Genomic DNA, 54,445 nt, shown 5'->3' on the forward strand with positions numbered 1-54,445 from the left:
CTGGCCGATGCCGATCCAGATGCAGGCATACAGGTAGCCGAACAGGGCGCTTGCAACGTTGTGCAGCATATGGGCCCCGCGGTACTGCAGGTTGCGCGCATACGCTTTTGAAGCAAGTGAGAAATAAAGCATTACACACCTCCGATAAGTTTTGTGGCGACGAGGACCGTCAACTTCAGTCAAGGCGGGTGAGTGAGAAGGATTTCCATCATACCAAAAATAGGATGGCGCGACAAGGAAAAGTTTTCGGTCGGAGCCGGATACATCCTTGTCTGCTGCCATGCGCATGCAGCGTCATGACATTCCACTATAACGCTTTCTTGCCGCTTTTACCACGTCATTTCCCACAATTATTTTTGTAATCTGAGGCGGTCCGGCGCATATTGACTTGCCCTTCCTTCCGAGTAGAATGGGAGCAAAGACGAAGTGAAAACGACAAAATGATTCGGTTTGAAGGCACCGGAGGAGAGTACCCGATGATATCATTCAAGACGCGGCCGCAGCACCGCCGCAAGACTTCCATGCAGCGCAGAAACCTGAGGGTAGCCAGCCTGGAAGGCATCCCGGCCGTGATGTTTATGACCCTGCTCGGCGGGCAGTTTTTGACCGGTTATCTGCTGTACCTGGGCGCAAGCTCGGGTGAGATTGGATTCGTGCTGGCGATCACGACTTTTGTCAATATCGTCCAAATTTTTGCCGCGTATCTGATCCAGAGGCTGCGCAGCCGGAAGTGGACGCTGGTGCTGTTCGTAGCCGTGCACCGGGTCATATGGGGGAGCACCGGTCTCGTGCCGTTTATTGTCCCGAAGCCATACTGGGTGCCCGCGTTTATCGTATTGTACACGGTTGCCTTCATGTTCAATACGCTGGGGGGCATTCTATGGAACTCGCTTATCAGCGATATGGTCCACCCCAAAGTCAGAGGACGGTACTTCGGCATCCGGAACACGATTCTGAATGCGCTCGGAACGCTGGTGATGTACGGGGGTGGAATCATCCTCGATCATGAGCCGGGCGGAAAGGGATTTCTGCTGCTCTATATCATCGTCTGGGTCTGCATTGCGGCCAATATCGCCGTGTTCTTCTTCTATCCGGACATTCCGTTTGAGCGGTCCTCGGAGAAGCGTTTTATCCCGATGCTGAAAAAACCGCTGCGCGACGCTTCTTTTCTGAAGGCGACGCTCTTCCTGGCCGGATTCCTGTTTCTGCAAAACCTGGTTGTGCCGCTGTATTCGTACGTCATGCTGGAAATGCTGCACATCAACTACCAGAAGCTGTCGCTGCTGAACGTGCTGCAAACGGTGTCCATGATGGCCAGCTTCTATGTGTGGGGTAATCTGAACGTTCGGCACAGCAACCGCAGGCTGCTGTTCTGGACGCTGCCGATCATCGCATTATCCTGCCTGTGCTGGGGGCTGCTGTCGGTACTGCCGATGCTGCCTGTGCTGATTGCGGCACACATGATTTTTGGCATCGGTGTCGGCGGATTCAACCAGCTGGCGTTCAATTTCATGATCGGCGACACGCCGAAGGCGGAGCGCCCGATGTATATGGCGATGTACGCGGCGATTACGGGCGTCGCAGCGTTCTTTGGCCCGCTGATCGGGGGCAATCTTTACGAGCTCATCGGCCACTGGCCGGAATGGACCCGGATCTATGGCGTTCAGATCGTCGTCGGCCTGAGCATGCTGCTGCTGACGGTCAGTCTTGGCCGGAAGATTCTGCGGAATTCGTGAGGGCTAGAGGAAAAAAAGGCGAAGGTTAAAACTGGCCCGGGGCGGTCTGAGTTTATATATTCTGCTTGTCGATAATCTAATAGAATACGAAATGGCTGAGGTACCTCCCCTAAGCAGACGGCAAATTAAACTTTCGGCTGCTTGAGGGTTTTTTTTTGTTGTTTTAAGCTAGGCGGACGCACGAAGCAGCGGAGAGATCGAAACCATTCCGAAAAAGCGAAGCGGTCGCCTTTGTCCCCGAATATCCACCATTGAAATAGATTCAAGGATATTCGGGGGCAACAGCGATTGGAGGAAGGATTCGAGCGTGGAGCGTCCTCACAATCGCCAAACGAAGGCACCCAGGCAACGATAAAGCAAGGCCTCAAGCCCCAAACCAAAGTCCGTCTTATCGCGTGAACCTTCCATTCGGGGGTATAATGAATAAGTAGAGGTGAATTTAGGAGCAGGGAGGAATCATTTATGTTTATCAACCAAATGTATATAAATGGCGCCTGGAAGGATGCCGCGGAGCACATCGACGTCCTGAACCCGGCCACCGGTGACGTGATCGGCACCGTACCGAACGGCGGCGCGAAGGAGGCTGGCGAAGCCGCGGATGCCGCTTATGAAGCGTTCCCGGCATGGTCCGCGCTGACGGCGGACGAGCGGGGGGCGCTGCTGATGAAATGGCACGGACTGATCGCCGAGCATACGGACGAGCTCGCCCGGATTATGACGACGGAGCAGGGCAAGCCGCTGAAGGAAGCCGCCGGCGAAATCGGCTACGCGAACAGCTTTATTTCCTGGTACGCGGAGGAGGGCAAGCGCGTCTATGGGCAGAGCATACCGGCCTCGTCCGCTTCGCAGCGGATCTGGGTGCAGAAGCAGCCGGTCGGCGTCGTGGCGGCGATCACGCCATGGAACTTCCCGGCGTCGATGATTACCCGCAAGGTTGCGCCGGCGCTGGCCGCCGGCTGCACCGTCGTTATCAAGCCGTCCGAGGAGACGCCGTACACGGCCTTGAAGCTCGCTGAACTCGCACACCAGGCCGGACTTCCGGCCGGCGTGATCAACGTGGTGACTGGCGAGGCGGCAGCGATCGCCGGCCGCTGGCAGCAGGACGAGCGGGTGCGCAAAATTTCCTTCACCGGCTCGACCGCCGTAGGCAAGGAGCTGATGAAGGGAGCAGCCGAAACCGTCAAGAAGATTTCCTTGGAGCTGGGCGGACACGCCCCGTTTATCGTGACCGCCGCGGCGGATCTGGACAAAGCGGTGGACGGGCTGATCAAGTCCAAGTTCCGCAACGGCGGCCAGACCTGCGTCTGCACCAACCGGGTGTATGTGGATGAACGGATCGCCGGCGAGTTCACCCGCAAAGCGGCGGAACGAACAGCCGCGCTTCAGGTAGGCAACGGCATGGAGGAAGGCGTGGATATCGGTCCGCTCATCAATGCCAAAGCGGTGGACAAAGTGCTGCGGCAAATTGAGGACGCCAAAGCTAAGGGCGGGATCATCGTGACGGGCGGCGAGGCGCTTCAGCATTCCGGCGGACACTTCGTGCAGCCAACCGTGATTGAACAGGCGACGGACGACATGGAATGCATGGTACACGAAACGTTTGGACCGCTTGCTCCGATTACGACCTTCCGTACGCTGGAGGAAGCCGTGCAGCGGGCCAACCGCAGTCCTTACGGGCTGGCTGCTTACGTCTTCACGGAGCGGATCCAGGAGGCGCTGTACGCCGCCGAAGCCCTCGAATACGGAATCGTCGGTGTAAACGATCCGCTGCCTTCCACGGCGCAGGCTCCGTTCGGCGGATTCAAGCAGAGCGGACTCGGACGGGAAGGCGGTCATTTCGGCATCGAGGAATACCTCGAGGTCAAGTATGTATCGCTCCGGCTCTAACCGGAGGAGCGGCCGAAAACGCGCGGTGACTGGGCGCTGCCCCAACATCCGGGAAATGCACCAGGCAGAGCTCCGACCAAGATCTCATGCAAGCCGCCAATCAAAAATAAAGAAGAAGCCCGAGGTGATTACCCTCGGGCTTCTTCAATAACAAAGCTGTTATTTCGTTGTATTTGCCGCTGTATCGGCTGCGCCTGCGCCTGCAGCCGTATCGGTTGCCGCGTTAGCCGAATCGTCCAGCGAGTTGGTAATTTTGGCTTTAGACTTGAGGTCGGCAATCCAGGTCGACGCTTTGGAAGAAATGCCTTGCGTGATAAGCGTTTCCTTGATGTCAGCCTTCTTCTCGTCAAGCGTTGCCGTGTGAGCCGCTTTGCGATCGGTAACCTTGATGATATGGTAGCCGTTGCTGGACTGCACGATGCCGCTCATTTCGCCTTTTTGCAGCTTGAACGCCGCTTCTTCAAACGGTGCTTCCATCACACCTTTGGCAAAGAAGCCTAGGTCGCCGCCGTTGTCCTTGGAGCCTGGGTCGATCGATTTCTCTTTTGCCAGCGTGGCGAAATCGGCGCCTCCCTTGAGCTGCGTCAGGATGCCTTCGGCTTCTTCCTTCGTCTTCACCAGAATGTGGGAAGCTTTGACTTCTTCCGGCGTGTTGAAGGATGCTTTATTTTCATCAAAATATTTCTTGATATCGTCGTCGGTCACTTTTACATCCGGTTCGAGCAGCTTGCGGATTTGCACCTGCATGTTCATTTGCTTCTTCAGGTCTTCCACCGACATGCCCGACTGCTGCAGAGCCATCTGGAATTCCTCTTCGCTGCTGAAGCCCTTCTTGATATCGTCCATTTCTTTGGTGACATCGGCATCGGTTACTTTAATGCCTTTTTTGCTCGCTTCCTGGTTGACCAGCTCTTCCGTGATGAGGCTGTCCAGCGTCTGTTTGCCGCCGGCTTCCACCAGTGCGTCATAAAGCTTGTCCTTTTTAATGTCCGTGCCGTTGACCGTCGCTACCGTCGGGTTGCTACCCGAATTAAAAGGAGGCTTGATCAGCACAATGACGAGAATGACGGCAAGCACGAGCGATACGGCCATCCATACCTTGCCAGTTCCGCCGGACCATGCTTTCGGAGCAGGACCGGACGCCGCAGCAGACGCTTTGGGAGCAGGCGTCTTCTCTTTATTCGGCTTGGCCGGCGTCTCGCCGTCGCGCTTCATTTCGCTGAGGACCGGTGCGCCGCTCTCGGAAGGGGCTGCCGGTTTGCTGGTCCGTTCAGATGATTCCCCCGTTGTTTCGGTATTGTTCAGCTCTTCGTTGTTTAACGATTCTCTTTCTTTGTCTGTCATTAAATCTTGTCCTCCTTTAATGTATGCAAAACGCTTATGGGTTCACTTTACCAGATTTGCCGTAAATAATCCTTAAGAAGACATAAATTGTGACAGATTTTTTTTAATCCTGTTTTAAGATTCGGCTGTTTGCGGCGGTTTTAATCAGGAAGCAGACGATGTGTCCAAATAAAAGACCGCTCCGGACGGGAATACCCCGGGAGCGGCCATAGCTATATGCCTTATTTTTGCCGTTCGATCGATACAGCGTGCGCAATACAAGGAATGCTCTCCTTCTGCTGATAGGAGAGGGGGGAGAGCAGGGCACCCGTCGCCACGACGAGGATGCGGTTCAGCTCGCCGCGCTGCATCCGGTTCAGCAGGTGGCCGTACGTCACGACCGCCGAGCAGCCGCAGCCGCTGGCTCCGGCCTGAACATTCTGTTTACCGTAATCGTAAATCATCATGCCGCAGTCCGAATAGGTCGTCTGATGAATCGGAATGTTATGCTTCTTCAGCAGGTCGTTGGCGATTTGATACCCGACTTTGGACAGGTCGCCGGTAACGATCAGGTCGTAGTAACCCGGCTCGATCTGCAGGTCGCGGAAATGCGCTTCCATTGTGTCTACCGCTGCCGGCGCCATTGCCGCGCCCATATTGAACGGGTCGCTGATGCCCATGTCGACCACCCGGCCGATCGTGGCGGAAGTGACGTATGGCCCGTCCCCGTCCTGCGACAGGACGACCGCGCCGGCCCCGGTCACCGTAAACTGAGCCGTGGGGGGCTTTTGGGAGCCGTACTCGGTCGGATACCGGAACTGCTTCTCCACGCTGGCATTATGGCTGCACGTCCCAGAGAGCACGTATTTTGCCCCGCCCGAATTGACGATATAAGAGGCCAGCGCGAGGCTCTCCATCGACGTGGAGCATGCGCCGAACAGGCCGAGATATGGGATGGCCAGCGTTCTCGCGGAAAAGCTGCTGCTGATAATCTGGTTCATCAGGTCGCCGGCGAGAAAAAACTGAATTTGCCCCTCGGTCAGTCCGGCGTGCTGTACCGCCATTTTTGCCGTTTCTTCCATTAAGGCCTTTTCGGCTTTTTCCCAGCTGTCCTGCCCCAAATACATGTCGCCGTGGATGATATCGAAGTCGTCGGCGAGCGGACCCTGACCCTCAAACGGCCCGACGATCGCCGCTTTCGACTTGATGGAAGGCTTGTTCTCGAACACCCAGCTTTGATGGCCTTTCAGCATATGAATCCTTACCCCCCTACAATATTAGGATCAAAAATGATGTAGGCGATGCCGACGCAAAAGGCTGCGAGCGAACCGAACACGATCACGGGTCCGGCCACCTTGAAGATGCTGCCGCCGAGGCCGAGCACGAGCCCTTCCCTGCGGTACTCGATCGCCGCGGAAGCCATGGCGTTGGCGAAGCCGGTGACCGGGACGGCGGTTCCAGCGCCCGCCCACTGGGCAATTTTGTCATATACCCCCAAGCTGGTGAGAATGACGGAGATGATGATCATAACGCCCACGGTCGGATTCGAGGCTGCCTTTTCCTCAAAGCCCCACCAGTGGATAAACATCTGCTGCACCGCCTGCCCGAGCAGACAGATGAGACCGCCGACGAGAAAAGCCCTGTACAAATTTTTGAACGTAAACTTGCTGGGCTCGCGCTTTTTGGCCAATTCCTGGTATTCCTGCTGGACAGGCGTCAGTTTCTTCTTCTTTTTGCTGACCATGATGCTTCACTCCTAACGGGTTAATAATGGCTTGACGTCCGAGATAACGTGCTCCAGTTGGGCGGACACCTGCTCGTACATCGCCTTGTTCTGCTCGTTTTTGGTCGAAAGTCCGTACATCTCCAGGTCCGCCTGGCATTTTTTGAGATCCGCATACAGCATCGCTTTCTGCTGCGGCTCGGGAACCTTGATCTGATCGTCGAAGAGGTCGACGTACAGCTGTCCGTACGCATCCACCTGCCCGATAAAGACGTTGTCCAGCGAGACGCCCAGCTTCTCGAGCTCGGTATGTACCCAGCGCCGGTTCAGGCCTCGGGTAGCCAGCGGCTCGTCCATGATTTTGCCGTCCAGAATGACCGTCTGCGGCTCGCTCTCCGGCCCGACCTTGATGCCGAGATGGGTGGGGGTCAGCGGTTGATTTTCTTTTTTCATCAGCACGTTGATCTGTCCGTTCGGCTCCATGATCGCAAACTCGACCTCCGCCGTTTTAAAGGCGTTTTTCCCGCGGAGCTGCTCCATAAGCTCTTCGTTCGTCAGCCGCTCCTTCTTCAGATTGTCCTCCATGATCTTGCCGTCCTTGATCAGTACGGTACTGGTACTGTCAATGAAATCCCGGGCTTTCTTGCTCTTTAACTGCAAAAATTCAATCATGAGCGAAACGGCTACCCACACGGCGAGGGAAATGACGCCAAGGTACCAGGTGGCTTTCAAATCAAGCGAGATGGAGGCCGCCAGGTCACCGATCGTGATCCCCGTAATGTACTCGAAGAAGGACAGCTGGGAGATTTGCCTTTTGCCCAAGAGACGGGTCAAGGCAAACAGAAAGACCACAGAAGCCAAAGTCCGAACGATAACCTCTATCCAATCCGGCATATCTATAAATTCCTCCATTCCAGATCTTTGCTTTAAACGCGAATAACAAAATTATTTGCAGCATCTTCTCGTTTTATGAATTTTTTGATTTCAGGCAGGTTAGATTATGATTCGTACTTATCCTGTAAAGGAGGTGAAAGTAACAATGACCGTTGCATCCCAAGTCAAAACGACACTTGCATCCCTGAAAAGCGCCCAAGCCAGCTTGGAGACGTTTGCTCTCAGCACGCAAAACCAGGAAGCCAAAAACCTGTTTTCTCAAGCTGCCCAGCAAACCCAGCAAATCGTGCAGCAGGTGGAAAGCCGGGTACAACAGCTTGAAAACGAGGAGCCTCAATATAAAGGATTCTAATTCTTTAATTGATCCCCCATATCAGGCCATACCGCTCCAATCCAATAACGTTTTGCCTTAAGCACCGGTTTTGCCGGTGCTTTTTGCTTATGCTGCAGCTGACAAATTCTGCTTCCGGATAAGCGTGACAAAGGCCGGGTCTTCATGGATAATATTAAAGTCATACCGCATGGCAGAAGCGGGGGTTTATAGAGAGAGGAGTACATATAGATATGAGAGCAAATCAAGGACGGCTGAATAAGCTGTTAGTTATGAGCCTGGTGCTGGGCGTGCTGTTCGTGATCATGATGGTCCTGGTCGGAGCGGACCGGATCGCCTGGTTTGACCAATCGATCATCGATGCAGTTCAGGGGATGGAGAATGAGGGGTTGACCCGAATCATGAGGGGCTTCACCTTTCTTGGGTCATCGCTCGTGGCGACGCTGCTGAGCGTGATCGCGTTCCTGTTTCTGTGGCTGGTTTTGCGGCACCGCAAGGAGCTGCTGATGTTTCTCTTGTCAGTGGGAGGATCGGAAATTTGGAATATCATCATCAAAAATTGGATGCAGCGGCAGCGCCCCAACACGCACCGGCTGATCGAAATCAGCGGATTCAGCTTTCCGAGCGGGCACTCGATGGCTGCGTTCGCCCTGTACGGGACGCTGACCTACTTGCTGTGGAGGCATATTCCCGCGCTGGCCGGAAGAATTGCGATGATCGTTATCGGGGTGGCCCTGACGCTGCTGATCGGGATCAGCCGGATCTATCTCGGGGTGCATTATCCGAGCGACGTCTTCGGCGGGTATTTGGCGAGCGCAACGTGGCTGATGCTGTCCATTTATATCTTTGAAAAGTACTGGAAGCCAAGGCCATAGGCGCCAGGAAATGAAAACCGTACATCAGGCGGCAGAAACTTGCATGAAAACGCCTCGCTCGCGTAATATGATTGCATAAAGATCTTTTTAAAGGAAAGGGTGTATGGCTTCGGTCCGATGACGTCGCTAAGAGATTTTGTTCAACTGCCTGCCGTTAAAAAAGTGATGGTCCTCATTTTGCTCGTGCTGTTTTTGTATGTCTTCCGGAGCATGATGAACCTCATTCTGATTACCTTCATCATTACGTACCTGGTGAACCGGATTCATTCGTCGCTCACCCGGCGGTTTACGAACCGAATGGGAATCAGCAAGAAGATCGCCGTACTAATCATTTATGCTGTCTTTCTTGGAGCCCTGTCGATCGGAACCTATCAATACGCTCCGAAGCTGCTGGGTGAACTGAACGTGCTGATCAACCAGGTTATTTCGTTCTACAGCAAGCCGCTGGAGCTTACCGACAATAAAGTCATCGACTACGTGCTGGAGTACATCCATAAGATTGATATTTCGCAGTACGTCAAGCAGGGTTACAACCTGCTGACCGGAACGATCTCCAACATCGGCAAGGTCGGTATCAATTTTGCCATCGCGATCATCATGAGCTTGTTCTTTATGCTGGAGAAAGAGAAAGTGACCCATTTCACGGATAAGTTCAGAAGCAGCAAATTCGCCTACTTTTATGATGAATTAGCTTATTTCGGGAAAAAATTTACGTTTTCTTTCGGAAAAGTGATCGAGGTCCAGTTTTTGATTTCCATTATTAACGCAACGGCTTCCACGCTGTTTCTGTGGATCCTCGGATTTCCGAACCTGTTCGCCCTCGGGCTGATGATCTTCCTGCTCGGCCTCGTGCCGGTCATGGGGGTGATCGTCTCACTGGTGCCGCTGTGTGCCATCGCGTTCAGCATCGGCGGAGTGATGAAGGTCGTTTACGTCCTGATCATGGTGGCCGTCCTGCACGCGTTCGAGGCGTACGTCATGAATCCGAAGTTTATGTCGGATAAAACGCATCTGCCGATATTTTATACGTTTGCTGTACTGATCATCTCCGAGCACTTCTTTGGGGTGTGGGGACTTATTCTCGGCGTGCCGGTGTTCATGTTCCTGCTGGATCTGCTGGAGGTGCCGGTCAACGGGCCGAAAGATGAACCCGCTGGAGCCGCAAGGAAGAACAAAAAAATACCACACAAAAAATCCTAACGGTTGAAGTTAGGATTTTATTGTGCGGATATCCTTGCGTTAGATATGCGAGTAGGAACCTGGCTGAGTGCGGTCCGAGTGCGGGCGGTACGTCCGCTCGGTAAACCGCTTCAAGGAAGCGGGCAGCTTCTGCTTGAGCTGATCGGCACGCTCCTGAGTCATTTTGCCGGCTTTGACGGCAGCATCGATTTTGGAGCTTTGGACGGCTGTCATCTTCTTGACGAGCTCGTCGCCGCTCCAGCCTTTTTTCTCCTTGGCGATCTGCTGCAGCGTTTTGCCCTGCTTCCATTCCTTGCTGAGATCCTGGACGCTCATGCCGAGCAGATCCGCAGCGTCTTTAAGCAGGATGTACTTGCGGCCGTGATGTCCATGGCGGATGTGATGGCCGTTCTCCTTCCGGTCCTGATCCGGCGTAGCTATATGGGCAGATGGGGAGTCGTCCGTTTGGGGAGTAACAGGCGCCGGGTCGGCGAATGCGATGCCGTGGGATCCGGCGAACACGATGCAGGTCAGCGCACCGGCCAGCAGCGCATTTTTGATTGGATTCATGTCAGTTCACCTCTTGGTTGAATTGGGTCATGCTTTATTTTTTCTGTCCTATTATGCGCCTGATTTGGAAAAACATACATGTATATTCAAAGATGCTGGGCCCTCGGGCTGGGCTGTAATATTTGGTTTGGTATCACAAAGGGCTTCACCGGGTAATTAATTCGGGAAGACGATACAATATGTACTATATCGAAAAAAGAAAACTTTAGCTCAATCTATACAACGATGGAATTAGGAGGGGTGAGCGTGACTTTTGGCGCGAGGATGTTAAAGACGGGAATCGCGGTTACCCTCGCTTTATATATCAGCATTTGGCTTAATTTGTCTTCGCCGGTGATGGCGGCTGTGGCGGCCATCTTTGCCATGCAGCCGTCGATTTACCGCTCATGGCGGTACTTTCTGGACCAGCTCCAGACCAATACCCTGGGAGCCGTTCTGGCACTGCTGGCAGGCCAGGTGTTCTCGAACGAGCCGATTGCCGTCGGTCTGGTGTGCATCTTGGTCATCATGATATGCCTTAAGCTGAAGATGGGCGATACGATCGGCCTGACGCTGGTGACGGTCATTGCCGTGATGGAGGCCTCCGGGCAATGGCAGTTTGCGCTGACCCGGTTCTCACTCAGCTTGATCGGCATCGTTTCGGCCTTTTTGATTAATATTTTGCTGTTTCCGCCGAAGCCCAAGCAGCAGTTTATCGGGCAGATCCAAAATACGTTCGACCGGATGTCGCTGCTCATGCGAACGGCCATTTCGGACGAAATCAAGGAAAATGTGTTCCGTGACAAAAAGCGCGAGCTGGAGGATGCCATCAAATCGCTGTCGAGCAAATATCAGCTGTTTGAAGAGGAGCAGAAGAAGATGAAGCGGGCCTCCTTCAGCCAGACCCGGCTGCTGGTCGTCTATAAGCAGATGCTGAATGCTCTGCGGAAAGGGCGCGAAGTGCTGGACGCGGTGGAGGAGCATTATTTCCAGTCGGACCGGGAAGCCGGCACCGACCGGATCTTTGACGAACAGCTGGAGCGGCTGATCAAGTTTCACGAGCACATCCTGCTCAAATTCGAGGAGAAGCTCAAGCCGAACTGCCTGGAAGCTTCGCAGCTGGACCAGGAAAACACCGCGTTTATCCAGGGCGTGCTGAGCCTGGCCATCGAGGAACCCGAAGGCAGGCTGCGCTTATCCATCGTGGGGGCCACGATGTACGATTACGGATATCAGCTGGAGCGGCTTAACCGATTGGTCGAGCATTATCACAAAACCGATGACGATGAATCCGGATTTTGGGCATCGTGGATTAAAAAATAAAAGGAATGCATAAACCCCGGTCATCTGCGGCAGAGAAGCAGTTGACCGGGGTTTTAAGTTGCTAAGCCTTCAGATCGATCAGCGGCAGCTTCACGATAAACGCCGTTTCCGCCGTGTTGCTCGAAGCATAAATCTGTCCGTCATGAAGCTCGATGATGCTCTTGACGATGGCCAGCCCCAAACCGGCGCCGCCGGTGTCCAGGGAACGCGATTTCTCGACGCGGTAGAAGCGTTCGAAAATATAAGGGAGGTCCATCGGCGGGATCGGCGGTCCGTAGTTGATGACCCGGACCTCGGCCTCCTGCTCCGACTTCTTCGCCTCGACCCGGATCTGCTTCCCGTCATTACCATAGCGCATCGCATTGGTAATGAGGTTCTCAAACGCCTGCATGATCTTGTCGCCATCGGCCTGGATCATCAGCTTCTCCTGCGGCGGCGAGAAGACGATCTCCATGTCCTGGTTGCGCAGCTGGAGCGAAAATTCCGCGGTCAGCTGACCGATCAGCTGCACGAGATCGATAGGGGTGCGGTGCAGCGGAATTTGGCCGAAGCCCATCCGGGTATAGTCGAACAGATCGTTCACGAGCCGATTCATCCGTTTGGATTTCTCATAGGCGATATTGACATAGTACCGCAGCTCCACCTCGTCCTTGTATTTGTCTTCCTCAATCAGCCGGAGATAGCCGATGATCGACGTCAGGGGCGTGCGGAGATCGTGGGAAACGTTGGTGATCAGATCGTTTTTGGCCTGGGTCGCCAGACGCTCCTCCTCCCTCGAGGCTTCCAGCTGGGAGACCAGCGCGTTGATCTGCCCGGCGAGCAGCCCGAGCTCATCCTTGGAGCGAACCGGAATCTGGACATCCGTATTGCCGGAAGACATGCGCTGAACTCCGCGGATGATATTGGTCAAATTCCGGGTCGTGCCCCAGCTTAGAATCATGCAGTAAAAAATGAACAGCATAATGACGACGACGGCCTGCCACACGGAAAACCCAAAAATCCGGTTGACCCGGATGAGCGCTTCCACAAAGGGATACAGCGCTTTGAAATGATTGTCGTACACCGCCTGCAGGATCGGCTTGACGATCATCAGCGTGGCGAATGTCAGGGCGACGCTGAGGAAAAATAACGTGACGATTTTCCACTGCAGCTTGTTAAATATGCTACGCATCGATTTTATAGCCAACTCCCCACATGGTTTGGATCAGCTTGTAGCCCAGTTCTTTCTCCAGCTTGTCCCGGAGGTTGCTGATGTGAACCATGACCGTATTGTTGGAGACGTAATACTTTTCCTTCCAGACCCGCTGGAAAATTTCCTCGGCGCTGAACACTCTTCCCGGATGGGACGCGAGCAGATGGAGAATATCGAATTCACGGCCGGTGAGCTGTACGTCGGTCCCGCGGGCGGTCACCTTATGGGAAGTCCGGTTGATCTCCACATCGTGAATCCGAAGGGTGGAATCCGTCTGTTCTCTCGGTTCATTATATTGAAAAGAACGCCGGAGGAGCGTTTTGACCCTCACGGTCAGTTCCAGCGGATTAAACGGCTTGATCATGTAATCGTCGGCCCCCGTCATCAGGCCGAGGATTTTGTCCATATCCTCGGTCTTGGCGCTGAGCATCAGAATCGGAATGGTCGACTCGTTCTCCCGAACCTGGCGGCATACCTCGAGGCCGTTCAGTTTGGGCATCATCACGTCCAGTACGATGAGGTCGACCGGATGCTCGTTCAGCAGCTGGAGCGCCTCCTCGCCATGATAGGCGCAGATGACGTGAAAACCTTCATTTTGCAAATAAATCGAAATCAGATTGGCGATTTCCTTGTCGTCGTCGACGACCATAATGTTGCGCATGCATAAACCTCCATCAGTGCTTGTCTATAAGTTCGAGACGGCATGGACCGTTCGGGTCAGCCAGCTGCGGGCAGGATTGTCCGCATGCTCAAAGGCGTAATCGAACATGGCCGCGGCGTCCTGGAACCGGGTCTCGGTGTCGGGCGCTCCCATGACAACGGCAATGACCCGCTTGCCGTCCTTTTCGGTCGTTCCGGTAAAGCAGTACCCGGCCCGCTCCGTATACCCGGTTTTGAAGCCGTCGTTACCGGGATAGGCGTAAGGCTCGCCGGGGAGCATCGCGTTGGTCGTATGCAGCGTAATTCGCTTCTCGGGGATGCTGACATCGGCCTTCTGCGTAATATTTAAAATTTCGGGGTAGGAATCAATGAGGCACTTCGCCAGTTTGGCCACATCCTGCGCGTTCAGCATCGTCTCTCCCCGCGAAGACGCCGACTTGAACTGACGCAGATCGCTTGAGGTCAGTCCGGTCGCATTGGCGAAAACGGCTTGGGGGGACAGGCCGATGTCCTTGGCCCTGGCGTTCATCCGTTTGACGAATTCTTTCTCGCTGCCGCCGATATGTTCGGAAATGGCCACCGCCGCATCGTTGGCGGAGTGCACGACCATCGCTTCAAACAGCTGTCGCAGCGTCAGCGTCTCGCCTTCGCGGAGTCCGATCTCGGAACCCGTCACGTTCGCGGCATACCGGCTGGCGGTGACGGGCTCATCCCAGGTGCTTTGCCCCTGATGGATGCTGTCCAGTACGATTAGCTCCGTCATCATTTTGGACATGCTGGCCGGCGGGAGTGATTGAGACCCGTTATGCTCATAATATACCTTTCCGCTCTCCGCATCCATAAGAACGGCTGCCTGCGCCTTGATCGTAATCATGGGAAACCGGATCAGGCTGACGGCCGCGGCGACCGTCAAGCTCGACAGCAGCGCCAGCGCAATCAGTTTTCTTTTTTGCTTTTGCTTTGATTTCATTGCACCATACCTCGTTTATCCGTTTTGAATACCTTTCATTCTTTTACCAGTCTAACCATCAAACTTTAATTGCCCTACAAGAAAATCTTAAGAAATGTAAAGTTTTCGTCCCTGTTCGGATATATAATATGACTAACCTAATGCCGTCCGGCAGCATGGATAAAGTTACAGATATCGATCGAGAGATAGAGAGACTGGAGGGTTTACAATGCACAACAACACTTGGAAAAGACTCCCGATGGCCGACTGTGTCCGGGATTTGGTCGCCACCGCACGCGGGGACCGCAAAGCAAGCCTCGTCATCCTGAACGTGAGACTGGTCAACGTCTTGTCAGGCGAAATCGTGCGGGAGATGTCCATTGCGGTGCAGGGGCCGCGGATCGCTTATGTCGGCAAGGACGTGAGCCATACCATCGGCGAAGGGACCGTGGTTATTGATGCCGGAGGCAAATATGCAGCGCCCGGACTGCTGGACGGACATTGTCATATTGAGAGCACGCAGCTTACGGCAACCGAATTCGCCAGAGCGGTGCTTCCGCTGGGCACGACCGGCGGGTTTTTCGATGCGCATGAAATTTCGAACGTCCTCGGACTGCCGGGCCTTCGCTTCATGCTGGAGGAAGCCAGAACGACGCCTCTGGCCGCCTATATGCAGGTCGCATCCTGCGTGCCGTCAACCCACCCCGGGCTGGAAACCACCGGAGCTTACATCGGTCCTGAAGAAGTGGCGGAAGCGCTCAGCTGGGGGCCGGATATGATCGGATTGGGCGAAGTGATGAACTTTCCCGGCGTCGTATACGGCGACGACAAAATGATCGGGGAGATCGAGGCGACGCTGCGGGCCGGAAAATACGCGGACGGCCACTTTACATGGAGCTCCGGGGATTGGAGGCTTCCGGTGTATGCGGCAAGCGGTATTAACGGAGACCATGAATGCGTGAGCGCGGAGGATGTCATCGAGCGCGTCCGGCTCGGCATGTACGCCAAGATGCGGCAGGGCTCGGCCTGGCACGACGTTGCGGCCACCATCAAGGCGCATACCGAAGGCGGCCTGGATACCCGGCGCATGATTCTGGTCACGGACGACCGAAGCTCCGAGTCGCTGATGAACGAAGGGCATATGAATTTTGTCGTCCGCCACGCCATTGCGCAGGGCGTCAAGCCGGTAACGGCCTTCCAGATGGCTACGATCAATACGGCAGAACGGTTCGGGGTGGCCAGAGATATCGGAGCGATCGCTCCCGGGCTCTGCGCGGACATCATTTTGCTGGACGGGAATTTGGCCGACGTGAACGTCACGATGACGATCGCGGCCGGACACGTTGTGGCGGAGGATGGCCGGATGACCGCCGAGTGGGAGCCATATGCCATACCGGCAGAGGCGTACGGCACCGTCAAATTGGGGCGTCCGATTGAAGAACGGGATTTGGTCATCGCCGCGCCGCAGACGGGCGGAACGGTTGAGGTCCGGGCAATTGGGGTCGTAGAGAACCATGTGGAGACGAAGGAAACGTGGGTGAACGTGCCGGTGGAAGATTCGACGCTTCGCGTTACGCCGGAGAGCGGCCTCTGCAAAATGGCGGTATTTGAACGCCACGGTCAAGGCGGAGGCCATGCGCTCGGCATCGTGGCGGGGATCGGCTTTGAAGAACCGGCAGCCATCGCAATGACCGTGGCCCATGACAGCCATAACGTAACGGTCATCGGCAATGATGACCGGCTGATGGCGCAGGCGGGAAACCGTGTGGCTGAGATGCAGGGCGGCGTCGTGATGCTCACGCGCACAGGTCGGACGGAGTTTCCGCTGCCGGTCGGCGGCCTGATGTCCGATCAGCCGTTTGAAACGGTCGCGAGCCAGTCCGAAGCGATCAGCCAGGCGCTGATTCAGTCCGGCTGCCTGCTGAACAACGCGTTCATGACACTGTCGCTTCTGGCGCTGGTCGTCATTCCGGAGCTGCGACTGTCGGATAAAGGACTGGTCCGAATTTCGGCGGATGGCATTGAGATCGTGCCGCTGTTCCGGAGCTAAGCAAGGAAATTGAAGAGTGCAACAACATCCGAACCGGCGGGCGCCATATATGGCTCCGCCGGTCTTTTTAGTAGGCAAAGATTGGGTGAAGTAAAAGGAAACGGACGGGCCGTCCGCGAATTATAATAAGATACAGGTTGAGTCACGAAGAAAATCGGGGCGATGCCACAGCCCTCCTGGAAGGACGAGGTACGCCAAAAAGGGGAGCCGGAGGCTCCCCTTATCCTGCATTGATTTACAATTCAAAAGTTGGTAATATAGAACTTGTGACTCTAAAAAGATAAAAATTAAAATAATAATCCTATACGGATTTTATCACATTGGGATGAGTTTGTCAAACATTTAAAAGGGGATGGATATCGGCATGGATATAAACGATCAGGACTGGCAGCAGGAGCAGGAGCGGGTAACTCAGGTCACCGGGAAAATCGCCCGCCGCAAAAAAGCGCTTGAAGCGGAGGTTGGAACGGTCCGGGGAGATGTCGTGGAGCTGAGAAAGGATTTCTGGGATGAGGTTCGCGTCAACTTCAGCAGCGCCGACGACCTCGGAGAGACCTCGACCAGTTTGCGGCAGCAGTCCCAGGTGCTGTCGGAGCGCGAGCGCAGTCATCTGCAGGCTTTTGAATCCTTGAAGAAGCTGCGGCTGCTGGAGAAATCGCCGTATTTCGGCCGGATAGATTTTACGGAAAACGGTCAGAAGCAGACGGAACAGATTTACCTTGGCATCGCTTCGTTCCTGGATGATGACCAGGAGACCTTCCTCGTGTACGACTGGCGGGCTTCCGTCTCCAGCCTGTACTACGACGGTGCGCCCGGGCCGGCTTCCTACCAAACACCCGGCGGCGAAATTGAAGGGACGATGGAACTGAAGCGTCAGTTCGTCATTAAGGACGGCAGGATCGACGTCATGTTCGACACCGGCGTCACCATCGGCGACGAGCTGCTGCAGCAGGTGCTCAGCCACAGCTCCGACAGCCAGATGAAAAGCATTGTGGCGACGATTCAGAAGGAGCAGAACGCCGTGATCCGCAACGACAAGATCCGGATGCTGGTCGTGCAGGGGGCGGCCGGGAGCGGCAAGACGTCTGCGGCCCTGCAGCGTGTCGCCTATTTGCTATACAAATACAGGGAAATTCTGAAGGCCGACCAGGTGCTTCTGTTTTCCCCCAACCCGCTGTTTAACAGCTATGTCTCCACCGTCCTGCCGGAGCTGGGCGAGGAGAACATGATGCAGACGACGTTCCAGGCGTACCTGGAACACCGGCTCAGCAAGGAATACGACCTGGAAGACGTGTTTTCGCAAATGGAGTCGATTCTGAATGCGGAGGAAGGGGAATGGTTAGAGAATAAAAAGGCGTCGATTGCCTTCAAGGCCTCGCCGGCGTTTCTGAATATCATCCGCAGCTACAAGGATTATCTGGAGCATGACGGCATGATCTTTAAGCCGATCCGCTTCAAGGGGCATCTTATCGTTTCGGCTGAAGCGATGAAAGAGAAATTTTACAGCTATGAACCTGCGGTTCGCCTGGCCAACCGGATCGAGCTGATGCGGGAGTGGCTTCAGAAGGAGCTTGCCGCCTTTGCAAAGCAGGAGCGGAAGGCTGCCTGGGTCGATGACCAGATTGAGCTGCTCAGCGCGGAGGAATACCAAAAGGCGTATACCCATGTCCGCAGAAAGCTTGCGTCCAAAAAAGACACCTTCGACGATCACGAGCGCGAACGGAACCTGCTGGCCAAAATGATCGTCAACGAGTGGCTGAAGCCGGTTCGCAAATGGATCAAGCGAAAGCGGTTCGTCGACGTCAAGGCGCTGTATCGTGAGCTATTCGTCAATGAGGAGCTGTTTGCCCGGGTCAGCGGTACAGGCGATCTGCCGGAGCGGTATCATGAGATCGGCGCCCAGACGGTTCAGGATCTCATGGAAGGAAGGCTGTCTTACGAGGATGCGACGCCATATCTGTACATGCAGGAGCTGATGAAAGGCTTTCAGGTCAACAGCCTGATCCGGCACGTGTTCATCGACGAAGTTCAGGATTATTCACCGTTCCAGCTGGAATACCTCAAACGGCTGTTCCCGCGGGCGCGCATGACGGCGCTGGGCGACCTGAACCAGGGAATCTACCCGCATACCGGTGTGCTTGGCGGGAGTTTGGCGTCGCTGCAGGAGCTGTACGGCCCGGAAGAGACGGAGGTCATTTCGCTGACCCGCAGCTACCGTTCGACGTATGAGATCGTGGATTTTACCCGGAGCATGATGCCGGGCGGGGAAGCGATCGTGCCGTTTAACCGGAACGGGGAGAAGCCGCTCGTACGGGTTCAGCAGGACCGGGAAGAGCTTCATGACCGGATCGTCACGGACATTATGGAGCTGAACGCCAAAGGCTATGAGCACACGGCCATCATCTGCAAAACGGCGGAGGAGTCCGAGACGGTCTACGAAGCGCTGAAGGACCGCCTGCCGCTGAAAAAGATCACGAAAACGACCCCTTCCTTCGCTAATGGGACGCTGGTCATTCCATCCTACTTGGCAAAAGGGGTCGAGTTTGATGCGGTCATCATCTATGACGCGTCGGAAGGCGAATACAGCCGGGAGTCCGAACGGAAGCTGTTCTATACTGCCTGTACCCGGGCGATGCACCAGCTCCATGTATACAGCCTGGGCGAGCCCAGCCGCTTCATCACGGATGTGGCGGAAGATAAATACGTTTTGGCCTAGAGTCAGGCGTGGACCGGTAGTCCCGCCAAATCCGGCGGGTTCACACGGGTTCCGTCAGCACGTAAGCTTGTTCCTCGAACGGCTTGCGGTATTTGGACGGGGTACAGCCTTTATGATGCTTGAAGACGGTAATGAAGTAGCTGAGGTTGTCAAAGCCGACATCCATGGCGACCTCGACGATTTTTTTGTCGGTGTTCTCCAGCAGCTTACATGCCTTGAGCACCCGGTAATGGTTGACGTATTCCACCGGGCTCTTCTGGGTCATCTGTTTGAAAAAGCGGCAGAAATGCCCTTCGCTCATGTTGATCTGTCCCGCCAGCTCTTTGAGCTTAAGCGGCTCGGCGTAATGATCATGTATATAATGAAGCGCGGTCTTCAGCCGCTCCACCTTATCATGGCTTCCGGTGGGGCGGCTTTTGCTGTTTTCACCCAGCGGCGCCTGGGCCGACAGCAGGGCGAAGATCCGGAGCAGATGCGCTTTCGTCGACAGCTCGTAAGCCGGTGCTTTGGCTTCGTTTTCGCAGATAATCCGGTGCAGCGCGTCCAAAATGTCCTTTTCCCATTCCGAGTTTCCGGTGATGTGCTGGCGCGGCATCAAGCTTTTTTTCATTAAGGGATCGATATATTTCTCCTGAATGATGTCAAAGTCTGGGCTGCTGAGCAGATCGGCGCTGAACACGACCGCTGAAAAGATGCACGGTTCTTCCGAGGCCAGCATCCCGGAGTGAATTTCCCCGCTGTTGACGAATAATGCTTCGCCTGCGCGGACCTCCACATACGTCATATCGAGTTGGAACACGGCGCTGCCTTGATGCAGCACGATAAATTCCATTTCGTCATGCCAGTGGCAGTCCAGAATGCTCTGCCCGTTGAGCTGTTCGACTCTGGGGTAGATGCTGACGGGATACAGAGGGTGTCCGTGCACGCGGTTCTCCCTGAGCGTTTCTCGATTCATAAGATGTCACTTCCATTCCTAGCAAATATCAATATATTAATATATTTGGTCAAAATAACGTAAGAAATCTCTTCATTAGATCAATATTATTATAGTATAAACTCAAGGAGGGACGAAACATGAAATTCACGGACGGTTACTGGATGATCCGGGAAGGCTACAACGTACAAAACCCTGCGGATATCCGCGATATTACCTATACAAGCGACTCCATGACGGTTTTCGCGGCGACAAAAATCATTGCGACCAAGGGCGACACGCTGAACGGTACGCTACTCAAGGCCAACTTTAGCTCCCCGATGCCGGATGTGATCCGCGTCAAGCTGTTTCATCATAAAGGGAAAATAAACAAAGGACCTGCGTTCGAATTGTTCCCAAGCGATACCGACGTGCAAATTTCGGTGGACGAAGAGACCGCGGTGCTGACCAGCGGCCAGCTGAGCGTGCAGGTCAACCGCAAGCAGGGCTGGAACATCGATTTCAACTATGCCGGCAAGCGGATTACCGGCAGCGGCTGGAGAGCGCCTGCGTATATCCAGGATCCGGATAAAAAAGCATACTACCGCGAGCAGCTTGACCTGGGCGTCGGAGAGTACATCTACGGCCTCGGTGAACGCTTCACCCCGTTTGTAAAGAACGGCCAAGTGGTGGAAATCTGGAACGAGGACGGCGGCACGAGCAGCGAGCAGTCGTACAAAAACATTCCGTTTTATTTGTCCAACAAGGGCTACGGCGTGTTCGTCAACCATCCGGAAAAGGTATCTTATGAGATTGCTTCTGAAAACGTATCCAGAGTTCAGTTCAGTGTCGAAGGCGAATATCTGGAATACTTCATTATCGGCGGCGCCACGCCGAAGGACGTGCTGGACAACTACACGAAGCTGACGGGCAAGCCTGCGCTTCCGCCAGCCTGGACATTCGGATTATGGCTGACGACATCCTTTACGACGGATTACGATGAAGCGACCGTCAACCACTTCGTGGACGGCATGGCCGAGCGCGATCTGCCGCTCTCCGTCTTCCACTTCGACTGCTTCTGGATGAAGGAATACCAGTGGTGCGATTTTGAGTGGGACAAGGATATGTTCCCGGATCCTGAAGGCATGCTGAGACGGCTGAAAGACAAGGGGCTGAAGATCTGTGCCTGGATCAACCCGTACATCGCGGAAAAATCGCACCTGTTCGATGAAGGCATGGAGAACGGGTACCTAGTGAAAACGCCGGACGGTTCTGTATGGCAGTGGGATTTGTGGCAGGCCGGCATGGGTCTGGTGGACTTCACGAATCCCGATGCGGTGAAATGGTACAAGAGCAAGCTCGAAGTGCTGATCGACCAGGGCGTCGACTGCTTCAAAACCGACTTCGGCGAAAGAATTCCAACCAACGTCGTGTATTTCGACGGATCCGATCCGGTGAAAATGCACAACTACTACACCTTCCTGTACAACAAGGCGGTATTTGAAGTGCTGGAAGACAAGCTGGGTAAAGGGGAAGCCGCTTTGTTCGCCCGTTCGGCCACGGTCGGCGGCCAACAGTTCCCAGTTCACTGGGGAGGCGACTGCTCCGCAACGTACGAATCGATGGCAGAGACGGTCCGCGGCGGCCTGTCGCTCGGTCTGTCCGGCTTCGGCTTCTGGAGCCATGACATCAGCGGCTTCGAAAATACGGCTCCGCCGGATATTTACAAGCGCTGGGTGCAGTTCGGCCTGCTCTCGTCCCACAGCCGCCTGCACGGCAGCACATCGTATCGGGTGCCGTGGCTGTTTGACGAAGAGGCGGTCGACGTGGTTCGCAAGTTTACGAAGCTGAAATGCAGCATCATGCCTTATCTCTACAACTCGGCGGTGGAATCCACGGAACGCGGCCTGCCGATGATGAGAGCCATGGTGCTGGAGTATCCGCAGGATCCGACCTGCTTTACGCTGGATACGCAGTACATGTTGGGCGATTCGATTCTGGTGGCGCCGATCTTCAATAAAGAAGGCGACGTCCAATATTATCTGCCGCAAGGCAAGTGGACGAACTATCTGACAGGCGAGGTGCTGGAAGGTAACCGGTGGTACAGCGAGAACCACGGATACATGACCCTGCCGATGATGATTAAGCCGAACACCCTCCTTGCGGTGGGTAAAGAAGACAGCAGACCGGACTATGATTATGCCGACGGCGTCTCGCTGCATCTGTTCGAGCTCGGCGACGGCGCTTCGGCGCAGGCCGACATCGTGAATACGCTGGCCGAACAACAGCTCAGTGTAACCGCATCCCGCAGCGGCAATATCATCGAAGTGAAGGCCTCCGGGGCCGGCAAGCCTTGGACGCTCGTGCTCCGCGGTATCGGCGAAGTGGCGTCCGTAGATCAGGGCACGGCGGCAAGCGGCGAACACGGTGCAGTCATTACACCTGCGGCCGGCGCTTCTTCCGTCACAATCACATTAAAGTAACGGGCTGCTGAGGCAGCTTAGGGATAGAACCGGACCGCAGATGGCTGCGGTCCGGTTTTTTAGAGATCAGAGCATTAGCGGTGTTTTAAGCCGAATCGAGGGGATGTAATTCCCAAGCCTGAACTGGGAGCGCATGCATATCCGTGACTGAAAAGAACCACAATAAAACATGATTTATCATCGAACGTAAAGGTGGTCTTGTCATGGAAGACAAAAAATGGGATCTGGTGGCACTTGCCTCGATACCGCTTATTATGACGCTTGGCAATTCCATGTTAATTCCCATTTTGCCCGAGATATCGCAAAAGCTGCACGTCAACGCCTTTCAGGTCAGCATGCTGATCACGGTGTTTGGCGTTGTGGCGATCGTGCTGATTCCGATTGCGGGTTATTTATCGGACCGGTTCGGACGCAAAACCGTCATTATCCCCAGCTTGATTATTGCCGCGGCGGGAGGAGCGATATCGGGGGCAGCCGCCTGGTGGACGGACGGAGCCACCGCTTACTGGATTATTCTTGCGGGCAGATTCCTGCAGGGTATCGGTGCAGCTGGGGCTTTTCCGATCGTGCTCCCGCTTGTAGGCGATATGTTTGATGATGAAGACGATGTCAGCAAAAGCTTGGGGCTCATCGAAACTTCGAATACGTTCGGCAAAGTGGTCAGTCCGATTCTCGGATCCGCACTGGCTCTGCTGGTTTGGTTTTTGCCTTTTCTCGCGATTCCCGTTCTCTGCATCATTTCGCTGATCATGGTCGCTTGTTTAGTGAAAACGCCTAAGAAGAAAAACGAAAACAAAACGTCAATCAAGGAATTTTTGTCTGACACGAAGGACATTTTGCGTGAAAAAGGGCGATGGCTGTACGCCATTTTCGCCATTGGCGGGATCAGCATGTTTATTACGTTCGGCGTGCTGTTTTTTTTATCCGAGACGCTGGAAACCAAATACGGCATGCATGGGATCGTAAAAGGCCTCGTGCTGGCGATTCCGCTGGCAGTGTTATGTCTGTGCTCGTTTATCGCCGGGAAAGTCATCGGCAAAAACAAAAAGCGTATGAAATGGACCGGCTTTGCAGGGATGGCGCTGCTGACGGCCGGACTGGTTATTGCCGGATTCAGCAGCCAGATTACGTTTCTCCTGATCTTTTTCTCGGTCTGCGGAGCAGGCATCGGCACCACCCTTCCCTGCATGGACGCACTGATCACCGAAGGGATTGAGGAAAAGCAGCGCGGAACGATCACTTCTCTATACAGCAGCATGAGGTATATCGGGGTATCTCTCGGCCCTCCGGTAGTATCCCTGCTCATGAAGAGCACCCACTGGATTCTGTTTGGTACGATGGCTGTGGTAGCGGCGATTGGCGTTCTGCTGACCCTGCTGGCTGTGAAGCCGAAGGAAAACAGCAGCAAGCCGGAGGATTCGGGCCGCAGCTCCCGAAGTAAGGGGCGGCGCGGAATCGGGTTGAGCAGACGGGTTGGTGCCCGCTGAGGTGATCTTGGAATAACAAATGAATACGGATGAGGCCTAGCCCAATGAACGCGGCAGGTTCGGAAAATGTTGCATTTTTCGGATCTGCTGCGTTTTTATTTGTTTTTCAGATGAAAAGGGGTATAAAAACAAAACAAGGTCTGCTATAATCAAACCAATACAAATACAAACAAACAAAAACAAAAGAACTTATTGGAGGTTGTCCTTATAATGGTACAAAATCGATGGAATTCCGATGAAGCTTCCCGGCAGAAAGCCGGCGTCGACCAGCTGGTGTACCGGTCCAACCTGATCGGCAGCGACCGCAGTGTCTGCAACTGGGGCGGCGGCAACACGTCGCTGAAGACGGTGGAGCAGGACTTTCGCGGCCGTGATGTGGAGGTCATGTGGGTAAAAGGAAGCGGTTCGGACCTGGCGACGATGAAAGCGCAGCATTTTACCGGCCTGCGGCTTGAGGATATTCGTCCGCTGATTGAGCGTGATGAAATGTCGGATGAGGAGATGGTGGCTTACCTGTCCCACTGCATGATCGACAGCAAGCATCCGAGAGCGTCGATCGAGACGCTGCTGCATGCATTCCTTCCGTATCCGCACGTCGACCATACCCACCCGGATGCGATTATCAGCTTGTGCTGCGCGGATAACGGCAAAGAAATCGCCCAAGAAATCTACGGGGATACGTTCGTATGGGTACCGTATATCCGTCCCGGGTTTACGCTGTCCAAAATGATCGCCGAAGGCGTCCGGAACAATCCGAATGCCCAGCTGGTGCTGATGGAGAAGCACGGTCTGGTGACATGGGGACAGACGTCCGAGGAATCTTACAACCAGACGATCGCCATGATCCAAAAAGCGGAAGCGTATATTGCCGCAAAAGTACAGGAAGAGAAGGTGTTTGGCGGGCAAAAGACGGCGGCGCTGGCGCCTGAGAAGCGCAAAGCCCTTCTGGCCGAAGTGCTGCCTGTGATCCGCGGCGCGGTTAGCGACAGTAAAAAAATGATCGTCACCTACGACGATGCCGAAGACGTGCTTCAGTTCGTCAACAGCCGTGACGCGAAGGAGCTCTCCCAGGTGGGAGCGGCCTGCCCGGATCACCTGGTGCACACGAAGCGGGTTCCGCTGTATATCGACTGGGATCCGGCTAACGGTGATACCGTTTCCCTCAAAGCGGCGGTACGTCAAGGCGTCGAAGCCTATAAGGAAGAGTACAAGGCGTATTTTGAACGGAACAAAAATGAGGGCGATATCATGTCCGAGGCGGCTCCGCGCGTCATCCTCATTCCGGGGATCGGCATGGTCAACACCGGCAAGAGCCTGGATATGGCGGGGGTCAGCGGAGCTCTGTACCACCGGGCGATCGCGGTGATGAAAGGTTCTACGGCCTTGGGACAATTCGTATCCTTAAGCGAGAACGAATCCTACAACGTGGAATATTGGCCGCTTGAGCTTTACAAGCTGTCCCTGGCTCCGGCGGAAGCGGAGTTCTCCCGCAAGGTCGCCTTTATTACCGGCGGCGCAGGCGGCATCGGCAGCGAAACGGCGCGCCGCTTCGTGTCGGAGGGAGCTCACGTCGTCCTGGCCGACCTGAACCTGGAAGGCGCCGAACAGGTGGCCTCCGAGATCAATGCCAAATACGGCGATGGCCGGGCCAAGGCCGTCAAGATGGACGTAACTCAGGAAGACATGGTCAGGGACGCTTTGGCCGAAACGGCTTTAACCTATGGCGGCGTGGACATCATCGTCAACAATGCCGGGCTGGCCACTTCGAGTCCGTTTGACGAAACCTCCCTGAAGGAATGGAATCTGAACATGAACGTCCTCGGCACGGGCTACTTCCTGGTAGCCAGAGAAGCGTTCAAGCAGATGAAGGAGCAGGGGATCGGCGGCAGCATGGTGTTCGTCGGCTCTAAAAATTCGGTGTATGCCGGCAAGAATGTGACGGCCTACAGCTCCGTCAAGGCGCTTGAAGCCCACCTGGCCCGCTGCATCGCGGCTGAGGGCGGAGAATATGGCATCCGGGTCAACACGATTTTACCGGATGCGATCCTGCAGGGATCGGCCATCTGGAACTCCAACTGGCGGAACGAGCGGGCTGCGGCCTACGGCATCGAGCCGGATCAGCTGGAAGAGCATTACCGCAAGAGAACGACGCTGCTGGTCAACATTTATCCGAAGGACGTGGCCGAAGGGATTGCCTACTTCGCTTCCTCCAAGTCGGAGAAGACGACCGGTTGCATGCTGACGATCGACGGCGGCGTACCGGCGGCGTTTACCCGGTAGGCAGTCGGTCTTACAGGGGAAACTGGCGCAGATTGCAGGAGTGATAGAAGGGAGCAGGTACCAGCTGAACAGGCATGTTTGGCGGAAGGCGCTCCCTCTCTTGCCATAACACACGGCAGACACCGGCTCGCTGCCGGCGCTCTGCCAGACTTTTAAGGTTAACCGCAAAGGAGGTATTACACCGTGAAGGTTTCGCTATTCATTACCTGCATCAGCGACGCGCTGTTTCCGCCTATCGGCGAAGCGATGGCCCGCCTGCTGGCGCGGTACGGCGTCCGGCTCGATTTTCCGCAGGTGCAGACCTGCTGCGGCCAGCCGGCCTTTAACAGCGGCTATTGGGATGAAGCCAGAGCCTCGGCGCGGACGATTTTGGAAGCGTTTGACGACAGCGATTTTGTGATCGCCCCTTCGGGCTCCTGCACCGGCATGATCCATCATTATTACCCCAAGCTGTTTGAACATGAGCCTCAGCTTCAGGAAAAAGCGCTGGCGCTGAAGGAGAAGACGTACGAGTTCACCCAATTTCTCGTCCAGGTGCTGGGCGTGACGGATGTGGGGGCCGTTTTTCCCCATAGAGTTACCTATCACCCATCCTGCCACGGCTCACGGCTGCTCGGCATCAAAGACGAACCGATGCAGCTGATGGCCAGCGTCCAGGGCATGGAGTTGATTCCGCTCCCTTATGCGGAAGACTGCTGCGGCTTCGGCGGGACGTTCGCCATCAAGATGAGCGACATCTCGGGCGCGATGGTCGAAGAGAAAACCCAGCACGTGCTGGAGACGGAGGCCGAGGTGCTGGTCGGGCTGGATATGGGCTGCCTGCTGAACATCGGCGGCAATCTGCATTATCAGGGCAAGCCGGTCCGGGTCATGCATCTGGCGGAACTGCTGTATGAGGGAGTGAAGCACCGTGAGCAAACCGCAGGGGTCTAGCGTAAAGGAGCGGGCGGAGACCGCACTTAAGGACGAATTTCTCGTTAACGCCGTCAAGTTTACGACCGAAAAGCTGAAAAACGGCAAGAAGGCGGCTACGGCGGAACACGGCAACTGGGAGGAATGGAGGGAGCGGGGAAGGCAGATCCGGGCCCATACGATCGCCCACCTCGACTACTATTTGAACGAGTTTGTGAATAATGCCAGGGAGCAGGGCGTGCATGTGCATTTTGCTCCCGAAGCGAAGGACGCCGCCCGAATCGCAGTGGAGATTGCCAAGCACAAGCAGGCTAAGTCAGTGGTCAAGTCCAAATCGATGGTGTCCGAGGAAGTGCATATCAACGAAGCGTTTGAGGGCATCGGCATCGAATCGATTGAAAGCGACCTGGGCGAGTACATCATTCAGCTGGCGAATGAACCGCCTTCCCATATCATTATCCCGGCCATTCACAAAAACCGGTATCAAATCGCCGAGCTGCTGTCGAAGGAAGCGGGAGAAACGCTGGCGCCGGACACGAAAATTTTGGCGGGATTTGCACGGCGGAAGCTTCGCGACAAGTTTCTGGAAGCCGACATCGGGCTAACCGGGGCTAACTTCGGCATTGCCGAGAGCGGATCGATCGTCATTTTTGAAAACGAGGGCAACGCCCGCATGGTGAGCACGGTGCCGAAAACGCAAATTACGCTGATGGGGATGGAGCGGCTTATTCCGACCTGGGATGACCTCGAAGTGATGGCGACGCTCCTGCCGCGCTCGGCGACCGGCCAGAAGCTGACCGTGTACATGTCGGGCATCACGGGGCCGCGCCGGACGGCGGATGGAGACGGCCCGGAGGAGATGCATATCATCATCGTCGACAACGGCCGCTCTCTGCAACTCGGGGACCCGGATTTCCAGGAGCTCTTGAACTGCATCCGGTGCGGGGCATGCCTGAACGCCTGCCCGGTGTACCGCCATATCGGGGGGCATTCGTACCCCGGAACGTACAGCGGGCCGATCGGTGCGGTACTGACGCCGGCGCTGAACAAGAATACCGAGGAGTGGCAGGACATCGCTAACGCCTCCAGTCTATGCGGCGCCTGCTATGAAGCCTGTCCGGTCAAAATTCCGCTGCACGACATGCTTGTCTATTTGCGCAACCGGAAGGTCGAGAGGGGTTATACCGCAGCCGGCGAAAAGCTGGCGATGAAAGGCTTCAAGATGCTGATGAAAAGTTCCGGCCGCTTTAAGCAGGCGGTGAAGCTTGGACAGACGGGCCAGAAGCTGCTGGTCCGGGACGGATATATCCGTTCCCAATTCGGCCCGCTCAAGGGCTGGACGGCGTACAGGCACATTCCTGCGCTGCCTAATAAATCGTTCAGGGAACGCTGGCCGCAGCTGGACGCCGAGGTCGGGGCCAGCCTCCCGCCGATGCCGGAAGCGATGAAGTCCCGCATGGAGAGCATCGTCGCCGGCCGGAAGGAAAGGGGGATGAAGCGATGAGCACATCCGATCCGTCATTTTTGGAGAAAATGGAGCGGGAATCTCGGGAGCAGCAGAAGCGGTTCATCGGCCATATCGCCAGCCGTCTCGGTCGTGGTGGCGCTTCTGAATCCCGCAAGCCGGAGCATCCGTATCGGGGCGCGCCGGATTTTTGGAACGGCTATGAGCTGACGCATGAAGAGCGGATCGAGCGCTTTATGGGGAACTGGCGTGCCGCCGGCGGCCATACCGAACGGGTGGCCGGCTGGGAGGAGCTGTCCGGCGTCGTGACCCGCATCCTGCATGAGCACGGGGCACAGTCAACGATCCGCCAGGACCTTCCGGAGCTGGCCGGGCTCCGGTTGGAACAGCATTTGCCGGAGCTTGCGCACCGGGTGTGGAACGGGCAGGATCCGGACGCCTCCCTGGCCACTGCGGCCTATACGGATGCCGGGATCGCGCTTGTTGATGACGCCGTGGCGTATACCGGCTCGCTCGTGGTCACATCATCGGCGGAGAAGGGACGGTCGGTGTCCCTCCTGCCCAATCTGCTGATCGCTATCGTCCCGGCGGAACGAATGAAGACGCGGCTCGGCGAGGTTATGGGCCGCCTGTCCCGCAGCGCCGGGGAGGGGCTGCCGGCAGGGGTGCACTTTATCTCGGGGCCGAGCCGCTCCTCGGACATCGAGAACGACCTGACCATCGGCGTTCACGGACCGGGGATCGCCTACGCTTTGATTGTCGGATAATCCGATTCGGGAATGTCCCAGCTCAGAAAGGCATGGGGATGACACGTTGTCCGGGAACGGGCAAATCTATATAATGGGTGTACGATAGAACGAAAGAGGGAAGCTATGTTAGTTGCGGAACGTTATGATACCATCGTGCGGCTGGTCAATGAGCGAGGCAGCATCCGGGTGTCGGAGCTGAGCGAGCTGTGCGGTGTGACCGAAGAGACGATCCGCCGCGACCTTGACCGGCTGGAGCAGCAGGGTAAGCTGCGGCGGAGCCATGGCGGCGCCGTCAGCGTCAAAGAGACCCAGGCGGAGACCCCGTATTTCGAGCGGGAGGTCATCCATCAGGACGAGAAGAGGCGAATTGCCGAAGAGGCAGTGCGGCGGATCGAACCGCGGGACCGCATCGCCCTGGATGCCAGCTCGACGGCGTGGTATATGGCTTCGATCCTGCCGGACATTCCTTTGACCGTGGTTACCAATTCCATCAAGGTTGCCCTGGAGCTGTCCTCCAAGGAGAAGATCGAGGTCATATCGACGGGCGGCATGCTGGCAGCCCATTCCTTGTCTTACGTCGGCCCGCTCGCCGAACGCGGCCTGGAATCCTATTATGTGGATAAGGCGTTTATTTCCTGCAAAGGCGTGCATTTGGACCGCGGAATCAGCGAATCCAACGAGCTGCAGGCGATGGTCAAGCACCGGATGATCCGGCAGGCGAAGACGGTGTACATCCTGGCCGACGCGAGCAAAATCGGTGTGCAGGCGTTCACCCATCTGGCCGATTGGACCGAGGTGGACGTGCTGATCACCGACGGCCATGTTGACGAGAAGGACGCATCGCTGCTCCGGGAGAAATCGATCGAGCTGATCATTGCGGGGCAGACGTCCATTTAAGAATGCGGGAGGATTCATTTCCCGGCATATGATGAAACCTCCCGCGAAGGCTGGAAAACAGCTTTCGCGGGAGGTTTTTTTAGTTGGGGGCAAGTACTTTTTTGTTCATCATGCCAGCTCGCTATGCAGTGGATTCAGCACCAAATCGACCACTCCTGCCGACGGGACGACCAACTCTTGCAAACCTTCATTCAGCTCTACGGTTTGTGATCGCACGGTTTGCCCGCAGCAGTCCTTGATCTCCATCGCATAGGTTCCCGGGAATGAACAGGAGAAACAGAGGTACAATCGATCCCCTGGCGTGCCATTTACTATGATGAGTCGTTCGGAAGGGAGATCCAGCTCTACGACGGTCTCGGAGTATACGGCGATGATCGTTTTGTTCCTGCTGCTGGCCTGAACTATAGGATACAGCAGTTCCGGATGAAATGGCTGAAGTTTTCCATGCAGCAGCACATCCCGGTGATCGCGGCAAAAGCCGACCCAAAACCGGAGCATGGCCAGATGCCGGTCCCCGATCCGGTCCAAGCGAACCGAAATTTGGGGCACGGCAAACATGACGTGGATCATCTGCATCGCCGCATTTTCCGCCGTATCCTGGGGATTGAACATGATCATGTCGGAATGGACCGCCGTGTGGCCCGAAAGAAGACGCAGATCTAGCGTACGGACCCGGTTCTGAATGAAATCGTTCGGGCAATCATTCGCTCGGAACATATTTCCGTAGGTTCGCATAAGCGGCCCGATATACGTTTGACGGAATTCGATCAGAATATCGGGCTTGAGCGCTTTGAGCCGGCCCATGACGTCGGACAGCAGGCGGTCGACGGCCTCGGGGACGGACGCGTAATCCCGACCGTTTCCGTGAGCGGACACACCTGGCGAGCCCGCCGTGAGGCGGAAACTGTCCACGAAATCGAGCTTGAGCCCATCAATGTTCCAGTCGGATACCGCTTGCTCGTATACCCGGATCAAATACTCCCGCACTTCTGGAATTCGGGGGTCCAGAATCCCGGCATTCAGATTGTCGTCGATGCCGAGGAGCTTGTCCGCAAATTGGTCCCATACTTTGCTGTGTTTTCCGACAAACGGGACGGAGTACCACAGCATGTACTTCATACCCAGGTCCTGAATAGCAGCGACATGCGCCCCCATATCCGGGAATTTATCCGCGCAAACTTCCCAGTCGCCGGTATACGCATACCCACGGCTGTTATCTTCGGTTTGCCAGCCGTCGTCCACGATGATCGTATCGCATCCGAGTTCTTTGGCCAGCCTGGCCTGCTCCTCCAGCGCATCTGCCGTGATGTCCTGATGATAGGCATACCAGGTGGAGTAGACAGGATCCATCGCCTCCGCCGGAGGCGGGGAAGGCGTCATTCCAGGTTGCCGAGCCCACCACTGGACAACCTCATCCAGAGCCTCGTAATAAGGAACGTCACGCCGGTCAATCCGGAGCGTGGCTTCATACTCACCCTTCATCAATACCGGCTCTTCGAACAGCGTGATCGAGCAGAGGAATGTCGAATCCTCTTCGTGAATCCCTGCCTTGACCGTCAAATGATTCAGCGCATCGGTAAACGCAAAGGTTAGCCGGTTTCTTCCTTCCACATTAAACAGGGCGGCAACGGGAGCCAAAGAGGTGCTTCTTGATGTAAATCCCTCGCCCCAGTCGATCTGAAAAGCTTTGTTCCGGTCGCTTCCCGGGTGCCACATCGAGTGAATATCTATGGCCGGCAGGGACCACTCCAGCCGACAGGCGGGGGTCTGTGTTCCAGCTGCAGCCCGCAGCTTCAAATGAATCAGCCATACGCTGTCTTCCACGATTTCGATCTGCTGCGAGACATCGAAAAATTGCCTCGTATCATGAAACGTGACGATCGGGGGTGAAGCGTTCATCAAATTTTTCATAAACTCCTCCTGCACATTCAAGCTGAATTTGGTCGTATCATTCCAACAATAGTATAAAATTTACGAAACGTATAGTAAACAAAAAGATTCAAACAGTAAGATGTGGAATGCGAATATGCACTTAGATACCTTAGAAACTACGGTTTCATGTTTTTTTATTAGAGTATTGTCAAGGCCGAGGTTCTCTGTTATATTGAAAAACGAAAAACATCTCAGGTTTTTGTTTAGTAAACAAAAGACGTTTTGTTTGGCAAATGATCTGTAAGGTACTAAAATAACAGTAAGGGGTGTTTCCCGAAAAAATGTGACGGAAAAGGTGATTGGTGTTGGCAAATATTCGCGATGTGGCAAGATTGGCAGGGGTGTCTCCTTCCACGGTTTCCCGCGTGTTAAACGGTGATCCGTCTTTATCGGTGCTGGAAGAAACGAGAAGAAAAATCATCTCCGCGGCGGAACAGCTGCAGTATAACATGGCTTCCAAACGTGCGGTCAGCAAGTCTATGCCGTTAAAAGATTACAAGATCGGTCTGGTTACTTTTTGTTCCGAGCAATTCGAAAGTGAAGATCCATACTATTTGTCTATCCGGATGCAAATCGAGAAGGAATTCAACCAGATGGGGCTGCATATTACCCGGACGATCCGCTGGGTCAATCATGAATCTTATGAAAGTCTGTCCGGCCTCGACGGTCTGATCGTGATCGGCAAATTTGAATTTGACCCATACAATTTGTTCTTTAACCGGATCCAAAATATCGTGTTCGTGGATTATTCTCCGGACGAGGACCGCTTTGATTCCGTCGTTGTCGATTTCAATAAAGTGACCACGACGGCGCTGGATCACTTGACAGGCCTTGGATATACCAAAATCGGGCTGATCAGCTCCCGCGATTTTATCAACCGGTTCGGTTCCAGGACGGGGATTGATTCCATCGACCAGCGCCAAAGCAGTTTTGAAGCTTACATGAAAAATAAAAATCTATACATGCCGGAGCATGTCCATATCGGCAGCAATTTCTCCATGTCGACCGGATATCAGCTGATGAAGGACGCCATTAAAAAGGGGAAACTGCCGGAAGCTTTCTTGATCGGATCGGATCCCATGGCCATCGCGGCAAGCAGAGCGCTAAAGGAGGCGGGCGTAAAAGTGCCGATGGATGTGGCGCTCGTCGGGATTGATGATATCGAGATGGCTGCTTATATGGACCCGCCGCTGACTACGGTCAAAATTTATACCGAACAGATGGGTCAAACCGCCGTGAAAATGCTGCTGGAAAGGATTGGAGGCAGGGAGGTTCCGCTTAAAGTGGTACTACCGTCGAAGTTAATCGTAAGAAGCTCATGCGGTGCTGGCCGATTTCCCAAAACGGCTGTCCAGAAATAGGACAGACAGGGGGAGCGAAAGAGCCGCAGCCGCACAAACAATCGTTAGGGGGCATTAAACGATGAAAAAATGGCTGTTGTTCGTAGTATCTTTATTCGTTGTCATCGGAATGACCGCATGTTCCGGAAACTCCGGAACGGCGGACTCGACGCAGAGCGAGGGCGGCGCCGCGGGCGAAAGCGCCGGCTCGGGCGCCAAAGGAAAGATTACGTTTGCTTACTGGGGCGCGCAGACGGAAGCCGACGCCATCAAACAAGTGATTGCCGATTTTGAAAAGTCCTACCCCGATATTAAAGTGGAGAGCCAATGGATTCAGCAGGATTATCTCACGAAACTGCAGACCATGATTGCCGGAGGAACGGCTCCTGACGTGATGTTGATTTCGGGCGGGGATTTACCTGGATTTGCAAGCGCTTTCCAGGAACAGCAGGTGGATCCATCCGCCTTCAGCTCGCCGTCTCTGGTGGATTCGCTGTCAGTCGACGGTAAGGCCTATGCCGTACCGTTTATTATTAAACCTAAGGTCATGGCCATCAATCTCGATCTTTTCAAGAAAAACAATATTCCTCTTCCCAGCCCAACCGAGCCCATGACGATGGACCAGTTCGACGAAATGGCCAAGAAGCTGGCCGCCGGTGAGGGCAGCTCCAAAGTTTTCGGCTCGGAGCCGTTGTATTTGCCGAATCTGATTTATTCGTTCGGCGGTACGTTTTACTCCGACGATCACGCCCAATCCCTTCTGGGATCTCCGGAAGCAATTAAGGCCGGAGAATATATCGTCGCCGCCAAGCAGGAAGGCATCGTACCGAGCGACAACGAGAAGCAGGGACAGAACATGATGAACTGGTTCTTGAGCGGGCGCATCGGCATGTACACCGATTTTGGCCCATGGTATATCCCGCAGCTGGCGGATGTCAAAGGCTTTGACTGGGATATCGTTCCTTTCCCGGGTGGCGGCGGCTCCAAAGAAGTGAACGGCCTGGCTCTGAGCAAAGACAGCAAAAACGCTGAGGCAGCCAAGATCTTCATTCAGCATCTGACCCAGGATGAGGAGGCGCAAAAAATTATAGGGGGCAACAAAAGCGCGTATGGAGTACCGGTTTTGGCAAGCGCAACCGGGGCGTTTGAGCAAATTTATCCCGGCAAAAACCTGAAAGCTTTTGTTTTGGCGTCCGAGAAACAGCATCCGCAGGAAGCGCAAAAACGGACGAATGAGATCGGCAATGAAATGAAAGCGATCGACGATCAAACCCCCATCGGAATCGGCAGCAAGGCCGTGAAGGAAGTGTTCCCTCAGGTAGCGGAGAAAATCGACAACATTTTGAAACAAAAATAACGGGAGAAAGCCTATGAACGGACTTATTGAACTCATATATAACTTCTTTCAGGGGATGGGGGTTCCAGCGGCGTTGCTGCCGCTCCTCCCGTTCCTGACCGTCATGGCCGTGGTGTATGCCCTTCTTTTTCTAATCACGCGGTTTCTGGTACGCAAAAAAGTGATCCATATGAAGACAGCCAGCTTTTACATGTTCGTGTCGGTATGGGTCTTTGGTTTCCTGCTCTTTACGCTGGGGCCGATGGTCTTCTCCTTCTATATCAGCTTTACCCAGTGGGAGGTGGTCAGCGACCCGGTATGGGCAGGGACGGACAATTACCGAATGCTGTTTAAGGATACGATGTTTTATAAATCGCTTGCCGTGACGTTCTACTACACGTTGGTCAGTGTTCCACTCCAGGTGGTGTTGTCTTTCGGGATTGCCCTGTTGATGAATTTGAAGCTGCGCGGCATTTACGTGTTCCGTACCGTTTATTATTTGCCCACGCTCGTGCAGGGGGTTGCCCAAATGGTGCTGTTCATTTGGATTTTCAACCCGAACGTTGGGCTGATCAATTCGGTGCTGCGTTTCGCGGGCATTCACGGTCCGGCCTGGCTGTCCGATCCGCATTGGTCGATGCCGGCCATCATTCTGATGAGCCTGTGGACGGTCGGAGGCAATATGATCATTTACTTGGCCGGATTGTCGGATATTCCGCAATCGCTCTATGAGCAGGCCGAAATCGACGGAGCAACCGTTCTTCGCAGGCTGTGGCATGTGACGCTTCCGCAAATTTCGCCCATCCTGTTTTTTAATGCCGTCACGAGCATGATCGGGGCGTTCCAGACCTTCACGCAAGGCTTCCTTGTCAACGGAGGACCGGACAATTCGCTGCTGTTCTATGCGTATTACTTGTATCAAAACGCGTTTATGTGGTTCAAGATGGGCTACGGCTCTGCGTTGGCCTGGGTGCTGTTCGTGATCATTTTGCTGTTCACCTTGCTGGTGTTCCGCAGCAGCGCATTATGGGTGTATTACGAAAATGAAGTGGGAGGGAGGAAGCGCCGTGTCCGTAAAAAAGAAGCGTAAATCCCCCGGAGTCCGGTGGCTGGGTTACCTGGTGCTGTTGGCGGGCGCAGCGGCGTTCCTGTATCCGTTTTTGTGGATGATTTCCGCTTCGCTCCGCAATCTGGAGGAAATCGCGGTTTCCGGCATGAACATTTGGCCGCAGCACTGGCGCTGGGAAAATTACGCGAAAGCGTTGACGGCGTTCCCCTTTGGCCGCTATTTGGTCAATACGTTGATCACCACCGTTCTTCCTATCATTGGTACCGTGTTTTCCTGTTCTTTGGTCGGTTATGCTTTTGCCCGTTTAAGGGTTAAAGGAAGCGGATTTCTGTTCCTGCTTGTATTATCAACCATGCTGCTGCCTGGTGAAGTTACGATGATTCCGCAGTTCATTTTATTTAAAAAGCTCGGTATGCTGGATACCTTGTATCCGCTTATCGTGCCGGCGTTCTTCGGCTCACCGTTCTACATCTTTTTGTTCCGCCAGTTTTATTCGCGGTTACCTGTGGGTTTAGAGGAAGCGGCAGTCATTGACGGCTGCGGTTATTTCAAAATTTGGCGGACGATCTTTTTGCCGCTGTCCAAGCCGGCTCTGACGGGAGTCGGGGTCATGATGTTTATGGGCGCCTGGAACAACTTCATGGGTCCGTTGATCTATATCAACAGCGACCGTTGGAAGACGCTTACGCTGGGTCTGGCCGGCTTTCAGGGGACATATTCCACGGATACGAATCTGTTGATGGCCGCAGCCATCGTGATTACGCTGCCGTGCATTATTTTGTTCTTCAGCGCGCAAAAGGCCTTCATGGAAGGACTGACGTTCTCCGGATCAAAAGAGAGTTAGAAGAAGGAGTGAAGCAGGATGAATGACGTGCATGATATCCGCGCCAAGGCAGGGGCGGTGACGTTCAGGTCTGACGACGATGCATTGAATGAGGGATTTGCCTGGGCAAAGCGTCAGGCATTGGCTTATGCCCATTTTGGTGGGGATGCCGTTGGATTATGGTATGAGGCGGCCCTGCCCGAAAGGGAAGCGTTCTGCATGCGGGACGTGATGCACCACAGCTCCGGTGCTGCTGCTCTGGGGCTCAGCCCCCATACGAAAAACATGATTAAACGTTTTGCCGAGAATATTGCGGCATCGCGGGATTGGTGCACCTTTTGGGAAATCACGAAAGATAATCTGCCTGCTGCGGTGGATTATGACAATGATCAGGACTTTTGGTATAACCTTCCCGCCAATTTCGACCTGATTGAAACGGCCTGGCGGCAGTTTTTGTGGACGGGCGACCGGGATTATATCGAGGATCCGGTGCTGTGCTATTTTTACAATGTAACCCTGACGGAGTATATTGACACGTGGGACAGGGACAGGGACGGCGTTTTGGAGTATTATCCCGAATACGGGCGTCGGGGACTGGCGACGTATAATGAAGCCGGCCAGCATCCTTTGGCGGGCGGCGATATGGTCGGCGTGCAAATTGCCGCCAACCGGGCCGCCGCACGCATGTCGGAGCTGACGGGGAACCCGCAGGCTTCCGAAACGTACGCGGCGAAAGCACACTCGCTTGAGCGGATGTATGGGAGCACATGGTGGAACGAGAACCAGCAGCGCTTTTACGGCATGATGCTGCAGGACCGCTCCTTCGCCGATCCGTACTGTGCAGAAGGCAATTTTCTCCCGCTGTACTATGGGGCTGTCACCCGCTCCGATCAGCTTCAAAAAGCGCTGCACGATTTGGACACAAACGGCGCTCCGAATGTGGAAGGTAAAACCTACCTTCCGGATATTTATTACCGGTACGGCCTTGCCCGGCAAGCATTCCGTGAACTGAAGGAATTGGTGAATCCTGCGCTCGAGCGCCGGGAATACCCGGAGGTTTCCTTCTGCGTCGTAGGTGCCGTTGCGACGGGCTTGATGGGAATCGCTGCTGACGGAACCGACGAGATTTCCACCCTGCCGCAGCTGGATGATTCGCTTGCTTGGGCGGAAATCGGGGAACTTCCGGTCCTTGGACGTACGATCCAGGTTCGGCATGAGCGGGGAGAAGAGACTTGCGTCACGCTTCAAGAAGGGCAGGACTTTACCTGGAAAGCGGCTTTTCAAGGAAACGCAGAGGCTTTTTATCACAATGGCGAACGGATCGCCCCGAGAACGGAAATCACCGCGGACGGCCGGGAAATCGCATTTGTTACCGTCCTGGTGAAACAGGGGGAGACCCACCGAATAACCTGCCGGACGTAGACCGGATCGTTGTGGCCCATCTATTAAAAACAACCCGGCCGGGAAACCCCAGCCGGGTTGTTGCAGATTATTCGTGTGCTGCTTACTTACTCGCCGGCCTTCGCCTGGCTTTTGGCCGCTTGCGGCACTTTCTCCCAGTCGGCCAGGAAGCGCTCGATCCCGCTGTCGGTCAGCGGATGCTTCCACAGGGACGGCAGCAGCGAGCCCGGAATGGTCGCGATGTGGGCGCCGGCGATGGCCGCGTCCTCCACATGCTTGATGTTGCGGATGCTGGCCGCGATGATTTCGGACGTCATGCCGTAGTTTTCGAGGATTTGCTTCAGCTCGCGAATCAGCTTCATGCCCTCGACCCCGATATCGTCCAGGCGTCCGACGAACGGGCTGACGTACGTAGCCCCGGCTTTGGCGGCCATCAGGCCCTGCGCGGCGGAAAAGATCAGCGTCACATTCGTTTTAATGCCCTTTTTGGTCAGCTCATGACATGCATACAAGCCGTCTTCGGTCATCGGCACCTTGATGACGACGTTAGGCGCCCATTCGGCAATCTCGTACGCTTCCTTCAGCATGTCCTCGGCTTTGGTGCCGATGACTTCGGCGCTGACCGGGCCGGAGACGATGCTGCAAATCTCCTGAATGACCTCTTTGAAATCCCGGCCTTCTTTGGCGATCAGGGAAGGGTTGGTCGTTACCCCGTCCACCAGTCCCAGGCGGGAGATTCGTTTGATTTCGTCGATGTTGCCCGTGTCCAGGAAAAACTTCATGTCACTACTTCCTCCTTCGGTTATGAAAAGATATGGCTATCGGTTAAAATAAAATTTATAATAGTGTGTATCATAACTGATTTATGACACAATAATTATTTAAACCATGCTGCCAGTGATATAACAATGAAATTGCAGCTTCAGGTGATTTTTCTCAAAGGAGAGGATTCCCATTCAACTAACTCCGAGACAGCTGGATATCGTGGAACTTGTGCGGGAGCATGCTCCCGTTACAGGCGATCAGATCGCTGAGATGATCGGCCTCAGCCGCCCGACCCTGCGCGCGGACCTGTCCCTGCTCACGATGCTGGGCTTGATCAGCGCCAAGCCGAAGGTGGGGTATTTTCCCGGAGATACGCCAAGCTCCCAAGGTGAGTTTGAACAAAGATTGCAGCAAATATACGTGAAGGATATATACAGTACTCCCGTGACCATATCCGAGCATGCGACGGCCTACGATGCCGTAGTGCAGCTGCTGTGCGAGAATACGGGCACGCTGATGGTGACCGGAGAGTCCGGTGAGCTGAAAGGGGTCGTCTCCCGCAAGGACGTGCTGAAGCTGACGATGGGGCATGCGGATTTGAGCACGATTCCCGTCGGTCTGGCGATGACCCGCCGGGCGCACATGGCGGCCCTGACGCCTGAGGAGACCGTGCTGGATGCGGCTGACAAGCTGGTGAAGCATCAGGTGAACTGCCTGCCGGTCGTTTCCGGCGAGGGAGACAGCATGATGGTCGGCCGGGTCACCAAAACGGATATTTTGCGCGTATTGATCGGTCTCGCGGGTAAAGGCGGTTCGCCGGCCCCGAATTAAAGGGTTTCTTGAACATATAACTACAAGACACAGCAACAAAAGCCGGCTGCTCCCATCCCGTATGGAATGAAAGCAGTCGGCTTTTGCCATTGGCCGTTACCGTCTTGGAAGCAGCCTTACGTATTCGTCCGACAGCTTCATCAGGTTCAAAATATAGTCGTAATCCTTTCGGTATTTCGAGAAGTCGGCGACAGGCTGCATCGTTTTCAGGGAGATGGCGGTGCCATCCTCAAAGCCTTTGCCCGGCACAAACAAAATGTCATTGTTGAAGAAGGAGCCTGTCGGCAGATAATACCGCATACCGACGACGTTCTTGTCGATGTTGAGCAGGTCGTGGCCAAATGCGGTAAAGTGCTTGTCCTTGAGCGAAATGCCCAGCAGGTTCGCCAGCGTCGGCATGATGTCGAGCTGACCGCCGACCTGTTCGACGACCTTGCCCTGTTTGCCAGGAATATGCATGATCAGCGGGATGTTGAAGCGGGTAATCCGCTGGTCATAGGTGATGCCGAGCGCCTGCTTGATGACCGCCGGATCGTTGTCCTGCGGCTGAAGCCCGAAATGGTCGCCGTAAATGACAAGCACGGTGTCGTCCCACATGCCTTTTGCTTTCAGACCGTCGATCAGGGTGCCGATTGCATAGTCGGTGTAATTCACAGCCGTCAGGTAGTCCCCCAACTGGGTTCCCTGAATGGAATCGGGGACCTTGATTTTTTTGCGGTCCTCCGGCACCTTGAACGGAAAATGGCTGGAAGCCGTGACGAACTGGGCGTAAAACGGCTTGCCCTGCTCATGCAGCTCGGACAGCTTGTCCAGACCGACCCGGTACAGCTCCTCGTCCGAAGCGCCAAAATCGTTGAAGTGATCGTTCTTGTACGACTTTTTGTCGTAATAATTCGTAAAGTTCAGCGCCGGGTAGAGCTGGTCCCGGTCCCAGAATTTCACGTCGTTAACGTGAAACGTATCGGCCGTGTAACCGAGCTGCTCGAGCAGACGCGGCATGCTCGGGAGCTCCCGGTCGCCGAAGCCGCTCGACATCGCAACGGTGCCGGTCGGGTAAATCGACGTATTGCTCATAAATTCGGCGTCCGACGTATTGCCTTGCCCGATCTGCTGGAAGACATGCGGAAAGTACAGGCCGCCGTCAGCCAGTTGGTTCAGCACGGGGGTCAGCTCCTGGCCGCCCGTCGACAAATGGATCGGGAAGTTCTGGAACGCCTCCATTTGAATGACGATGACGTTTTTGCCCTTGGCAGCTCCAAACATCGCCGGTTTGTCTTGTGCAGTCTCACCGGCGTACGGGTATGACTGCTCGGCCTGGCTGACCTTTTGCACGGTCTCGTCCAGATTGCCGGAGGCGATCAAGCTGTTCTCCTCGCTGGCGCGGATCCCGGCGGCAACCTGGTAATCCAGGAAGCCGAGATGCTCCGCCTGCATCAGCTCATTGGTGATGGAGCGGTCAGCATGAATGTACAGCACCGAGACGATCACGCCGATGACGCCGAGGGCTGCCGGCCAAATTTTACGAAGCCGTGTGCGCAGCGAAAACCGCAGCGGTACCCAGCGGCCGATCAGCCAGAAGAGAGCGACGATCACGACGTCGGCAAAAAATAAATAGTTCTCCGTTTCGATCGTTGACTGAACGCTTTCCTTGATCTGCAGCACCTGCTTCAGCTCGGACAGCGCCGTATAGGTCGGCACCGAATTGAAATGCTGAAAATACAGCGCCGACGCAAACATGAGAATCGAGAAAATGGCGTTAAAAATCCAATAGACCCATCCCTTCGCTTTCGCGGGGGTAATCAGCTCAATGATGCACAGCAGCACCAGCAGCGCAGCGGCGTCGGCGGTGATCCGGCTCCACAGAATATCATGGAAGAAAAAGTACCGGAGGAGCAGCAGCTTGAGCAGCAGGACGACGAAAACGGCGATAAAGGGCGTCTTCGGTCTGGAATAAGTGGAACGGAAGTCGATCATACCTGCTCCTTTCTGTTTCATTACAGTGTTCGTTGGTATTTACAAGTATAGTCATGTTAAACCCGATTTTACATTCCGCGAACACTAAATTAACACAAAAAGAGCGCGCTGTTAATCATTTTTGGTATTGCGGACCACAAATGCCATAAAAGAACACATGAATCATATCCTCTGTAAACGCTTCGGGATCCTCACTCTGATTGACCAGATCCAGCATTTTTTCGTACTGCTCCGTTATCATACCCACATATAGAAGCACCATTTGGACGGACACTTTCTCTGAAATTTCTCCCCGCTGCTTGCCCTTCTGCACAAAATGGGTGATCAAGGGTATGGCACGTTCCTCATACTGCTGCTGGATAAACCGGTTGATTTCCGGGTCGGCTTCGATCAGCTGCTTGAGCGCGGATGGGGTGAAGGGCAGCTTTAACCGGCTTTTTTGAAAAATAATGTATTCGATTTTTTCCTTCAGCGGCGCATCGCCCGTCAGCACGCTCTCATACTCCTCCATCAGCATGGCGACAAATTCCTTAAACACTTCGCGGAGCAGCGCTTCTTTGCTGCCAAAATAGTTGTATATGGTGACCTGCGACACTTCCGCCTTGGCTGCGATATCCTTGATACGGATTTGCCGGGGTTCCCATTCGCCCAGCATTTCCGATACCGTTTGTTTGATCTTTTGTTTAATCTGCACTGCCCGCTTCTCAAATCCATTCATTTCTTACGAACCATCCTAACTATTTTAAAATAGGTCATCGGGTTGATCGAATGAACGAAGAATATCGGCTCTCGCCGGTTCGATCTAATTAATGAAATTATAACACAATAATATTTCATAAAATGTATTGACGATGGAAAGCGGCAGGCGTATGATCCGATTATGAAATATCGGAACAAGAATATTTCATAAATTTAAATATGCATTGGAGGCGCTGGCATGCTGAGCGTTGAACATGTAACTAAAATTTTTCCGAACGGGAGAGGCATCCGGGACGTCACCTTTTCGGTCCGCCGCGGCGAGGTGTTCGGTTTCTTGGGACCGAATGGAGCCGGCAAATCGACGACGATCCGGCATATCATGGGCTTTTTGAAGCCGGATCAAGGCTCCGTAAAGGTATGCGGCTATGACACGTGGAAGGAACAGGGGCGGTTTCAAAAATATATCGGCTACCTTCCCGGCGAAATCGCGTTTATCGAGGGGATGACCGGCAAGGCGTTTCTGGATTTTATTGCAGGCATGCAGGGCGGCGTCGATCCGGCTTGGCGCGACGAGCTCATCCGCCGGCTGCAGTTTGACGTCCGGACGCCGATCCGAAAAATGTCCAAGGGAATGAAGCAGAAGGTCGGAATCGTTGCCGCCTTCATGCACCGGCCGGAGGTCATTATCCTGGATGAGCCGACGTCAGGGCTGGATCCGCTCATGCAAAAAGTGTTCATCGAGCTCGTGCTGGAAGAGAAGGCAAGGGGGACGACCTTCCTGATGTCCTCGCATAATTTTCCGGAAATCGAACGGACCTGCGACAGGGCGGCGATCATCAAGGACGGCGTGATTATTGCGGTCAAGGATATCCATGAGCTGCAGTCGATGCAGCGTAAGCTGTTCGAAGTGACGTTTGAGACGGAGCAGGAGCTGGACGATTTCATGAAATGCGGCCTGAAGATCGATTCCCGGGAAGGAAACCGCGTGCGGGTGGCCGTTCAAGGCGACGTGGACCGGTTTATCCGTGAAACCGCCCGCTTTCACGTCCGCAATATCGATGTGTTCACGCAGAACCTGGAGGACATTTTTATGGATTATTACGATCGGGAGGGTCAAACGCCATGAATATGCCGCTGTACAGACAAATGCTTGCGATTAACCTCAAAATGTTCATGAATTATGCCGTCGGATCGGCCTTTTATATATTGTTGATGTTTTGGATTTATCCGGGAATCGCCAAAAACAGCAGCAGCTTGAATTCGCTGATCGATGGGATGCCGGAGGGCTTGGGCAAGGCGTTCGGCCTGGAAAACGGCTTCGGCAGCATCGGCGCGTTTATATCCGGTGAGTATTACGGCCTGTTGTATCTGCTGATTCTGTCCATCTTCTGCATTCTGGTATCCACGCAGCTGATCGCCAAGCTTGTCGACCAGGGCTCGATGGCGTACCTGTTGTCGGCGCCCACCACCCGTACGAAGGTAGCTCTGACCCAGGCGGCCGTGCTGCTCTCCGGGCTGGTGCTGATTTGCGCGGTCACGACACTGGCCGGGTTTGCCGGGTACGCCTGGTTTATCGGGGATCTGGGGGATTTCGACGGCACCGGCTTTGTGCTGCTGAATGCAGGCGCCCTGCTGCTGTTCTTCTGCATCGGAGGCATTTCTTACTTGATTTCCGCCTGCTGCAATGACGAGAAGCGGGCGCTGACGCTTTCGGGCGTGATCACCATAGGATTTTTCAGCCTGAACCTGATCGGCAAAATTAGCGGACAGCTCAGCTGGATGCGGCATATTTCGGTTTTTTCCTTATTTGATCCCGGCGAGATCGTCGGCAAAACGGCGGATTGGCCGGTGTCCGTCGCGGTTCTGGCCGGCCTGGGGGCCGCTGCTTTCGCCGCCGGCATGATTATTTTCCGGAAAAGAAGCCTGCCGCTGTAAATCAAGCTATACTAGGGGGAGCAGGTACACCGATCAAGGAGGTCACGATGAAAGCACTCATATTGGCGGCTGGCTACGCCACGAGGCTATACCCGCTGACGAGGGATGTGCCCAAAGCCCTGCTCCCCCTCGGGCCCGGCACCATCCTCGACCATATCGTCCGTAAGGTGGAGCGGGTCAGCGGCATTTCGGAAATCGTACTGGTCAGCAACCACAGGTTTGCCTCCGCATTTCGGGCATGGGCCGAGTCGCGCGAATGTAGCGTACCGGTGCGCGTACTCGACGATGGTTCCACACATGAAGGGAACCGGCTCGGAGCGGTCGGCGACATGGCGTTTGCCGTAAAGGAAATGGGAATGGAAGAAGACCTTCTGGTCATGGCCGGGGACAACGTGTTTACGTTCGACCTGCAGGAGTATGTCGACTTTTATCACAAACGGCAGCGCGACTGCATCCTCGTGCAGCCGATGGAACGTACGGAGGAATTGCAGCGGGTTGGCGTCGTCCAGCTTGATGAGGGGGACACCGTCCTGTCTTTCGAGGAAAAGCCGGCGCATCCCCGGACGAATCTCGGCGTGCTCGCCGTGTACATTTACCGCAAAGACACACTGCCTCTCATCGGCGAATATCTGAATGAAGGGAATCAGCCGGATGCACCTGGATATTTCCCTGAGTGGCTGTGCCAGCGCAAGGAGATGGCTGCATACAGGGCACGGGGAACGAGTTATGACATCGGGACGCCGGAGGCTTACCGAGAGGTGACGGAGAACTATGCAGCTTTGTTTGGGAATTGAATATTTATGAGTTTACATGTATATTTATCCGTAAGATACTGAAGGAGCGATATACATGTATAAGTTTTTGGAGGAAATCACGATCAACACGTGGCCGGCCAAGTATTCCGCTCAGATGAACGGCTGGCTGGTCCGTTATGCGGACGGATACACGAAGCGGGCTAATTCCGTCAGTCCGATTTACCTGGACCCGGGCTGCGACGTGGAAGGCAGCATCGCCGCCGCCGAACAGTTTTACCGGGATGCCGGTCAGCAGGTCATTTTCAAGATGACTCCTTATGTTATGCCGTCCGATCTTGATGAATGTCTCGCCGGGCGGGGGTATGTTCAGGTGGATCTATCCAGCGTGCGGATTCTGGATCTTCAGCGAGAAACGGCACCGGCGGCTGACCCAGGGCTTCATGTCGTGTTCCGGGACCGGCTGGATACAGGCTGGCTCGAGCAGATGTCCCTCATGAACGGAATACCGGGCCACGGACAATCGGTCCTGGCGCACACGCTGGCCTCGACTCCGCTCAAGCAGGGATTTTTCCTGTTACAACAAGGGAGTGAGACGGTGGCCGCCGGGCTCGGCGTCATTCAAGAGGGATGGCTGGGCCTGTACGATATCGTGACACATCCTGATTTCCGGGAGCGGGGGTTTGGATTCCAGCTGATCCAGCGCATGCTGGCATGGGGCCGGGAGCAGGGCGCGCATTCGTCGTTTCTTCAGGTCGTTCAGGCCAATGAGGCGGCATGCCGGTTATACGACAAGCTGAATTATCGCAATGTTTACTCTTATTGGTACAGAGTGCTTAAATAATGGAATAAGGCGAATGTTTGTTCTTGTCTCAAATGCCATTCCCAGGTATCATAGAGTGGCATGGCCAGCGCCATGACAGATTGACTTGGGTTGGGAGAGATGAGGATGAACGACATGCCGGAGAAACTTGCGCCGATGTGCGAACTGATCGATGAGGTGAAGGCACTGGCGGATATTCCGGAAGATCAGTGGACGGGAGCGATTGCCGAAGGCAAGTGGTCGCCGCAGGAAATCATCGGGCACATCATGCTGTGGGACAAGCATTTCATGGAGCACGCGATCCGGCCGATGGCGGCCAAAGAACCGATGGATATGCCAAAGGTGGAGCTTGATGAATTCAACCGGGAAGCGGCCGCGTATGCGCGCAGCCAAGGACGCCAGGAGCTGATCGATCAGACGGTGCACTGGCGGGAGCAGATCATCGGAGAGCTGAAGCGGATACCGGAAGATGAGTATGCCACCGAATACAGTACCGGCAGCGGCAAGCTGTCCGTAGACGAGTATCTGGCCGATTTTTACTGGCATGACCGCCATCATATGAATCAGATCCACAATTACATAGCAAACGGGCACAAATAGAACAGCTCTCCTAACAAGAGGCCGTAACGAGGTGAAAACTTACTTCGGGCGGTCTTTTTTTTTAAGCAAGCAACCTATATCGGATAGGAAGAGGAGGAAAGTGATGAGCAGCCTCATGAATAGGGGAGGTCAAAAATAAAGCATGCGGTAACCCCTAAGCTCCGGGGAATTTCTTCGTGGCTGATCTGGCATGAAATCGGATGGCCGGACCGTAGACTAATAGAAAATCTATCTCTCTGAGCCCAAGGAGGTCTGGCATGAACAGAGAAGACCGGCTGGTAGCAAGCCCACATGGGGGGACGCCTGAATCCGTAAGCATTCGCGAGGCCGAGCCGGCGGAATGGGAGTGGTACCTGCGCATTTATGATAAACAGATGGCTGCAGGGTTCAAGCTGCCGCATCATACCGATTCATTTCTGCCTGCGGGTTTCATGCCTTATTGGTTGAAAAAAAACGGAAAGGTGATCGGCGGTGCTGCTCTTTCGGGCAGCGCGATCAGGGATTTGTTCACGATTCCACCCCATCAGGTGGATAACGGATTAATCCTTGCTGTCGTCGAGGCGATCCGGGAGACGGAAGCAGGAGGGGGAACGCGTACGATCCGGGCCTATGATGTTTTTGCCGATCAGGAAGATGCCTATATGCGAGCAGGCTTTTTCCCGGCACCTCATAGGCATCGCTGGATGCAGCGGCCAACGGCCGAATATGCCTCCCACGGAAACGGCGGATCAGCTTTTCAATCCGTAGAAATCCAACATGAGGGCGGAGAACGCAGGCTCGTGCTTGAACGGGAGATCGGTTTGTTTTTGTTCAAGCACGCATGGCACGAAGGGGGAAGCAAGATTGAGGACGCTTCATTTGCTGACGTGCTGTCCAAGCTCAGGATCGATGCTGCGCATATGACAGAGGAAACAGCGATGGCTTCAAGCCTGTTGTATGATACATCGACCCGCGCATTGATCGGGGTCTGTATCATTGGGATGTTGGCGGGCTGTCCCACGATTCAGGAGCTCACCGTCATGAAGGCTTACAGAGGCCGTGGGCTGGCGACCCAAATGGTGCAAAAAGCGCTGACGATGTTAAAAAAACAGGGGCTGCCGCTGCTGCGGATTCGTGCCATACATGGACATCCGCATGAGTCCTTGTGCTTTCAACTTGGCTTTATGCCTGGTCCTCTGTTTATATCGACCATGACCATGTATGGCTGAATGGGCCGCAACCAGCGCATCCGGAAGCAAAGCGTGGGGAACTGGGAAGATGCGTTCGGCATATTTTCCAAAACTTGATCGGGCCATCTGCTTTATCCTGCTACCGTAACTCATTGACGCTCACAGCATAATGATTTAGAATTTCTTTTCGAAAGGTTCATTTCAACATTTCAACATTTCAACATCAAGTTCGTGCAGCATCCGCTTTTAAACTCCGATTCGTTCGCGAGTGGCGAAATTTTAACGAAGACTTCGTAGTGTCATCGGTTTCGTTCGCCCCCTGTCCTAACCGACAGGGGGCTTTTGGTTGTTGCGCGGGTACTGGCATCAGGAGGTTATCCATTTGAACAAGCTCAAATACTCGCTGCTCATACTGATCGGTGCATGCAGCTACGGCGTGCTTTCCTCCATTATGAAGGTCGGCATGAAGGAAGGTTTTACAGTCAGCCAAATGCTTGGTGGCCAATATATTTTCGGTTGGTCATTGCTGCTGGTGCTGATGCTTATTTTTTCCCGGAAAAAGATTGCACCGAAGCAGTGGCTCGCATTGCTGGCGGTGGGAATTACCATGAGCGGCACGTCGGTTTTTTACGGCAAGGCCGTTGAGCGGCTGCCCGCATCGATTGCCGTTGTGCTGCTGTTCCAGTTCACATGGATCGGCGTATTAATGGAAGCCGCCGCGGATCGTCGCATTCCAAGCCGCAGCAAGATCATTTCGATCGTGATTTTGATCCTGGGGACCCTGCTCGCTGGAGGCGTCATCGGCGAAAGTACCGGACCGCTGGACACAAGAGGCGTCGTATACGGTCTGCTGTCCGCTTTTACGTTTGCGCTATATATGTTTGTCAGCGGACGCGTCGGAACGACGGTTCCTGCCTTTAATAAAAGCTTCTTCATGACCACGGGCTCGGGCGTCATCGTATTGTCCGTCTTCTCTCCCGCTTTTTTGTGGGATGGGGCTTTGGTGGCCGGGTTATGGAAATACGGTCTGATTCTTGGCATTCTAGGCATCTTGATCCCGGTGCTCTTTTTCGCGATCGGTATGCCGAAGGTGGGTTCCGGCACGGGGGCGATCCTGGGAGCTGCCGAATTGCCTGCGGCGGTCGTCGCTTCCGTCCTGCTGGTTCACGAGCATGTGAGCAGCCTGCAGTGGCTCGGGATCGTGCTTATTTTCATCGGCATCGCCATCCCGCAAATCCGCTTTTCAAGGAAGCAAAGCCCGCCGATATATGAACGACCGGAAAGCGCCGCACATCTTTAGCTTTTTGACGGGCTGCGAGATTAAGCATTACGGTACAGGGTAATGTAAACATGTAGACATCTCTTCTTATTTTAGCCTCGGCGCGTAGCCGCAGGCTGTTTTTTTTGTATAATGGAATCAGTAAGAAGGGGGTTGATTTGCAATTATTCATGCAATGACTGCATTTTCTGTTTAGGGTAATCAAAGAAAGCTTCGATTTCATTAAAAATATGGAGGTAATTTCTTATGATTATCAGACAAATGCATGTGAACGAGGCGGACAAGATCCGCCAAATCGACCGGTCCGAACAGATCGACCGGATTTACAAAATGAACGGCGGGCAGCTTGAAACCGTTCCGATGGGACATGAATGTCCGACCTGGGATGAGGAACACACGGATGAAATGGTCAACCGCTTCCGGTGTGAGCTGGAGCAGGGAGGCACGGCATACGGGGCGTTCGACGGCGAAGTGCTCGCCGGCTTTGGCGTGCTCGGACACCGGTTTAGAGGCCGCAACCAAGACCAGCTGCAGGTGGATCTGATGTATGTCAGCCGGCCATACCGGAGACAAGGGCTGGCTACCCGGATCATGAACGAGCTGAGCCGCGTGGCCAAGGAGCGCGGAGCGAGCTATTTATACATATCCTCGACGGAAACGGAATCGGCGGTCGGCTTCTACCGTGCCAACGGCGGAAACCTCACCGAGGAAGTGGATGAGGAGCTGTATCAGCAGGAGCCGGAAGACATTCATATGCTCAAGAAGCTGTAAGACAGAGGAAATAGAGGTGAACGGGCAGTGTTCGTGTATTTTGCATTCGGAATAGGGATTCTCATCATGATCGGGGCGGGCGTGCTCGCTTGGAAAAATTCCAAAATTATCGCAGAACAGAAGAAGCAGCCCGGCCCCAGACCGATTCACTACACCTATACGGTGCAGGTGACAAGCCGCTTAGATGAAGAGGAGAACAGCCGTTTCACCCCGATTTATCGAATTTCGTATGAGGATCCTCAAGGAACGATGTATGCGTACTTAAGCAGGGTAACCGGGGAAAGGGAGCTGAAGCTGTCCGAAGCAACCGGCATCATGGAGACTAAGCTGGCGGACGTGCTCGCGAAGGGCCGGCTCAAGGCGGCGTCTCCTGTCATGGAAGCGGTCATCGGCGAAGAGGAGAAGGAGGCTGTCGCCCGTTTGGACCACAAGTTAAACGCGTCAGGGGGGCTGGTCAGTGGATGACTTGACAAAGCGGCCGATTCGGGCGGTGTTGTTTGATTTCGACGGCACGCTGGCGGATACGCTGCCATTGTCTTTTTACGCGTTTCAGGAAGTATTCCGCAAGTATACCGCGAAGGAGTACAGCAACGAAGAGATCATGGCCTGGTTTGGACCGACAGAGGAAGGCATTATCAGCCAGGTTTTGAAATCTCACGAGTCACTGCCGGAAGCTATTGACGACTACTATCGGATCTACGACGCATATCACGACCGGATGCTCACGCTTTCGGAAGAAATCCGCGGCATGCTGAACCGGCTGCGGGACATGTCCATTCCGATGGGCATCATCACAGGCAAAAGTCGCAGGTCGCTCGACATTTCCTCAGCGAAGCTCGCTATGGGGTCTTATTTCACCGTAGGCTTTGCCGGGGATGAGCTTACCCGTCCCAAGCCGGATCGGGAGGGCCTCGATAGGGCGATGGCCCTGCTCGGCGTAATGCCGGAAGATACGCTGTTTATCGGGGACAGCAACGCTGATATGGCAGCCGGGCGGGCGGCAGGCACCCGGATCGGCGGTGCAATGTGGTTTGAAACGATTCAGAGCAGCAATCTTCTTCCCGTTCCCGATTATCGGTTCACCTCGCCGCTTCAAGTGACGGAGCTGATCGGCAGGTTAAATCAGGGCAAAGGATAAACAAGAGGCGAAGGAGGGAAGGCGAATGCACGTCGTTCAATTTCAGGATCCGGAAGCATTTTTGGAGCATACGGAGCCGGTGCTGCTTGAGAATGAACTGCTGAACAATCTTCCGCTTGGCATTCTGTACCGGTTGGTAGACACGATGAAAGAAGAAGGCGGCATTCCGCGGCATGGGGAGGGAAGCAGCCGGCTGTTTCTGGCGACGGTTCAGAACGGAGAGCAGCCCCTGCTCATACTCATCCAGACGCTGTCGCATCTGATTCTGTACGCAAGCGATGAAGTCGGCGGCCCGGAACAGCTTCGGACTTGCTGCTGCGAGGCGGTGGACTATATCATCCGTCAGGGTGAGGTATCCCAAATCCCCAGCATTATCGGGTTAACGTCAACCGCTGAAATGTTTGCGGAGGTGTGGCGCGACAAGACCGGCATTTCCTACCATGTCGGAATGAATCAGCGGATATACCGCTGCACGAAAGTAAACCCTATTTCCGAAAGCGGGGGGCACTTGAGGGAAGCTGGGCCAGATGATCTGCCGCTCCTTACAAGGTGGGTGCTGGACTTCAGCCGCGAAGCGCTGGAGCCGATCCCGCAGGAAGACGCGGAGCGGATTGCCCGAAGGGGAGTCACCTTGTCTTCCCTCTATATTTGGGATGATGGGGGACCGGTCTCCATGGTCCAAAAATCGCGCCCGACCCGACGCGGAATCGTGGTCACGCTGGTTTACACGCCTCCCGAGCTGCGCGGCAGGGGTTATGCAAGCTTATCCGTAGCCGAACTGACCCGGCGGCTCCTAAGCAGTGATTACGAGTTCACCTGCCTGTACACGGATCTCAGCAATCCGGTGTCCAACCATATTTACATGAATATCGGCTACGAGCCGGCGGCGGATTCCATCGTGTATGTATTCGACCGGACGGGCGATTAGTTACATATGATAGCTCCCTGTGGGTTCGTTTAAGACCCATTCCAGCATGGTCAGCATGTCTTCGACGCGGAGCAGCTGGGCAGACATCGAGGCGTGGACCGGCGTGTCTGGTTCAGCCGATTCGATGCGGGAGAGCAGCGACTTTTTTTGCATCAGCAGTTCGTTCATTTTGGATTTAATCTGGTTTTCGGTTCTCATTGATAACCCTCCATGTGCAGTTGTTACGGTACCATGATGATTATACCAGTCTTGAAGGGCAGGTCCATAACCGAATCGGCCCATCCACTATACCAAGGAGATGATGAGGAATATGAATCTGAAGAAAATGGCTGCGGAAAAAGCGGTTGAATACGTTGAGGACGGCATGCGTGTCGGTCTGGGGACAGGCTCCACCGCTTACTGGGCGATCAAGAGAATCGGTGAACGCGTCAGGGAAGGGATGACGATACAGGCCGTGGCGACTTCCAAGGCTTCGGAGAAGCTGGCGGCCGAGGAAGGGATTCCGCTGTTGCCTTTTCACCAATTGGACGGGCTGGACCTGACTATTGACGGTGCAGACGAAGTCAATCCGGAACTGAGCCTGATTAAAGGCGGGGGCGGAGCGCTGCTGCGGGAAAAAATCGTTGCTTACCACAGCAAGCAGCTGATCATTATTGCCGATGAGCACAAAGTAGTGAATACGCTGGGCGCATTTCCCCTCCCGGTGGAGATCATCCCGTTTGCGCATGAATGGACGCTGGCATCGCTGGAGAAGCTCGGATGCAGCCCGCAGCTGCGCACCGATAACGACCAGTTGTACGTCACCGACAACGGAAACTATATCGCCGATTGCCGCTTCGGGGAGATTGCCGACCCTGCGAAGCTGCATCAGCAGCTGTTATACATTCCGGGCGTGGTGGACAACGGGTTGTTCATTGGAATGGCGGACCGGGCGGTCATCGCCGGCAGCGACGGAACGGTTAAAATCATGGAGCGTCCGTTAAACCGGTAGGTCAAGCGCATTTCATGAAACAACTGGTATTGTCCGCTGCATGGCGAAATCTGCTGACCGTGTTGATCGTCGTTTATACGCTTCTTCTCCTCTATTGGATGTTCCTGGGGTTCGGACGGAGCCCGGGTTCATCCTTTCATTATAATGTGATTCCTTTGCGGACGATCCGGCTGTACATACAGTATGGCTGGACCATGTCCCCGAAAATATGGATCATCAATTTGTTCGGCAATATGGCGGTGTTCGTCCCTTTCGGCCTCCTGCTGCCGCTGCTGATCCAGAAGCTGCAGTCGTGGCTTGTGCTTACGGCCGTCTTCGTTTCGTCCATCCTGGTCGTGGAATGGGCGCAGATGCTGCTGCGGGTCGGCAGCTTTGACGTGGATGACGTGATCCTGAATACGGCGGGCGTGTGGATCGGATGGTTGATCTCCAGCATTTGGCGGGAACGGATAGGCATAAAAAGAGGAACAAAGGTTTGACATCATCGCGTCTTTCGATTATCTTAGCATTAAGATAGCGCGTTTGGAGGTTTTTACATGGCTGGTAAAACTAGCAACGATGAATTGTCCCTGGATTTATTTATTGTCCTTGCCCGCGCCTATAATTCAGTAGTTGCCCACTCCATTCGTGATATTCAAAGCCACGGTTTGAATTCAACGGAATTTGGAGTCCTGGATCTGCTGTATCACAAAGGGCCCCAACCACTGCAAAAAATCGGGGAGAAGGTATTGATATCCAGCGGGAACATTACGTACGTGGCGGATAAGCTGCAGAAAAAGAATCTGCTTGTCCGCAAGGCGTCGCCGGACGACCGGCGGGTCATATTTGCAGATCTGACGGATGAGGGGAGAGCATTCTTCCAGAGTATTTTTCCTCAGCATCAGCAGGTTCTGGTCCGCGCGGTGGAAGATTTGGACAGCGAAGAGAAGATGCAGGCGATTCAGCTTCTGCGCAAGCTCGGATTGTCGGCAGAGCGGAAATTCAAGGAGAGTGGGGCTATATGAACGGACAGCTTCGCGCAAACATCAGGCCCGGACTCGAGGTCGATATCGTACTGAAGCAGGACCAGCGTACAGGCAAAAGGACACGCGGCATCGTGAAGGATATCCTGACCAATTCCGCCCAGCATCCGCACGGCATTAAGGTCAGGCTGACGGACGGGCAGGTCGGTCGGGTGCAGGAAATCATCACGCCATAAAGAGTTAGGAACGGAACAATCTTGGCAGTCGTGCTGAAGCATGAAAAACAGCCGCTGCCCGCCGGAATGAACTGTGACCCGGATTGTGGACGGTTTAAAAGAAACAGCCCTAAGCCTA

The 54,445-nt window shown here is 54.6% G+C and carries 51 protein-coding genes (1 of these 51 running past the window's edge); 36 read left to right on the plus strand and 15 right to left on the minus strand.

The window, feature by feature from the left end; translation table 11 throughout:
* Window positions 1-132, minus strand: partial view of an ABC transporter permease gene (locus tag IAE55_RS20585; protein WP_200633765.1) — the 5' portion only. Its footprint begins 645 nt before the window's first position; only the first 132 of its 777 coding nucleotides appear in the window; the start codon lies at window positions 130-132; the stop codon falls past the left edge of the window.
* A 344-nt stretch (window positions 133-476) separates the two neighbouring features.
* Between IAE55_RS20585 and IAE55_RS20590 the strand changes: the two genes are divergently transcribed.
* Both IAE55_RS20590 and IAE55_RS20595 read left to right on the plus strand, forming a co-directional pair.
* On the plus strand, window positions 477-1,736 hold the full coding sequence (locus IAE55_RS20590) for an MFS transporter (RefSeq protein WP_200633766.1): 1,260 nt from the start codon (window positions 477-479) through the stop codon (window positions 1,734-1,736).
* 462 nt (window positions 1,737-2,198) lie between these two features.
* The gene (locus IAE55_RS20595; RefSeq protein WP_145135084.1) at window positions 2,199-3,623 is read left to right on the plus strand and encodes an NAD-dependent succinate-semialdehyde dehydrogenase; all 1,425 of its coding nucleotides are present in this window, start codon (window positions 2,199-2,201) and stop codon (window positions 3,621-3,623) included.
* 159 nt (window positions 3,624-3,782) lie between these two features.
* On the opposite strand, the gene IAE55_RS20600 is transcribed toward IAE55_RS20595, so the two are convergent.
* The 4 genes from IAE55_RS20600 to IAE55_RS20615 all read right to left on the minus strand — a co-directional run bounded on the left by IAE55_RS20600 (window position 3,783) and on the right by IAE55_RS20615 (window position 7,563).
* Window positions 3,783-4,967, minus strand: coding sequence for a peptidylprolyl isomerase (locus IAE55_RS20600; protein WP_200633767.1), 1,185 nt, complete (start codon window positions 4,965-4,967; stop codon window positions 3,783-3,785).
* Between the two features lie 221 nt (window positions 4,968-5,188).
* Window positions 5,189-6,199: a stage V sporulation protein AD gene (gene spoVAD, locus IAE55_RS20605; RefSeq protein ID WP_200633768.1), complete on the minus strand. Its 1,011-nt coding sequence runs from the start codon at window positions 6,197-6,199 to the stop codon at window positions 5,189-5,191.
* Window positions 6,200-6,207: 8 nt separating this feature from the next.
* Window positions 6,208-6,690 (minus strand): stage V sporulation protein AC, encoded by a 483-nt coding sequence (spoVAC, locus tag IAE55_RS20610; RefSeq protein WP_183577863.1) that lies wholly within the window; start codon window positions 6,688-6,690, stop codon window positions 6,208-6,210.
* 12 nt (window positions 6,691-6,702) lie between these two features.
* Window positions 6,703-7,563 (minus strand): DUF421 domain-containing protein, encoded by an 861-nt coding sequence (locus IAE55_RS20615; protein WP_200633769.1) that lies wholly within the window; start codon window positions 7,561-7,563, stop codon window positions 6,703-6,705.
* Between the two features lie 145 nt (window positions 7,564-7,708).
* On the opposite strand from IAE55_RS20615, the gene IAE55_RS20620 reads away from it, so the two are divergent.
* The 3 genes from IAE55_RS20620 to IAE55_RS20630 all read left to right on the plus strand — a co-directional run bounded on the left by IAE55_RS20620 (window position 7,709) and on the right by IAE55_RS20630 (window position 9,969).
* Complete coding sequence (locus IAE55_RS20620) at window positions 7,709-7,915, plus strand: DUF1657 domain-containing protein (RefSeq protein ID WP_076168463.1); 207 nt, start codon at window positions 7,709-7,711, stop codon at window positions 7,913-7,915.
* Between the two features lie 212 nt (window positions 7,916-8,127).
* Window positions 8,128-8,769 carry a phosphatase PAP2 family protein gene (locus tag IAE55_RS20625; RefSeq protein ID WP_234489721.1) on the plus strand — a complete coding sequence of 214 codons (642 nt, stop codon included), beginning with the start codon at window positions 8,128-8,130 and terminating at the stop codon, window positions 8,767-8,769.
* Window positions 8,770-8,886: 117 nt separating this feature from the next.
* Complete coding sequence (locus IAE55_RS20630) at window positions 8,887-9,969, plus strand: AI-2E family transporter (protein ID WP_145156683.1); 1,083 nt, start codon at window positions 8,887-8,889, stop codon at window positions 9,967-9,969.
* A gap of 39 nt (window positions 9,970-10,008) precedes the next feature.
* On the opposite strand, the gene IAE55_RS20635 is transcribed toward IAE55_RS20630, so the two are convergent.
* Window positions 10,009-10,518, minus strand: a complete 510-nt coding sequence (locus IAE55_RS20635; protein WP_200633770.1) for a hypothetical protein — start codon at window positions 10,516-10,518, stop codon at window positions 10,009-10,011.
* Between the two features lie 246 nt (window positions 10,519-10,764).
* Between IAE55_RS20635 and IAE55_RS20640 the strand changes: the two genes are divergently transcribed.
* Window positions 10,765-11,820: an aromatic acid exporter family protein gene (locus tag IAE55_RS20640; protein ID WP_076168456.1), complete on the plus strand. Its 1,056-nt coding sequence runs from the start codon at window positions 10,765-10,767 to the stop codon at window positions 11,818-11,820.
* Window positions 11,821-11,881: 61 nt separating this feature from the next.
* Here the strand turns inward: IAE55_RS20640 and IAE55_RS20645 are convergent, their stop codons facing one another.
* The 3 genes from IAE55_RS20645 to IAE55_RS20655 are packed head-to-tail and all read right to left on the minus strand — an operon-like array spanning window position 11,882 to window position 14,642.
* On the minus strand, window positions 11,882-12,991 hold the full coding sequence (locus tag IAE55_RS20645; RefSeq protein WP_200633771.1) for a sensor histidine kinase: 1,110 nt from the start codon (window positions 12,989-12,991) through the stop codon (window positions 11,882-11,884).
* A complete protein-coding gene (locus tag IAE55_RS20650; protein ID WP_200633772.1) occupies window positions 12,984-13,673 on the minus strand; it encodes a response regulator transcription factor in 690 nt (229 codons plus the stop codon). Before IAE55_RS20650 ends, IAE55_RS20645 begins: the two co-directional genes overlap by 8 nt.
* A gap of 24 nt (window positions 13,674-13,697) precedes the next feature.
* Window positions 13,698-14,642, minus strand: a complete 945-nt coding sequence (locus IAE55_RS20655; RefSeq protein WP_200633773.1) for a D-alanyl-D-alanine carboxypeptidase family protein — start codon at window positions 14,640-14,642, stop codon at window positions 13,698-13,700.
* Window positions 14,643-14,850: 208 nt separating this feature from the next.
* On the opposite strand from IAE55_RS20655, the gene IAE55_RS20660 reads away from it, so the two are divergent.
* Together IAE55_RS20660 and helD are read left to right on the plus strand one after the other, a co-directional pair.
* Window positions 14,851-16,671, plus strand: a complete 1,821-nt coding sequence (locus IAE55_RS20660) for an adenine deaminase (RefSeq protein ID WP_200633774.1) — start codon at window positions 14,851-14,853, stop codon at window positions 16,669-16,671.
* 364 nt (window positions 16,672-17,035) lie between these two features.
* Window positions 17,036-19,387, plus strand: coding sequence for an RNA polymerase recycling motor HelD (gene helD / locus IAE55_RS20665; protein WP_200633775.1), 2,352 nt, complete (start codon window positions 17,036-17,038; stop codon window positions 19,385-19,387).
* A gap of 40 nt (window positions 19,388-19,427) precedes the next feature.
* On the opposite strand, the gene IAE55_RS20670 is transcribed toward helD, so the two are convergent.
* Window positions 19,428-20,342 (minus strand): AraC family transcriptional regulator, encoded by a 915-nt coding sequence (locus tag IAE55_RS20670; protein ID WP_200633776.1) that lies wholly within the window; start codon window positions 20,340-20,342, stop codon window positions 19,428-19,430.
* Between the two features lie 119 nt (window positions 20,343-20,461).
* On the opposite strand from IAE55_RS20670, the gene yicI reads away from it, so the two are divergent.
* The 7 genes from yicI to IAE55_RS20705 all read left to right on the plus strand — a co-directional run bounded on the left by yicI (window position 20,462) and on the right by IAE55_RS20705 (window position 30,573).
* On the plus strand, window positions 20,462-22,783 hold the full coding sequence (gene yicI, locus IAE55_RS20675) for an alpha-xylosidase (RefSeq protein WP_200633777.1): 2,322 nt from the start codon (window positions 20,462-20,464) through the stop codon (window positions 22,781-22,783).
* A gap of 203 nt (window positions 22,784-22,986) precedes the next feature.
* A complete protein-coding gene (locus IAE55_RS20680; protein ID WP_200633778.1) occupies window positions 22,987-24,270 on the plus strand; it encodes an MFS transporter in 1,284 nt (427 codons plus the stop codon).
* A gap of 210 nt (window positions 24,271-24,480) precedes the next feature.
* Window positions 24,481-26,550 (plus strand): bifunctional aldolase/short-chain dehydrogenase, encoded by a 2,070-nt coding sequence (locus IAE55_RS20685; RefSeq protein WP_200633779.1) that lies wholly within the window; start codon window positions 24,481-24,483, stop codon window positions 26,548-26,550.
* A 183-nt stretch (window positions 26,551-26,733) separates the two neighbouring features.
* The gene (locus tag IAE55_RS20690) at window positions 26,734-27,483 is read left to right on the plus strand and encodes a (Fe-S)-binding protein (protein ID WP_076168430.1); all 750 of its coding nucleotides are present in this window, start codon (window positions 26,734-26,736) and stop codon (window positions 27,481-27,483) included.
* Entirely contained in the window at window positions 27,461-28,966 is a 1,506-nt protein-coding gene (locus IAE55_RS20695; RefSeq protein WP_116231315.1) for a LutB/LldF family L-lactate oxidation iron-sulfur protein, read from the plus strand. The genes IAE55_RS20690 and IAE55_RS20695 overlap by 23 nt, the downstream gene beginning before the upstream one ends.
* Complete coding sequence (locus IAE55_RS20700; RefSeq protein ID WP_200633780.1) at window positions 28,963-29,694, plus strand: LutC/YkgG family protein; 732 nt, start codon at window positions 28,963-28,965, stop codon at window positions 29,692-29,694. The genes IAE55_RS20695 and IAE55_RS20700 overlap by 4 nt, the downstream gene beginning before the upstream one ends.
* 105 nt (window positions 29,695-29,799) lie before the next feature.
* The gene (locus tag IAE55_RS20705; protein WP_145156695.1) at window positions 29,800-30,573 is read left to right on the plus strand and encodes a DeoR/GlpR family DNA-binding transcription regulator; all 774 of its coding nucleotides are present in this window, start codon (window positions 29,800-29,802) and stop codon (window positions 30,571-30,573) included.
* Window positions 30,574-30,681: 108 nt separating this feature from the next.
* Here IAE55_RS20705 and IAE55_RS20710 read toward each other — a convergent pair whose 3' ends face one another.
* Window positions 30,682-32,484 (minus strand): glycoside hydrolase family 36 protein, encoded by a 1,803-nt coding sequence (locus IAE55_RS20710; RefSeq protein ID WP_105443712.1) that lies wholly within the window; start codon window positions 32,482-32,484, stop codon window positions 30,682-30,684.
* 326 nt (window positions 32,485-32,810) lie between these two features.
* On the opposite strand from IAE55_RS20710, the gene IAE55_RS20715 reads away from it, so the two are divergent.
* The 5 genes from IAE55_RS20715 to IAE55_RS20735 all read left to right on the plus strand — a co-directional run bounded on the left by IAE55_RS20715 (window position 32,811) and on the right by IAE55_RS20735 (window position 38,495).
* Window positions 32,811-33,866: a LacI family DNA-binding transcriptional regulator gene (locus IAE55_RS20715; RefSeq protein ID WP_181152890.1), complete on the plus strand. Its 1,056-nt coding sequence runs from the start codon at window positions 32,811-32,813 to the stop codon at window positions 33,864-33,866.
* 61 nt (window positions 33,867-33,927) lie between these two features.
* On the plus strand, window positions 33,928-35,202 hold the full coding sequence (locus tag IAE55_RS20720) for an ABC transporter substrate-binding protein (RefSeq protein ID WP_145948883.1): 1,275 nt from the start codon (window positions 33,928-33,930) through the stop codon (window positions 35,200-35,202).
* A gap of 13 nt (window positions 35,203-35,215) precedes the next feature.
* Window positions 35,216-36,271 (plus strand): carbohydrate ABC transporter permease, encoded by a 1,056-nt coding sequence (locus IAE55_RS20725; RefSeq protein WP_234489723.1) that lies wholly within the window; start codon window positions 35,216-35,218, stop codon window positions 36,269-36,271.
* Window positions 36,249-37,094 (plus strand): carbohydrate ABC transporter permease, encoded by an 846-nt coding sequence (locus IAE55_RS20730; RefSeq protein ID WP_258169124.1) that lies wholly within the window; start codon window positions 36,249-36,251, stop codon window positions 37,092-37,094. The genes IAE55_RS20725 and IAE55_RS20730 overlap by 23 nt, the downstream gene beginning before the upstream one ends.
* An 18-nt stretch (window positions 37,095-37,112) precedes the next feature.
* Window positions 37,113-38,495, plus strand: a complete 1,383-nt coding sequence (locus tag IAE55_RS20735) for an MGH1-like glycoside hydrolase domain-containing protein (RefSeq protein ID WP_200633781.1) — start codon at window positions 37,113-37,115, stop codon at window positions 38,493-38,495.
* 86 nt (window positions 38,496-38,581) lie between these two features.
* Here IAE55_RS20735 and fsa read toward each other — a convergent pair whose 3' ends face one another.
* Complete coding sequence (gene fsa, locus IAE55_RS20740; RefSeq protein ID WP_076168422.1) at window positions 38,582-39,256, minus strand: fructose-6-phosphate aldolase; 675 nt, start codon at window positions 39,254-39,256, stop codon at window positions 38,582-38,584.
* A 166-nt stretch (window positions 39,257-39,422) separates the two neighbouring features.
* Between fsa and IAE55_RS20745 the strand changes: the two genes are divergently transcribed.
* Window positions 39,423-40,070 carry a CBS domain-containing protein gene (locus IAE55_RS20745; RefSeq protein WP_105443707.1) on the plus strand — a complete coding sequence of 216 codons (648 nt, stop codon included), beginning with the start codon at window positions 39,423-39,425 and terminating at the stop codon, window positions 40,068-40,070.
* 96 nt (window positions 40,071-40,166) lie between these two features.
* On the opposite strand, the gene IAE55_RS20750 is transcribed toward IAE55_RS20745, so the two are convergent.
* Together IAE55_RS20750 and IAE55_RS20755 are read right to left on the minus strand one after the other, a co-directional pair.
* Window positions 40,167-42,044: an LTA synthase family protein gene (locus IAE55_RS20750; protein WP_200633782.1), complete on the minus strand. Its 1,878-nt coding sequence runs from the start codon at window positions 42,042-42,044 to the stop codon at window positions 40,167-40,169.
* Between the two features lie 115 nt (window positions 42,045-42,159).
* Window positions 42,160-42,762, minus strand: coding sequence for a TetR/AcrR family transcriptional regulator (locus IAE55_RS20755; RefSeq protein WP_105443705.1), 603 nt, complete (start codon window positions 42,760-42,762; stop codon window positions 42,160-42,162).
* Between the two features lie 219 nt (window positions 42,763-42,981).
* Between IAE55_RS20755 and IAE55_RS20760 the strand changes: the two genes are divergently transcribed.
* From IAE55_RS20760 to IAE55_RS20810, 11 genes are all read left to right on the plus strand, one after another.
* Window positions 42,982-43,869, plus strand: a complete 888-nt coding sequence (locus IAE55_RS20760) for an ABC transporter ATP-binding protein (RefSeq protein ID WP_145156702.1) — start codon at window positions 42,982-42,984, stop codon at window positions 43,867-43,869.
* Window positions 43,866-44,678, plus strand: coding sequence for an ABC transporter permease subunit (locus IAE55_RS20765; protein WP_200633783.1), 813 nt, complete (start codon window positions 43,866-43,868; stop codon window positions 44,676-44,678). Before IAE55_RS20760 ends, IAE55_RS20765 begins: the two co-directional genes overlap by 4 nt.
* Window positions 44,679-44,725: 47 nt before the next feature.
* A complete protein-coding gene (locus IAE55_RS20770; RefSeq protein ID WP_200633784.1) occupies window positions 44,726-45,472 on the plus strand; it encodes a nucleotidyltransferase family protein in 747 nt (248 codons plus the stop codon).
* Between the two features lie 55 nt (window positions 45,473-45,527).
* On the plus strand, window positions 45,528-46,274 hold the full coding sequence (locus IAE55_RS20775; RefSeq protein ID WP_200633785.1) for a GNAT family N-acetyltransferase: 747 nt from the start codon (window positions 45,528-45,530) through the stop codon (window positions 46,272-46,274).
* Between the two features lie 105 nt (window positions 46,275-46,379).
* Window positions 46,380-46,853 (plus strand): DinB family protein, encoded by a 474-nt coding sequence (locus IAE55_RS20780; RefSeq protein WP_200633786.1) that lies wholly within the window; start codon window positions 46,380-46,382, stop codon window positions 46,851-46,853.
* Between the two features lie 257 nt (window positions 46,854-47,110).
* Window positions 47,111-48,061, plus strand: a complete 951-nt coding sequence (locus IAE55_RS20785) for a GNAT family N-acetyltransferase (RefSeq protein ID WP_200633787.1) — start codon at window positions 47,111-47,113, stop codon at window positions 48,059-48,061.
* Between the two features lie 343 nt (window positions 48,062-48,404).
* A complete protein-coding gene (locus IAE55_RS20790) occupies window positions 48,405-49,322 on the plus strand; it encodes an EamA family transporter (protein WP_116231773.1) in 918 nt (305 codons plus the stop codon).
* A gap of 225 nt (window positions 49,323-49,547) precedes the next feature.
* Window positions 49,548-50,072, plus strand: coding sequence for a GNAT family N-acetyltransferase (locus IAE55_RS20795; protein ID WP_116231303.1), 525 nt, complete (start codon window positions 49,548-49,550; stop codon window positions 50,070-50,072).
* Between the two features lie 27 nt (window positions 50,073-50,099).
* The gene (locus tag IAE55_RS20800; protein WP_200633788.1) at window positions 50,100-50,537 is read left to right on the plus strand and encodes a hypothetical protein; all 438 of its coding nucleotides are present in this window, start codon (window positions 50,100-50,102) and stop codon (window positions 50,535-50,537) included.
* A complete protein-coding gene (locus IAE55_RS20805; protein WP_200633789.1) occupies window positions 50,530-51,210 on the plus strand; it encodes an HAD family hydrolase in 681 nt (226 codons plus the stop codon). The genes IAE55_RS20800 and IAE55_RS20805 overlap by 8 nt, the downstream gene beginning before the upstream one ends.
* A 25-nt stretch (window positions 51,211-51,235) precedes the next feature.
* Entirely contained in the window at window positions 51,236-52,138 is a 903-nt protein-coding gene (locus tag IAE55_RS20810) for a GNAT family N-acetyltransferase (RefSeq protein WP_200633790.1), read from the plus strand.
* On the opposite strand, the gene IAE55_RS20815 is transcribed toward IAE55_RS20810, so the two are convergent.
* Window positions 52,139-52,336: a hypothetical protein gene (locus IAE55_RS20815; protein ID WP_145156710.1), complete on the minus strand. Its 198-nt coding sequence runs from the start codon at window positions 52,334-52,336 to the stop codon at window positions 52,139-52,141.
* 112 nt (window positions 52,337-52,448) lie between these two features.
* Here IAE55_RS20815 and rpiA point away from each other — a divergent pair, with 112 nt between their 5' ends.
* The 4 genes from rpiA to IAE55_RS20835 are packed head-to-tail and all read left to right on the plus strand — an operon-like array spanning window position 52,449 to window position 54,327.
* Entirely contained in the window at window positions 52,449-53,129 is a 681-nt protein-coding gene (gene rpiA / locus IAE55_RS20820; protein ID WP_186381830.1) for a ribose-5-phosphate isomerase RpiA, read from the plus strand.
* Between the two features lie 14 nt (window positions 53,130-53,143).
* Window positions 53,144-53,608 carry a VanZ family protein gene (locus IAE55_RS20825; protein ID WP_145156712.1) on the plus strand — a complete coding sequence of 155 codons (465 nt, stop codon included), beginning with the start codon at window positions 53,144-53,146 and terminating at the stop codon, window positions 53,606-53,608.
* Window positions 53,609-53,665: 57 nt separating this feature from the next.
* A complete protein-coding gene (locus tag IAE55_RS20830) occupies window positions 53,666-54,133 on the plus strand; it encodes a MarR family winged helix-turn-helix transcriptional regulator (protein ID WP_076168391.1) in 468 nt (155 codons plus the stop codon).
* On the plus strand, window positions 54,130-54,327 hold the full coding sequence (locus IAE55_RS20835; protein WP_076168389.1) for a YwbE family protein: 198 nt from the start codon (window positions 54,130-54,132) through the stop codon (window positions 54,325-54,327). The genes IAE55_RS20830 and IAE55_RS20835 overlap by 4 nt, the downstream gene beginning before the upstream one ends.
* The last annotated feature ends 118 nt before the right edge of the window (window positions 54,328-54,445 follow it).

This window comes from Paenibacillus sp. S28 (genome assembly GCF_016624415.1).
Classification (GTDB): domain Bacteria; phylum Bacillota; class Bacilli; order Paenibacillales; family Paenibacillaceae; genus Paenibacillus_AQ; species Paenibacillus_AQ favisporus.

Excerpts from the sequence above, each read along its gene's own strand:
- IAE55_RS20785 (WP_200633787.1), top strand. The coding sequence starts at position 47,111 with ATGAACAGAGAAGACCGGCTGGTAGCAAGCCCACATGGGGGGACGCCT.
- IAE55_RS20635 (WP_200633770.1), bottom strand. The coding sequence starts at position 10,518 with ATGAATCCAATCAAAAATGCGCTGCTGGCCGGTGCGCTGACCTGCATC.
- IAE55_RS20645 (WP_200633771.1), bottom strand. The coding sequence starts at position 12,991 with ATGCGTAGCATATTTAACAAGCTGCAGTGGAAAATCGTCACGTTATTT.
- helD (WP_200633775.1), top strand. The coding sequence starts at position 17,036 with ATGGATATAAACGATCAGGACTGGCAGCAGGAGCAGGAGCGGGTAACT.
- IAE55_RS20650 (WP_200633772.1), bottom strand. The coding sequence starts at position 13,673 with ATGCGCAACATTATGGTCGTCGACGACGACAAGGAAATCGCCAATCTG.
- IAE55_RS20755 (WP_105443705.1), bottom strand. The coding sequence starts at position 42,762 with ATGAATGGATTTGAGAAGCGGGCAGTGCAGATTAAACAAAAGATCAAA.
- IAE55_RS20760 (WP_145156702.1), top strand. The coding sequence starts at position 42,982 with ATGCTGAGCGTTGAACATGTAACTAAAATTTTTCCGAACGGGAGAGGC.
- IAE55_RS20780 (WP_200633786.1), top strand. The coding sequence starts at position 46,380 with ATGAACGACATGCCGGAGAAACTTGCGCCGATGTGCGAACTGATCGAT.
- spoVAC (WP_183577863.1), bottom strand. The coding sequence starts at position 6,690 with ATGGTCAGCAAAAAGAAGAAGAAACTGACGCCTGTCCAGCAGGAATAC.
- IAE55_RS20655 (WP_200633773.1), bottom strand. The coding sequence starts at position 14,642 with ATGAAATCAAAGCAAAAGCAAAAAAGAAAACTGATTGCGCTGGCGCTG.
- IAE55_RS20595 (WP_145135084.1), top strand. The coding sequence starts at position 2,199 with ATGTTTATCAACCAAATGTATATAAATGGCGCCTGGAAGGATGCCGCG.
- IAE55_RS20775 (WP_200633785.1), top strand. The coding sequence starts at position 45,528 with ATGTATAAGTTTTTGGAGGAAATCACGATCAACACGTGGCCGGCCAAG.
- IAE55_RS20685 (WP_200633779.1), top strand. The coding sequence starts at position 24,481 with ATGGTACAAAATCGATGGAATTCCGATGAAGCTTCCCGGCAGAAAGCC.
- IAE55_RS20630 (WP_145156683.1), top strand. The coding sequence starts at position 8,887 with ATGACGTCGCTAAGAGATTTTGTTCAACTGCCTGCCGTTAAAAAAGTG.
- IAE55_RS20810 (WP_200633790.1), top strand. The coding sequence starts at position 51,236 with ATGCACGTCGTTCAATTTCAGGATCCGGAAGCATTTTTGGAGCATACG.
- IAE55_RS20700 (WP_200633780.1), top strand. The coding sequence starts at position 28,963 with ATGAGCACATCCGATCCGTCATTTTTGGAGAAAATGGAGCGGGAATCT.
- IAE55_RS20680 (WP_200633778.1), top strand. The coding sequence starts at position 22,987 with ATGGAAGACAAAAAATGGGATCTGGTGGCACTTGCCTCGATACCGCTT.
- IAE55_RS20735 (WP_200633781.1), top strand. The coding sequence starts at position 37,113 with ATGAATGACGTGCATGATATCCGCGCCAAGGCAGGGGCGGTGACGTTC.
- IAE55_RS20830 (WP_076168391.1), top strand. The coding sequence starts at position 53,666 with ATGGCTGGTAAAACTAGCAACGATGAATTGTCCCTGGATTTATTTATT.
- IAE55_RS20835 (WP_076168389.1), top strand. The coding sequence starts at position 54,130 with ATGAACGGACAGCTTCGCGCAAACATCAGGCCCGGACTCGAGGTCGAT.
- IAE55_RS20720 (WP_145948883.1), top strand. The coding sequence starts at position 33,928 with ATGAAAAAATGGCTGTTGTTCGTAGTATCTTTATTCGTTGTCATCGGA.
- IAE55_RS20660 (WP_200633774.1), top strand. The coding sequence starts at position 14,851 with ATGCACAACAACACTTGGAAAAGACTCCCGATGGCCGACTGTGTCCGG.
- IAE55_RS20620 (WP_076168463.1), top strand. The coding sequence starts at position 7,709 with ATGACCGTTGCATCCCAAGTCAAAACGACACTTGCATCCCTGAAAAGC.
- yicI (WP_200633777.1), top strand. The coding sequence starts at position 20,462 with ATGAAATTCACGGACGGTTACTGGATGATCCGGGAAGGCTACAACGTA.
- IAE55_RS20625 (WP_234489721.1), top strand. The coding sequence starts at position 8,128 with ATGAGAGCAAATCAAGGACGGCTGAATAAGCTGTTAGTTATGAGCCTG.
- IAE55_RS20615 (WP_200633769.1), bottom strand. The coding sequence starts at position 7,563 with ATGCCGGATTGGATAGAGGTTATCGTTCGGACTTTGGCTTCTGTGGTC.
- IAE55_RS20770 (WP_200633784.1), top strand. The coding sequence starts at position 44,726 with ATGAAAGCACTCATATTGGCGGCTGGCTACGCCACGAGGCTATACCCG.
- IAE55_RS20825 (WP_145156712.1), top strand. The coding sequence starts at position 53,144 with ATGAAACAACTGGTATTGTCCGCTGCATGGCGAAATCTGCTGACCGTG.
- fsa (WP_076168422.1), bottom strand. The coding sequence starts at position 39,256 with ATGAAGTTTTTCCTGGACACGGGCAACATCGACGAAATCAAACGAATC.
- IAE55_RS20750 (WP_200633782.1), bottom strand. The coding sequence starts at position 42,044 with ATGATCGACTTCCGTTCCACTTATTCCAGACCGAAGACGCCCTTTATC.
- IAE55_RS20765 (WP_200633783.1), top strand. The coding sequence starts at position 43,866 with ATGAATATGCCGCTGTACAGACAAATGCTTGCGATTAACCTCAAAATG.
- IAE55_RS20795 (WP_116231303.1), top strand. The coding sequence starts at position 49,548 with ATGATTATCAGACAAATGCATGTGAACGAGGCGGACAAGATCCGCCAA.
- IAE55_RS20705 (WP_145156695.1), top strand. The coding sequence starts at position 29,800 with ATGTTAGTTGCGGAACGTTATGATACCATCGTGCGGCTGGTCAATGAG.
- IAE55_RS20815 (WP_145156710.1), bottom strand. The coding sequence starts at position 52,336 with ATGAGAACCGAAAACCAGATTAAATCCAAAATGAACGAACTGCTGATG.
- IAE55_RS20600 (WP_200633767.1), bottom strand. The coding sequence starts at position 4,967 with ATGACAGACAAAGAAAGAGAATCGTTAAACAACGAAGAGCTGAACAAT.
- IAE55_RS20710 (WP_105443712.1), bottom strand. The coding sequence starts at position 32,484 with ATGAAAAATTTGATGAACGCTTCACCCCCGATCGTCACGTTTCATGAT.
- IAE55_RS20725 (WP_234489723.1), top strand. The coding sequence starts at position 35,216 with ATGAACGGACTTATTGAACTCATATATAACTTCTTTCAGGGGATGGGG.
- spoVAD (WP_200633768.1), bottom strand. The coding sequence starts at position 6,199 with ATGCTGAAAGGCCATCAAAGCTGGGTGTTCGAGAACAAGCCTTCCATC.
- rpiA (WP_186381830.1), top strand. The coding sequence starts at position 52,449 with ATGAATCTGAAGAAAATGGCTGCGGAAAAAGCGGTTGAATACGTTGAG.
- IAE55_RS20590 (WP_200633766.1), top strand. The coding sequence starts at position 477 with ATGATATCATTCAAGACGCGGCCGCAGCACCGCCGCAAGACTTCCATG.
- IAE55_RS20670 (WP_200633776.1), bottom strand. The coding sequence starts at position 20,342 with ATGAATCGAGAAACGCTCAGGGAGAACCGCGTGCACGGACACCCTCTG.